The organism is Cupriavidus sp. 22TCCZM01-5 (assembly GCF_057798915.1).
Genome location: NZ_JBYOJR010000005.1, coordinates 224,524 through 276,978, shown reverse-complemented (window position 1 = coordinate 276,978; position 52,455 = coordinate 224,524). Strand labels below are relative to the sequence as shown.

48 protein-coding genes (1 of these 48 only partly in view) are annotated in these 52,455 nt (G+C 67.7%); 35 read left to right on the top strand and 13 right to left on the bottom strand.

All coding sequences use genetic code 11. The features are described 5' to 3' along the window. The first annotated feature begins 176 nt into the window (after positions 1–176). The 8 genes from AC3FNH_RS07630 (at position 177) to moaA (ending at position 7,708) form a co-directional block, all read left to right on the top strand. Positions 177–437: a hypothetical protein gene (locus AC3FNH_RS07630; RefSeq protein WP_276101514.1), complete on the top strand. Its 261-nt coding sequence runs from the start codon at positions 177–179 to the stop codon at positions 435–437. Between the two features lie 352 nt (positions 438–789). Beyond that, positions 790–2,238: a cytochrome ubiquinol oxidase subunit I gene (locus AC3FNH_RS07625; protein ID WP_488719599.1), complete on the top strand. Its 1,449-nt coding sequence runs from the start codon at positions 790–792 to the stop codon at positions 2,236–2,238. Positions 2,239–2,251: 13 nt separating this feature from the next. Beyond that, positions 2,252–3,259 (top strand): cytochrome d ubiquinol oxidase subunit II, encoded by a 1,008-nt coding sequence (gene cydB / locus AC3FNH_RS07620; protein ID WP_488719598.1) that lies wholly within the window; start codon positions 2,252–2,254, stop codon positions 3,257–3,259. A gap of 11 nt (positions 3,260–3,270) precedes the next feature. Then, positions 3,271–3,396, top strand: coding sequence for a DUF2474 domain-containing protein (locus tag AC3FNH_RS07615; protein ID WP_488719597.1), 126 nt, complete (start codon positions 3,271–3,273; stop codon positions 3,394–3,396). 9 nt (positions 3,397–3,405) lie between these two features. Continuing rightward, positions 3,406–5,496, top strand: coding sequence for an FUSC family protein (locus tag AC3FNH_RS07610; RefSeq protein ID WP_488719596.1), 2,091 nt, complete (start codon positions 3,406–3,408; stop codon positions 5,494–5,496). After that, positions 5,483–5,713 (top strand): DUF1656 domain-containing protein, encoded by a 231-nt coding sequence (locus tag AC3FNH_RS07605; protein WP_276101509.1) that lies wholly within the window; start codon positions 5,483–5,485, stop codon positions 5,711–5,713. The genes AC3FNH_RS07610 and AC3FNH_RS07605 overlap by 14 nt, the downstream gene beginning before the upstream one ends. Next, positions 5,692–6,501 carry an HlyD family secretion protein gene (locus AC3FNH_RS07600; RefSeq protein ID WP_488719595.1) on the top strand — a complete coding sequence of 270 codons (810 nt, stop codon included), beginning with the start codon at positions 5,692–5,694 and terminating at the stop codon, positions 6,499–6,501. Before AC3FNH_RS07605 ends, AC3FNH_RS07600 begins: the two co-directional genes overlap by 22 nt. A 118-nt stretch (positions 6,502–6,619) precedes the next feature. Further along, the gene (gene moaA / locus AC3FNH_RS07595) at positions 6,620–7,708 is read left to right on the top strand and encodes a GTP 3',8-cyclase MoaA (RefSeq protein ID WP_488719594.1); all 1,089 of its coding nucleotides are present in this window, start codon (positions 6,620–6,622) and stop codon (positions 7,706–7,708) included. 12 nt (positions 7,709–7,720) lie between these two features. Here moaA and AC3FNH_RS07590 read toward each other — a convergent pair whose 3' ends face one another. The 6 genes from AC3FNH_RS07590 to AC3FNH_RS07565 form a co-directional block, all read right to left on the bottom strand. Further along, on the bottom strand, positions 7,721–8,011 hold the full coding sequence (locus tag AC3FNH_RS07590) for a helix-turn-helix domain-containing protein (protein ID WP_488719593.1): 291 nt from the start codon (positions 8,009–8,011) through the stop codon (positions 7,721–7,723). 5 nt (positions 8,012–8,016) lie between these two features. After that, a complete protein-coding gene (locus AC3FNH_RS07585) occupies positions 8,017–9,456 on the bottom strand; it encodes an aminotransferase-like domain-containing protein (protein ID WP_488719592.1) in 1,440 nt (479 codons plus the stop codon). A gap of 76 nt (positions 9,457–9,532) precedes the next feature. Further along, positions 9,533–10,753, bottom strand: coding sequence for a molybdopterin molybdotransferase MoeA (locus AC3FNH_RS07580; protein ID WP_488719591.1), 1,221 nt, complete (start codon positions 10,751–10,753; stop codon positions 9,533–9,535). After that, positions 10,747–11,607 carry a formate dehydrogenase accessory sulfurtransferase FdhD gene (gene fdhD / locus AC3FNH_RS07575; protein ID WP_488719590.1) on the bottom strand — a complete coding sequence of 287 codons (861 nt, stop codon included), beginning with the start codon at positions 11,605–11,607 and terminating at the stop codon, positions 10,747–10,749. Before fdhD ends, AC3FNH_RS07580 begins: the two co-directional genes overlap by 7 nt. A 156-nt stretch (positions 11,608–11,763) precedes the next feature. Continuing rightward, positions 11,764–12,210, bottom strand: a complete 447-nt coding sequence (locus AC3FNH_RS07570; RefSeq protein ID WP_276101502.1) for a phosphate-starvation-inducible protein PsiE — start codon at positions 12,208–12,210, stop codon at positions 11,764–11,766. 13 nt (positions 12,211–12,223) lie between these two features. Next, on the bottom strand, positions 12,224–14,551 hold the full coding sequence (locus AC3FNH_RS07565; RefSeq protein WP_488719589.1) for an FdhF/YdeP family oxidoreductase: 2,328 nt from the start codon (positions 14,549–14,551) through the stop codon (positions 12,224–12,226). 1,248 nt (positions 14,552–15,799) lie between these two features. On the opposite strand from AC3FNH_RS07565, the gene AC3FNH_RS07560 reads away from it, so the two are divergent. From AC3FNH_RS07560 to AC3FNH_RS07535, 6 genes are all read left to right on the top strand, one after another. Further along, on the top strand, positions 15,800–16,954 hold the full coding sequence (locus AC3FNH_RS07560; protein WP_488719588.1) for an efflux RND transporter periplasmic adaptor subunit: 1,155 nt from the start codon (positions 15,800–15,802) through the stop codon (positions 16,952–16,954). Between the two features lie 27 nt (positions 16,955–16,981). After that, positions 16,982–20,134: an efflux RND transporter permease subunit gene (locus tag AC3FNH_RS07555; protein WP_276101499.1), complete on the top strand. Its 3,153-nt coding sequence runs from the start codon at positions 16,982–16,984 to the stop codon at positions 20,132–20,134. After that, a complete protein-coding gene (gene adeC / locus AC3FNH_RS07550; protein ID WP_488719587.1) occupies positions 20,131–21,600 on the top strand; it encodes an AdeC/AdeK/OprM family multidrug efflux complex outer membrane factor in 1,470 nt (489 codons plus the stop codon). The genes AC3FNH_RS07555 and adeC overlap by 4 nt, the downstream gene beginning before the upstream one ends. Before the next feature lie 131 nt (positions 21,601–21,731). Beyond that, positions 21,732–22,073 carry a cupin domain-containing protein gene (locus AC3FNH_RS07545; protein ID WP_276101497.1) on the top strand — a complete coding sequence of 114 codons (342 nt, stop codon included), beginning with the start codon at positions 21,732–21,734 and terminating at the stop codon, positions 22,071–22,073. A 339-nt stretch (positions 22,074–22,412) separates the two neighbouring features. Further along, complete coding sequence (gene pgl, locus AC3FNH_RS07540; protein WP_276101496.1) at positions 22,413–23,108, top strand: 6-phosphogluconolactonase; 696 nt, start codon at positions 22,413–22,415, stop codon at positions 23,106–23,108. 171 nt (positions 23,109–23,279) lie between these two features. Beyond that, a complete protein-coding gene (locus AC3FNH_RS07535) occupies positions 23,280–23,801 on the top strand; it encodes a hypothetical protein (RefSeq protein ID WP_276101495.1) in 522 nt (173 codons plus the stop codon). A 28-nt stretch (positions 23,802–23,829) separates the two neighbouring features. Here the strand turns inward: AC3FNH_RS07535 and AC3FNH_RS07530 are convergent, their stop codons facing one another. Continuing rightward, complete coding sequence (locus tag AC3FNH_RS07530; RefSeq protein ID WP_488719586.1) at positions 23,830–24,738, bottom strand: LysR family transcriptional regulator; 909 nt, start codon at positions 24,736–24,738, stop codon at positions 23,830–23,832. 180 nt (positions 24,739–24,918) lie between these two features. On the opposite strand from AC3FNH_RS07530, the gene AC3FNH_RS07525 reads away from it, so the two are divergent. From AC3FNH_RS07525 to AC3FNH_RS07470, 12 genes are all read left to right on the top strand, one after another. Beyond that, the gene (locus tag AC3FNH_RS07525; RefSeq protein WP_488719585.1) at positions 24,919–26,931 is read left to right on the top strand and encodes an FUSC family protein; all 2,013 of its coding nucleotides are present in this window, start codon (positions 24,919–24,921) and stop codon (positions 26,929–26,931) included. Beyond that, on the top strand, positions 26,921–27,130 hold the full coding sequence (locus AC3FNH_RS07520) for a DUF1656 domain-containing protein (RefSeq protein ID WP_276101492.1): 210 nt from the start codon (positions 26,921–26,923) through the stop codon (positions 27,128–27,130). The genes AC3FNH_RS07525 and AC3FNH_RS07520 overlap by 11 nt, the downstream gene beginning before the upstream one ends. After that, a complete protein-coding gene (locus tag AC3FNH_RS07515) occupies positions 27,127–28,011 on the top strand; it encodes an efflux RND transporter periplasmic adaptor subunit (protein ID WP_488719584.1) in 885 nt (294 codons plus the stop codon). The genes AC3FNH_RS07520 and AC3FNH_RS07515 overlap by 4 nt, the downstream gene beginning before the upstream one ends. Continuing rightward, positions 28,008–29,576: an efflux transporter outer membrane subunit gene (locus AC3FNH_RS07510; protein ID WP_488719583.1), complete on the top strand. Its 1,569-nt coding sequence runs from the start codon at positions 28,008–28,010 to the stop codon at positions 29,574–29,576. Before AC3FNH_RS07515 ends, AC3FNH_RS07510 begins: the two co-directional genes overlap by 4 nt. Before the next feature lie 164 nt (positions 29,577–29,740). Beyond that, on the top strand, positions 29,741–30,940 hold the full coding sequence (locus AC3FNH_RS07505) for an amine dehydrogenase large subunit (protein ID WP_488719582.1): 1,200 nt from the start codon (positions 29,741–29,743) through the stop codon (positions 30,938–30,940). Next, positions 30,937–31,500, top strand: coding sequence for a MauE/DoxX family redox-associated membrane protein (locus AC3FNH_RS07500; protein ID WP_488719581.1), 564 nt, complete (start codon positions 30,937–30,939; stop codon positions 31,498–31,500). Before AC3FNH_RS07505 ends, AC3FNH_RS07500 begins: the two co-directional genes overlap by 4 nt. Before the next feature lie 32 nt (positions 31,501–31,532). After that, on the top strand, positions 31,533–32,120 hold the full coding sequence (mauD, locus tag AC3FNH_RS07495) for a methylamine dehydrogenase accessory protein MauD (protein WP_488719580.1): 588 nt from the start codon (positions 31,533–31,535) through the stop codon (positions 32,118–32,120). Between the two features lie 19 nt (positions 32,121–32,139). Beyond that, a complete protein-coding gene (locus AC3FNH_RS07490; RefSeq protein WP_276101486.1) occupies positions 32,140–32,655 on the top strand; it encodes a methylamine dehydrogenase light chain in 516 nt (171 codons plus the stop codon). After that, positions 32,652–33,107 (top strand): c-type cytochrome, encoded by a 456-nt coding sequence (locus AC3FNH_RS07485; protein ID WP_488719579.1) that lies wholly within the window; start codon positions 32,652–32,654, stop codon positions 33,105–33,107. Before AC3FNH_RS07490 ends, AC3FNH_RS07485 begins: the two co-directional genes overlap by 4 nt. Before the next feature lies 1 nt (position 33,108). Further along, positions 33,109–33,528 carry a c-type cytochrome gene (locus AC3FNH_RS07480; RefSeq protein ID WP_276101484.1) on the top strand — a complete coding sequence of 140 codons (420 nt, stop codon included), beginning with the start codon at positions 33,109–33,111 and terminating at the stop codon, positions 33,526–33,528. 52 nt (positions 33,529–33,580) lie between these two features. After that, positions 33,581–35,080, top strand: coding sequence for an aldehyde dehydrogenase family protein (locus tag AC3FNH_RS07475; protein WP_488719578.1), 1,500 nt, complete (start codon positions 33,581–33,583; stop codon positions 35,078–35,080). A 46-nt stretch (positions 35,081–35,126) separates the two neighbouring features. Then, positions 35,127–36,770 carry an amidase gene (locus AC3FNH_RS07470; protein ID WP_488719577.1) on the top strand — a complete coding sequence of 548 codons (1,644 nt, stop codon included), beginning with the start codon at positions 35,127–35,129 and terminating at the stop codon, positions 36,768–36,770. 15 nt (positions 36,771–36,785) lie between these two features. On the opposite strand, the gene AC3FNH_RS07465 is transcribed toward AC3FNH_RS07470, so the two are convergent. Continuing rightward, the gene (locus AC3FNH_RS07465; RefSeq protein WP_276101482.1) at positions 36,786–37,769 is read right to left on the bottom strand and encodes a helix-turn-helix domain-containing protein; all 984 of its coding nucleotides are present in this window, start codon (positions 37,767–37,769) and stop codon (positions 36,786–36,788) included. A 348-nt stretch (positions 37,770–38,117) separates the two neighbouring features. Between AC3FNH_RS07465 and AC3FNH_RS07460 the strand changes: the two genes are divergently transcribed. The 3 genes from AC3FNH_RS07460 (at position 38,118) to AC3FNH_RS07450 (ending at position 39,209) form a co-directional block, all read left to right on the top strand. After that, complete coding sequence (locus tag AC3FNH_RS07460) at positions 38,118–38,462, top strand: hypothetical protein (RefSeq protein ID WP_276101481.1); 345 nt, start codon at positions 38,118–38,120, stop codon at positions 38,460–38,462. A gap of 81 nt (positions 38,463–38,543) precedes the next feature. Continuing rightward, positions 38,544–38,738 (top strand): hypothetical protein, encoded by a 195-nt coding sequence (locus AC3FNH_RS07455; protein WP_276101480.1) that lies wholly within the window; start codon positions 38,544–38,546, stop codon positions 38,736–38,738. Positions 38,739–38,831: 93 nt separating this feature from the next. After that, the gene (locus AC3FNH_RS07450) at positions 38,832–39,209 is read left to right on the top strand and encodes a bleomycin resistance family protein (RefSeq protein WP_488719576.1); all 378 of its coding nucleotides are present in this window, start codon (positions 38,832–38,834) and stop codon (positions 39,207–39,209) included. A gap of 41 nt (positions 39,210–39,250) precedes the next feature. On the opposite strand, the gene AC3FNH_RS07445 is transcribed toward AC3FNH_RS07450, so the two are convergent. From AC3FNH_RS07445 to AC3FNH_RS07435, 3 genes are all read right to left on the bottom strand, one after another. After that, positions 39,251–43,099, bottom strand: coding sequence for a response regulator (locus tag AC3FNH_RS07445; RefSeq protein WP_488719575.1), 3,849 nt, complete (start codon positions 43,097–43,099; stop codon positions 39,251–39,253). Positions 43,100–43,102: 3 nt separating this feature from the next. Continuing rightward, positions 43,103–44,236, bottom strand: coding sequence for a response regulator (locus AC3FNH_RS07440; protein ID WP_488719574.1), 1,134 nt, complete (start codon positions 44,234–44,236; stop codon positions 43,103–43,105). 210 nt (positions 44,237–44,446) lie between these two features. After that, entirely contained in the window at positions 44,447–44,770 is a 324-nt protein-coding gene (locus AC3FNH_RS07435; RefSeq protein ID WP_276101476.1) for a thioredoxin family protein, read from the bottom strand. 316 nt (positions 44,771–45,086) lie between these two features. On the opposite strand from AC3FNH_RS07435, the gene AC3FNH_RS07430 reads away from it, so the two are divergent. The 3 genes from AC3FNH_RS07430 (at position 45,087) to AC3FNH_RS07420 (ending at position 48,598) form a co-directional block, all read left to right on the top strand. Then, positions 45,087–46,655, top strand: a complete 1,569-nt coding sequence (locus tag AC3FNH_RS07430; protein WP_488719573.1) for a fatty acid--CoA ligase — start codon at positions 45,087–45,089, stop codon at positions 46,653–46,655. A 441-nt stretch (positions 46,656–47,096) separates the two neighbouring features. After that, positions 47,097–47,450, top strand: a complete 354-nt coding sequence (locus AC3FNH_RS07425; protein WP_276101474.1) for an ArsR/SmtB family transcription factor — start codon at positions 47,097–47,099, stop codon at positions 47,448–47,450. A gap of 92 nt (positions 47,451–47,542) precedes the next feature. Beyond that, positions 47,543–48,598 (top strand): alkene reductase, encoded by a 1,056-nt coding sequence (locus AC3FNH_RS07420; protein WP_276101473.1) that lies wholly within the window; start codon positions 47,543–47,545, stop codon positions 48,596–48,598. 51 nt (positions 48,599–48,649) lie between these two features. Here the strand turns inward: AC3FNH_RS07420 and AC3FNH_RS07415 are convergent, their stop codons facing one another. Both AC3FNH_RS07415 and AC3FNH_RS07410 read right to left on the bottom strand, forming a co-directional pair. Next, the gene (locus tag AC3FNH_RS07415; RefSeq protein ID WP_488719572.1) at positions 48,650–49,798 is read right to left on the bottom strand and encodes a diguanylate cyclase; all 1,149 of its coding nucleotides are present in this window, start codon (positions 49,796–49,798) and stop codon (positions 48,650–48,652) included. 80 nt (positions 49,799–49,878) lie between these two features. Beyond that, a complete protein-coding gene (locus AC3FNH_RS07410) occupies positions 49,879–51,021 on the bottom strand; it encodes a J domain-containing protein (protein ID WP_488719571.1) in 1,143 nt (380 codons plus the stop codon). Between the two features lie 159 nt (positions 51,022–51,180). On the opposite strand from AC3FNH_RS07410, the gene phbB reads away from it, so the two are divergent. From phbB to AC3FNH_RS07395, 3 genes are all read left to right on the top strand, one after another. Further along, positions 51,181–51,924 (top strand): acetoacetyl-CoA reductase, encoded by a 744-nt coding sequence (gene phbB / locus AC3FNH_RS07405; RefSeq protein WP_276103223.1) that lies wholly within the window; start codon positions 51,181–51,183, stop codon positions 51,922–51,924. A gap of 249 nt (positions 51,925–52,173) precedes the next feature. Continuing rightward, positions 52,174–52,422, top strand: a complete 249-nt coding sequence (locus AC3FNH_RS07400; RefSeq protein WP_276101470.1) for a helix-turn-helix domain-containing protein — start codon at positions 52,174–52,176, stop codon at positions 52,420–52,422. A gap of 5 nt (positions 52,423–52,427) precedes the next feature. Continuing rightward, a protein-coding gene (locus AC3FNH_RS07395) for a type II toxin-antitoxin system HipA family toxin (protein ID WP_488719570.1) crosses the window boundary here: on the top strand, positions 52,428–52,455 show its beginning. The gene runs 1,322 nt beyond the window's last position; only the first 28 of its 1,350 coding nucleotides appear in the window; its start codon is at positions 52,428–52,430; its stop codon lies off the right edge, out of view.

Sequence of the window (52,455 nt, the reverse complement as noted above, 5' to 3'; positions counted from 1 at the left end):
CAGCCCCAACACGATCTTCGCCCCGGTCACGCAGGTCGATGCCTCGACCCGCACCGACGTCGACATGAAGAGCGTGACGAACACCATCAACAACGTGGGCGGCATGGTCGCGGCCCTGCAGCACTGATCCGCCGATCCAACCCGTTCAGCCCAACCAGCCTACCCAGGAGACCATCATGTCCTTGACCATCCAGAACCTGCCGCTCGAACAAGACCTTGACCACGCCAAGATGGGCGCCGTGCGCGGCGGCAGCGTCTTCGTGAATTCCGCCATCAACGCCATCACCGGCGGCTCGGGCGTGTCGTTCGCCAGCCCGAACACCATCGTCGCGCCGGTCACGCAGGTCGATGCCTCGACCCGCACCAATGTCGACCTGAAGAGCATGACGAACACCATCAACAATATCGGTGGCATCGTGCAGGCCCTGCAGCACTGAGCCACGCGAAACGCGGACGCCGCCCCCCTGGCGCCCCGCCTCCCGCGAAGGACCGCCCTTGGGCGGTCCTTCGTTCTTGTGAGGCGCAAGCCCAGGACTGTGATCCTGCGCGCAGGCGTCATCTGTACCGGCATGCGCCGCGATGTGACCCCAGGCACGCAGCCCCGCTCACGCGCGGGAGGAATGCCCCGAAGTTGCTGCCAGTCCGGCAAAGACAACCCTCGCCCGAACTGAGCTTCACCGCTTCCCCGAAAACTGTATCCCTCCCGCACAGGCTGTATTCCCTACCCTTCTCCGTAATGTCGCGCGCACCGCCAGCATGCCGGCGGCAACCCCCACGGAGAGCACATCGATGCATGGACTTACAGCTCTGGAACTCGCCAGAATCCAGTTCGGATTCACGGTTTCCTTTCACATACTCTTTCCCGCCATCACCATTGGCCTGGCGTGCTTCCTCGGTTTCCTGGAAGCGCGCTGGCTGCTCACGAAGGACACGGTCTACCGCACCCTCTACCAGTTCTGGGTCAAAATCTTCGCCCTGAACTTCGGCATGGGCGTCGTGTCCGGCCTGGTCATGGCCTATGAGTTCGGCACCAACTGGTCGTTCTTCTCGCAGTTCGCGGGCGGCGTGACCGGCCCCCTGCTGACCTACGAAGTGCTGACCGCGTTCTTCCTGGAGGCGGGCTTCCTCGGCGTGATGCTGTTCGGCTGGAACCGCGTCGGGCCGGGGCTGCACTTCTTCTCGACAGTGATGGTGGCGCTCGGCACCATGATCTCGTCGACGTGGATCCTGGCCTCCAACAGCTGGATGCACACGCCCGCGGGCTACGCCATCGTCGCCGGCAAGGTGGTGCCGACCGACTGGCTGGCCGTGATCTTCAATCCGTCGTTCCCGTACCGCCTCGCGCATATGGTGATTGCCGCGCTGCTGTCGACCGCCCTGTTCGTCGCCGCGGCGTCAGCCTGGCAGCTGCTGCATGGCCGCGCCGTGCCGGCCGCGCGGAAGATGCTGTCGCTGGCGCTGTGGATGGTCCTGATCTCGGCCCCGCTGCAGGCGGTGGTCGGCGACGCCCATGGCCTGAACACGCTCGAATACCAGCCCGCCAAGATCGCGGCGCTGGAGGGCCACTGGAATACCGCGGCAAAGGACGACAAGAATGGCTTTCCGCTGATCGTCTTCGGCATTCCCGACATGGAGCGCGAGGAGACGCGCTATGCGATCGAGATCCCGCGCCTGGGCAGCCTGATCCTCACGCACACCCTGGACGGCCAGATCCGCGGCCTGAAGGACTTCCCCAAGGCCGACCGGCCTAACGCCACGGTGCTGTTCTTCACGTTCCGCACCATGGTTGGCCTGGGCGTGCTGATGATCCTGTTCGGCCTGCTCGGCTGGCTGCTGCGCCGCAACGGCGTCGTGTACCGGTCGCGCGCCTTCCTGCGCTTCGCCGTGGTGATGGGGCCGGCCGGCCTGATCGCACTGCTGGCGGGCTGGATGACGACCGAGATCGGCCGCCAGCCGTGGGTGGTCTACGGCCTGCTGCGCACGACGGATGCCGTGTCGGCGCACGCGGCCGCCCCGGTCGCGCTGTCGCTGGCGCTGTTCGTGGTGGTCTATTTCGTCGTCTTCGGCGTGGGCATCCGCTACATGCTCAAGCTGGCGAGCGCCGGCCCCGTGGCCGACACGCACGCGCACGGCCATCCGAATCCCTATGGGCCCGGCACCGTCGGCACCGTTCCGGCCGCCGTCAGCGCAGCCTCCGCACGCACCGCCATGGCCCCGCACGGCCACCGCAACTCCTGAACAGGTGATCAATATGGGTATCAACCTTCCTGCCATCTGGGCCTGCCTGATCTTCTTCGGCGTGATGATGTACGTCATCATGGACGGATTCGACCTGGGCATCGGCATCCTGTTTCCGTTCGTCGGCGATCGCCATGACCGCGACGTGATGATGAACACCGTCGCGCCGGTCTGGGACGGCAACGAAACCTGGCTGGTGCTTGGCGGCGCGGCGCTGCTCGGCGCCTTTCCGCTGGCCTATTCGGTGCTGCTCAGCGCGTTCTACCTGCCGCTGATGCTGATGCTGCTGGGCCTGATCTTCCGCGGCGTGGCGTTCGAGTTCCGCTTCAAGGCCAGCGACCGCAGCCGCCCGTACTGGGACGCCGCCTTCACGTGGGGCTCGGTCGTCGCGGCGTTCTTCCAGGGTGTGACGCTTGGCGCCTATATTGATGGCATTGCCATGCAGGGCACGACCTACACCGGCGGCGCGCTCGACTGGCTGGCACCGTTCCCGATCTTCACCGGCGTCGGGGTCGTCATTACCTACGCCTTCCTCGGTGTCACCTGGCTCATCATGAAGACGGAGGGCCGGCTGCAATGGACCATGCTGCGCGTGACCAACGTGCTGACCGGCGTGATGGTGGCGATGATCGCCGCGGTGAGCATCTGGACGCCGCTGACGCACCCCGGGATCGCCGCGCGCTGGTTTGCGCTGCCCAACGTGTTCTTCTTCCTACCCGTGCCGCTGCTGGTACTGGGCGCGGCCGTCGGCATCCAGCGCTCGCTGCACGGGCGCCCGAACGTCGCCCCGTTCCTGTACGCGCTGCTGATGGTCTTCATGGGCTACACCGGCCTGGCGATCAGCGTGTGGCCCAACATCATCCCGCCGTCGATCTCGATCTGGGCCGCATCGTCGCCGCCGCAGAGCCAGGGCTTCGCGCTGGTCGGCACCCTGTTCATCGTGCCCATCATCCTGGCGTACACGTCGTGGTCCTACTACGTGTTCCGCGGCAAGGTCCGTCGCGGCGAGGGGTACCACTGATGGCCAGGATCATGAAATCGCCGCTGACGAGCCGCCTGGGCTGGCTGCTGGCGCTCTGGGCGGCGGGCGTCGGCACGGTCTTCGTCTTTGCCTGCCTGATGCGGCTGCTGATGCGCGCGGCCGGTCTTTCAAGCTGAGCGCGGGGCATGCCAGCATCCGGCACTTCCACCCGCGCCAGGCCGCCAGCCAGCCGTACCGGCGGTGCGGCTTGCGCCCTGGCGGCGGCCTGGGCCGCGCGGCCGGACCTGGCACCGTGGATCCATTCGCTCAAGGTGTTCGGCGCCGCCATGCTCGCGCTGTACGCGGCCCTGGCGCTTGGCCTGCCGCGGCCGTACTGGGCCCTGGCCACGGTGTACCTGGTATCCAGCCCGCTCGCCGGGGCCACCTACGCCAAGGGCACTTACCGCGTGGCCGGCACGCTGCTCGGCGCCTTGTGCGCGGTGGCGCTGGTGCCGCTGCTTATCGACGAGCCCGTGCTGCTGATGGCGGCCATCGCCTGCTGGACCGGCACCCTGCTCTACCTGTCCCTGCTGGAGCCGGCACCGCGCAACTACATCTGCCTGCTGGCCGCGTACACGCTGCCGATCGTGGCGCTGCCGACCGTCACGGTCCCCGGTACGGTCTTTGCCGTCGCGCTGGCCCGGATCGAGGAAATCGTGATCGGCATCGTCTGCGCCAGCGTGGTCAGCGCCGTGGTATTTCCCGTCCGCACGCGGCCCGCGCTGGCGGCCCGGGCGTCCACGTGGCTGTCGCACGCTGCCCGCTGGATCCAGGACATGCTCGGCGCCGGCGTGAGCCCGGCGCGCCGCCATGACAGCTTCAGCGTGCTGGCCGCCGACATCGTCGCGATGGAAACCCAGCTTGCACAACTTGCCTATGAAACCGATGGCGCACCGGCGCTGCGGCATGCCCGCGCGCTGCACCAGCGGATGGCCGCGCTGCTGCCGCGCGTGCTGGCGCTGGCCGATGCCGTCGCCGCGCTGCGTCAGTCGCAGGAAGGCCTGCCCGATGCGGTAGCACAGCGTCTGGGCGCTACCGTGGCGTGGATTGGCGGCGCGCCCGGTGCCAGCCGCCCGCTGAGCGCTTGCCGCCCGGCCAGTTCGACGCCGCCCGCCACGGCGGGCTGGCATGCGCGGCTGGTGGCAGCCGCCAGCGAGTATCTCGACGAACTGGACGACCTGTGGCAGGACTGCCGCCTGTTGCAGGCCAGCCTGCAACCGGGCGGCGCCGAGCCCGCCGTGCTCCGCTATCGCGTCGAGCCCGCGGGACAGGACCGGCACCACGACCACGCGCGGCTCCTGTTTCGCGCCATGACCGCGGGCACGGCGACGCTGGTCGCCGGCCTGCTGTGGATGGCGTCGGGCTGGGTGGACGGCGCCGGCCCCGTCGGGCTGGCGGCGCTGGCAAGCTGCTTCATCGCCACCGCCGACCAGCCGCGGCTGATGGCCAGGCGCGTGGTGGTGTGGAGCATGGCCTGTGCGCTGCTGGCCTGGTACTACCAGTTCGTCGTGCTGGTGCTGGCCCATGACTTCAGTTCGCTGGCGCTGCTGCTGTTCTGGCCCTACCTCGTCATCGGGGCGCTGACGACGCAATCGCGCTACGCGCTGTTCGGCGTGCTGCTTGCGGTCACGTCGGCGTCGTTCGCCGGCATGCCGCAGTTCAGTGCCGCGCACTTTGCCGACATCTTCAACAGCAGCCTGGCCAGCCTGGCGGCGCTGTGCTTCTCCGCACTGTGGGCCGCGCTGATGCAGCCATTCGGCCGCCAGCTCGTGGCTTACCGGCTGGCCCGTGCCAACTGGCGCGACATCGCGCTGGTGGCCCACCCGCGCGCGCCGGTCAACAGTGCGCTGCTGCGCGGCCGCATGCTCGACCGCCTGCTGCGGCAGTGGCCGCCGGTGGCCGGGCGGCATCGCACCGGCGGCAGCGTCGCGGCGTTCCTGGTCGAATCCGCCGCCCTCGTCCTGCGGCGCGGCTGCGTGGACCTGCCTGCCGCGCGCCGCCGCGCCGTCGAGCGGGCGCTGGCCGGCGTTGCCCGCTACTACCGCCACTGCTCGCATGCCGGCCACGAAGTCGCGCCGCCGCCCGCGCTGGCCGCCAGGCTCGACGCGGCCTGGACTGCGCTCGCCGAGCCGTCGGGCAGCTACCCGCGCGCCGCGCTGGCAGCGCTCGCCAGCGTGCGCCTGGCACTGTATCCGCCCCGTGCCCCGACCGATGGAGAGTCCCATGCACGCCACTGAATTCAATGTGTACGGCGTGTTCGTACCAGCCACGCTGGTCTGGATGCTGGCCGCATTCGCCGTCACCGCCGGCATGCGCGCGGTGCTCGACCGCCTTGGCCTCTACCGCTTCGTGTGGCACCGGTCGCTGTTCAATTTCTCGCTCTACATCCTCGTGCTGGGCACGATGGTCGCGTTTGTCTGGGAGGTTCCATCATGCATCGCAAGTTTTCGCTGATCGTCCCCGTCGCCGTGACGCTGATCTTCGTGGCGGCGGCTGCGCTGACGGCGTGGCACCTGTGGCAGTACTACACCGGCGCGCCATGGACGCGCGACGGCCGGGTCCGTGCCGACGTGGTGCAGGTGGCACCCGATGTGTCGGGACTCGTCGCCGAGGTACTCGTCACCGACAACGCCCGCGTAAAGCGCGGACAGGTACTGTTCGTGGTCGACGAGGCGCGCTTCCGCGTGGCGCTGAAGCAGGCGCAAGCCGCAGCGGCGGCTGCGCACGCGGCCTTGGCCCATGCAGGCAAGGCGGACATGAGCGCCGCGCAGGCGCGCGCCGACCAGGCCGACGCTGCGGCCGAGGCAGCCAGCCTCGACCTGGCCCGCTGCCGCGTGGCCAGCCCCGTGGACGGTCACGTCGCGGACCGCCTGCCCCGCGCCGGCGACTTCGTGAACCGCGGCCGCCCGGCGCTGTCGGTGGTGGCCAGCGGGTCGCAGTACGTGGAGGGCTATTTCGAGGAAACCAAGCTGCCGGCGATCCGCGTCGGCGCAGTGGCCGACGTGCGCATCATGGGCCAGGGCACGGCATTGCACGGGCACGTCCTGAGCATCGCGCCGGGCATCGACGACCAGGACCGCGGCAGCGGGCCGAACCTGCTCCCCACCGTCAACCCGACCTTCAACTGGGTGCGCCTTGCGCAACGCATTCCGGTCCGCATTGCGCTGGACGAGGTTCCGCCGGGCACGCATCTCGTGGCTGGCCAGACCGCCACGATCCGCATACGGACGCCGCGCGAGTAAGGCCGCCGCGCCCCGGCCGAACTGTTCTGCTGCCGGCGCTGGCGATTTGTGCCCTCTGCCCGCGGCCTTCCATCCCTACCATGGCTGCATGGATCGCCACCGCCCTCGGGAGAACCCCATGCAAGCCGCGCCAATGCACTCTTTGCCCGCAGTCAGCCGTCCCCCAGCCCCGGAACGGGCCGCCTGCCGTGACCAGCTCGGCAGGCCGCTGAAGGATCTGCGCCTGTCGGTGATCGATCAATGCAACTTCCGCTGCACCTACTGCATGCCCAAGGCGCGCTTCGGGCGCGACTACCCGTTCCTGACGCCAGCACAACGGCTGTCGGACAAGGAACTGCTCGAGATCGCTCGCGGCTTCGTCAGCCTTGGCGTAGAGAAGGTGCGCCTGACGGGTGGCGAGCCGCTGCTGCGCAAGGGGATCGAGTCAATAGTGGAAGGCATTGCCTCCCTGCGCACGCCCGAAGGCCGGCAGGTGGAAGTAGCCATGACCACCAACGGCAGCCTGCTGGCGCGCAAGGCGCGCTCGCTGCGCGACGCGGGCCTGGGCCGCGTGACGGTCAGCCTGGACAGCCTGGACGACCGCACCTTCCGCGCCATGAACGATGTCGATTTCCCGGTCGGCCGCGTGCTCGAAGGCATCGAGGCCGCGGTCGCGGCAGGCCTGGCCCCGGTCAAGGTCAACTGTGTGGTGGAGCGCGGCACCAATGACGCGCAAGTGCTGCCGCTAGTTGCGCACTTTCGCGGCAGCGGCGTGACGCTGCGCTTCATCGAATACATGGATGTGGAAGGCCCGAGTGCGTGGTCTCAGTCCCGGGTGGTGCCGTCCGACGAGCTCCGCGCGATGGTCGAGCGCGCGCATGCGCTGGTTCCTGTGGTCCGGCGCGCCAGCGAGACATCGAGCAACTACCTGCTCGCCGACGGCAGCCTCAGGCTCGGCTTCATTTCCAGCGTGTCGCACCCGTTCTGCGGCGACTGCACGCGCGCACGCGTGTCGGTCGATGGCCGCCTTTTCCTTTGCCTGTTTGCCACGCAATCGGTGGACTTGCGTTCCCACCTGGCCACAAGCCGTCCGGCCGAAGCCGTCGCCAATGCGGTCCGCAAGGCATGGCAAGCACGCGGTGATCGCTATTCCGAACTGCGCGAGGAACGCCGCGCCAGCGGCAAGCGGCACTACCCGACGGTGCGCATGTCCCTGGTTGGCGGCTGATCCGGGCCCGGCTCAGGCCGGGTCGGAAAACAACTGCTCGGCCAGGTCCGTGCCCTCCTGCGTCAGGCTGGCGTGGCCACGGCCATCTTCTTCGATGCTGACCTCGGCCAGCCCCGCCGACTGAAGCTGCGTCAGTACGCGGCGCAGCACACTCATCGGCAACTGCGCGCGCTTGGCAAGCTTGGCGAGCGACCAGGGGCCGCGGCCTTCGCCGATTGCGGCCTCCCTCAGCACCAGCAGCACGTCAACGATGGCCGGATCGATATCCTCGCCGTCTCCGGCCCTTTTCCTTTCGTCGGTCATATTCGTCACGGTCCGCATGCCCCCGGCCGTTGCGCCAGCAGATGCTGCGCGATCTTGCCGAGGGTCTGCACGGCGGTCTCGATGCCGGACGACCATTCCGCGCTGTAGTTGAGGCGAATGCAATTCCGGTACGTTGCCGCGGGCGAGAACATATGCCCCGGCGCGACCGTGATGCGGTGCTCCAGCGCCGCGTGGTACATCTCCATGGCATCGATGCCGTCCGGAAGCTGCACCCACAGCACATAGCCCCCGGCGGGCCGCGACGTGGTCGTGCCCTCCGGGAAGAACCGCCGCACCGCCGCGGCCATGATATTGGCCTGCTGCGCGTAGGCCTTGCGCACGCGCCGCAGGTGGAAGTCATAGCCGTCGTTCTTGAGGAACTCGGCAATCGCCAGTTGCGGGATGGCCGGAGTCGTCAGCGTATTCAGGAACTTGAGGCGCTCGACCGCGCCGCGATAGCGGCCCGGCAGCGCCCAGCCGATACGGTAGGCATTGGTCAGCGTCTTGGAAAATGACGAGCAGTGCAGCACGATGCCGGCCGTGTCAAAGGCCTTGAGCGAGCTGGGATGCGATTCGCCGTAGTAAAGCTCGCCATAGACATCGTTCTCGATGACGGGAATGTCCTTGGCGGTCAGCATTGTCACCAGCGTGCGCTTCTTCTCGTCCGACATCTGGAAGCCAAGCGGATTCTGGAAATTGGGCATCACCATGCAGGCCGCGACGTCCTTCTCGTCGATCAGCCGCGCCAGCGCGTCGATGTCGATGCCTTCGACCGGGTCGGTCGCCACTTCGATCGCGCGCATGCCCAGCCGCTCGATCGCATGGAGCATCGCGTAGTAGGTCGGGGACTCCACCGCAATCGTGTCGCCGGGCCTGGCCACGGCCTGCAGGCACAGGTTGATCGCCTCGGTCGCGCCGATGGTGACGATCAGCTCGTTCGGGTTGACCGCGTAGCCGTTCTCCAGGTAGCGCCGCGAGATCTGGCGGATCAGCTCCGGACTGCCGGGCGGCAGGTCGTCCAGCATGGTCCACTTGGCATAGCGGCGCGCGATATTGTTGGCGTACTGGTTGATGCGCTGCCACGGGAACAGCGAGGCATCGGGGTAAGGCGAGCCCAGCGGCACGGCATCGTCCGAGCGGATCGAGCGCAGCGTGGACAGCACCAGCGCGCTGACATCCACCGCGGACGGCTTGGCGCTCGGCCGCGACGGCTGCAGCTCGGCCGCCGGCTCGCCCGGCCGCGCGCGCACGAAGTAGCCGGATTGCGGCCGGCTTTCGATGACACCGCGGCTTTCCAGCAGCACATAGGCGCGGATCACCGTGGTGATGCTCATGCGATGGTGCTGGCTGGCCTGGCGCACGGACGGAATCCGCTCGCCGGGCAGCAGCACGCCCTGCTTCACCAGCGCTTCGATGTCGGCAGCCAGTTTTTCATACAGTTTCACGCCGCGCTCCCCTTGCTGGCGATTCCGGTTCCGCGCTCCCGGGCGATCCATCGCCCGCTCCCCTTGCGCACACTCATCAACTGAGCCAGCGATGGAGATCATAGTACGGCAGCGATACATGGTGGAGGGGACCGGTATTCTGCGGCCCGACCCGCACAAAACCGCTGGCCTGACCGAGCGCGGACACGGCGGCGGCGCCCTGCTGCGTGGCGACCCGGACCACGCTTTCCTGGCCGCCCGGGAAGCCGCCCTCGCCGCCCTCGCCGACGCGCCAGAACGCGTCGCACGGCGGCACGCGCGCCCCGGACAGCGCCGCGCGGACCCGGCTGACCGGCGGGAACAGCCGGCTCCGGCCCTGCAGCCGCCGCAGCAGCGGCGTCACCAGCAGCGCAAAGGTGGTATAGGCCGCGGCGGGATTGCCCGGCAGGCACACCACCGGCTTGCCGCGCAGGCGCCCGACCGTTACCGGCTTGCCGGGCCGCATGTCGACGCCACGGCAAAGCAGTTCGCCGCCAGCCGAGGCCAGCGCCGCGGCCACGAGGTCGCGCTGGCCGACCGAGGCCCCGCCGGTCACGAGCACGAGATCGGCATCGCCGGCCAGCTCGCGCAGCGTATGGTGCAGTGCGCGTTCATCGTCGCGCACATGCCGGTGGCAGCGGACCACGGCGCCCATGGACTGCACCAGCGATTCGAGCATCGGGCCGTTGACGTCGTGCACCTGGTATACGTCGCGCGGCTCGTCATGGGCGGCCACTTCGTCGCCCGACGTCAGGATCGCCACCTCGACCAGCCGCCAGACCGGCACCTGCACCAGGCCTTGCGACGCCAGCGCCGCGATATGACCGGCCTCGATCAGCGTGCCGGCGGGCAACAACAGCTCGCCGCGACGGACATCCTCCCCCTGGCGCCGGATATGCTGGCCCGCGACGGGCGGGCGGTGGCAGGTCATGCCGCGATAGCTCTCCACGGCATCCTCCTGCGCGACCACGGCATCGGCCCCCTGGGGGATCACGCCGCCGGTATAGATGCGGATGGCATGTCCGGGACGCAGTGCCTGCGGCCGCGTGCCGGCATAGACCACCTGCTGCACCGGCAGGCACGCGTCGCCATGGCAGTCCTCGCAGCGCACGGCGTAGCCGTCCATCGCGCTGCGGTCCGCTGCGGGGGTATCGGTCACCGCGGCCAGGTCCTGGGCGAGCACGCGGCCGGTCAGCAGCCCGAGCCACACCGTTTCGGTCTCGCGGACCGGCTCCGCCGCCATCGCGAAGATCGGCTGTGCCTCGTCAAAGCTCAGCATGCCCGGGCTCCCGCCATGGCACGTTCGGCGTCGGTATCGCAGGCAGCGTCCGTATAGTCGACGTAGCCGTCCTTGCGGCAGAAGCTGAGCAGGCGCAGGCCGGCCCGCCCGGCAATGCGGATCGCCAGCGAAGTCGGCGCGGAGATCGTCGCCAGCATCTGGATATTCATGCGCGCGGCCTTGCGCACCAGCTCGTAGCTGGCGCGGCTCGACAGGAAGACGAAGCCGTCGTCCATCGCCACGCGCTGCATCGCCAGGTGGCCGATCAGCTTGTCCAGGCCGTTATGCCGGCCGACATCCTCGAACACGTGCAGGATCTCGCCGCGCGCATCGCACCAGGCAGCCGCGTGGACGCCGCCGGTCTCGCGCATGAGCCGCTGGTGCGACGGCAGCGCCGCCGCCGCGCGCGCGATCATCTCGCGCGTCGGCTGCAGCCGCCTGGCCGGCGCGCGCATGGGCGCGGGCTCCAGGTCGAGCAGTTCAAGGCTCTCGATGCCGCAGACGCCGCAGCCCGTGCGGCCCGCGAGGGCGCGCCGCCGCGCCTTCATGGCGGCAAACGCCTGCTCGCCGATCTGGAGCTGGACTTCGGCGCTATGCGCGAGCACCCGCACTTCGAGGTCGTGGATCTGCTCGTTGCGGCTGACGATGCCCTCGGTCAGGGAAAAGCCCACCGCAAAGGCCTCGAGATCAAGCGGTGTCGCCATCATCACGGCGTGCGAGATGCCGTTGTACACGAGCGCCACTGGAAGCTCTTCGGCCACGTTGTCGACGGCGGCTTGCGGCGCGCCGTCCTTGTGCCGCACGACGCTGCGTGCGGCATAGCCGTGGTGTTCAACCAGTTCGGTGCAATCCATGGGGACCTCGCGAAGATCGATCGCGCGCCGGTACCGGGCCGGCGCCGCGGGAATATTGTGGGAACGGTTGCAGCAATGGTAGGCAGCGGCCACCGCATGCGAGGCATACAGTTGCGCCGCCGCGCGGCATCTACAGATGCGCGCCGGCGCCGCGGCTCACTCGCCGGCGCCGTTCTCGCCGTCGTCGTTGCTGGGGAAGCGGTATTGCCCGTAGCGCAGGATCAGCACGCCGCAGGCCAGCATGACCACGCCGCCGCACAGGGCCAGCATGTGGAACTCGGTCGACTCATTGAAGCGCAGGATCAGGTCGCGCGCGAGCGACACCATGGCGATATACAGCGGGAAGCGCACCGGCAGCTGGCCGAGCTTCAGGTAGCGCCCGACCATGGCCAGCACCTCCAGGTACAGGAACATCAGCAGCAGGTCGGTCAGCGAGACCTTGCCCATGCCGGCGACCTTCCAGCCCTCCTCGGCCATGGCGAACGTCGTGGCCAGGCCGATCACGACCAGGCCAGCCAGTTCCACCACGCCAAGGAAGGATTCGAGGCGCGCGCGCACAGCGCCTGGCCGGGGGCGCGAGCCCGGGATCCGGTTGGTACTCATAGCCGGATCGTCGTCAGGCAGCTGCCGCCGTCTGGTGGGCAGACAGCGTCAGCAGCACGGGCACCGACTTGGACGTGGGCGTGCCGCAGCCGTCGCCGACGCTTTCGAGCGGCACCAGCGGATTGGTCTCCGGGTAGTACGCGCCCACGCAACCCTCCGGAATGTCGTACTCGACCAGCTCGAAGTCCTCGACCCGGCGTTGCACGCCGTCGCCCCAGACGCTGGTGATATCAACCCGCTGGCCGGCCTTGAGGCCCAGCCGCGCCAGGTCGGCCGCGCTGATGAAGACCACCCGGCGCAGGCCGAACACGCCGCGATAGCGGTCGTCCAGACCGTAGATCGTGGTGTTGTACTGGTCATGGGAGCGTGTGGTCATCAGCACCAGCAGCTGGTCGCCATACTGCTCGCGCGCACGGTGGATGGGGGTGTCCTTGTCGATCGCATGGACCAGGAACTGCGCCTTGCCGGACGGGGTCTCCCAGATGCGATTGCATGCGCCGGGCGTCAGGTGGAAGCCGCCCGGCACGGCGATGCGCTCGTTGTAGTTCTCGAAGCCGTCGATGACCTGCTCGATCGCGTCGCGGATGCGCGCATAGTCCTGCGCATACCACAGCCAGTCGATCTTTTCCGAGCCGAGCGTCGCCGCCGCCATGCGCGCGACGATCGCGGTTTCGGACAGCAGGTACGGGGAGGCCGGCTTGTTCATGCCGAACGAGATATGCACCATGCAGACGGAGTCCTCGACGCTCACGCCCTGGGCCACGCCGTCCTGCTCGTCGATCTCGGTTCGGCCCAGCGTCGGCAGGATCAGCGATTCCTTGCCATGCACCAGGTGGCTGCGGTTGAGCTTGGTGGCGATGTTCACGGTCAGCGCGCACTGGCGCAGGCCCTCGTGCGTACGCGGCGTATCCGGTGTCGCCGTGGAGAAATTGCCGCCCAGGCCGATGAAGACCTTGACCTTGCCCTCCAGCATCGCCTCGATGGTTTCCACCACGTCGTACCCGTGCTTGCGCGGCGGCTCGAAATCGAAGACGGCCTTGAGGCGGTCCAGGAACGCGTCGTCCGGCTTCTCCTCGATGCCGACTGTGCGGTCGCCCTGCACGTTCGAATGGCCGCGCACCGGCAGCAGCCCCGCACCGGGGCGTCCGATGTTTCCGCGCATCATCATCAGGTTCGACAGGATCTGCACGGTCGGCACCGAATGCTTGTGTTGCGTGAGGCCCATGCCCCAGCATGCGATCACGCGCTGGCCGCGCGCATAGACGCGCGTCAGCGCATCGATGTCCGGCAGCGACACGCCCGATTCCGCCACGATGTCCGCCCAGCTTTCCGCGCGCAGGTCATCGACAAACGCGCCGAAGCCGATGGTGTGCTCGCGCACGAAATCGACATCGATCAGGCGCGCCTGGCCGTGCTTCACCGCCTCGTCGTCCAGTTCGACCAACCGCTTGGCCACGCCCTTGATCAGCGCGAAATCCCCGCCAAGCTTCGGCTGGACGAACATCGACGCGATCTTCGTGCTGGAACCGGTCAGCATCTCCACCGGGTGCTGCGGGCTGGTAAAGCGCTCCAGCCCGCGTTCGCGCAGCGGGTTGATCGAGACGATGGTGGCGCCGCGCCGCACGCACTCGCGCAGCTCGCCGAGCATGCGTGGGTGGTTGGTGGCGGCATTGTGGCCGAAAGACAGGATGGTGTCGGCGTGTTCGAAGTCATCCAGCGTCACCGTGGCCTTGCCCACGCCAATCGTCTTGGGCAGGCCGCGGCTGGTGGCCTCGTGGCACATGTTCGAACAGTCGGGGAAGTTGTTGGTGCCGTAGGCGCGCACGAACAGCTGGTACAGGAACGCGGCTTCGTTGCTGGCGCGGCCCGAGGTATAGAACGCGGCCTGGTTCGGATCCGGCAGTGCGCGCAGGTGGCGGGCGATCAAGGCAAACGCTTCATCCCAGGCAATGGCGCGGTACTTGTCGGTCTGCGCGTCGTACACCATCGGGTGCGTAAGGCGGCCGTGCTGTTCCAGTTCATAGTCCGTCTGCTCCAGCAGCGAGGTGACCGTATGCTGGGCGAAGAATTCCGGCGTCACGCGCATGCTGGTCGCTTCCGCCGCGACGGCCTTCACGCCGTTCTCGCAGAATTCGAAGGTCGAAGCGTGCTGGCGGTCCGGCCATGCGCAACCGGGGCAGTCGAAGCCATCGGCCTGGTTCTGCTTGAACAGCATCTTGTACTTGCCACCGGCAACCTTCTCCTTGACGAGGTTGATGGCAACGTACTTCAGGGCACCCCAGCCGGCGGCGGAGTGGGTGTAGGGGGCGATGTGGCCCTTCTCGGGCGTCGGAGAGCTCATGGGGTGCATCCTCTGTGGCGGGGGCTGCGGAGGGCCGGAATGCGGGGCATTTGGGTTGGCCATCCTGTGACGTCAGATTAGGTTTGGGGAGGCTTTGCCGGTGCGTACAGACGGGAGTACAGCCTGGGAGCACAGTTGGGGTCTAAGGGATTCGCCGCCCGATATGGGTGATGAGAGGGGTGTCGCTCTTGGCGGGCGCCGCTGTTTCGCCGGCGTAGCCGGCGAGTCACTTTTTGTCCGAGCGACAAAAAGTAACCAAAAAGCGCGTTTACTTGCCCTAGCGGGCGAATATTGATCGTAGTGTGCTGCGGGTGTTGTACGGGTATGGGCTTCAGAGTGTGCCCGGCTGCCTGCCGCGTGGTGCGCGTCCGCCGGTAGGCTTTCAAGCAATGATTGAACGAGCCCCGAAACTGTCCGTGGTCCCTCCTGCTACCGACATCGTGTAATCGCCTTCGGCTGCGCTACGCGCAGAGCCCTGGTCTGAGCACCCAGGCCGCAGGCAAACCGCGCCACAGCGAAGCAGAGAAACCGAACCGTCGGCAATGGCGACGATGATGCCCCGCGCATACCGACTAGGGCGCGCGCGCAGCGCAGCCGTAGGCGTCCCACCGCTGACCTCGTTGGAACGCTGTACCCGAGCCCTACATGGGGATCGTACAAGAGCCGGTTATCGGAGGCACTGGTTCTGAATCACTATGCGTAGCAGGCCCGAACGGGCAACCACGCATCGCGAGACCAAAGCCGCTTGAACACAAGAAGCGTATCGTTGATGGCCAGCCGCCAGGCGACGCGCTTCTTGCCTACTTCTTGTCGCTCGGACAAGAAGTAGGTCGCCGGCTACGCCGGCGAAACAGCGGCGCCTGCCAAGAGCGACAGCGCAATCATCACCACGCCCATTCGCGAGAAGAATCACTCCCGAACGGGTGATCCGACGTCTACGGATGACCCGTGGGTTACCCGCCAAAGTCCGCCCCCCAAATCCCCTTGAAAGATTCTGAAATATGGAAACCCGATAATCGCCCGGAACGTTTTGCCGAGTCGGGATAGACTTCTCGGCTATGCCGGGCACGGCAGGACTTGCTGCTTTCGCGGGGCCTGCCGCGCCGAGCGCGGGAGCCGCCCCGGGCATGGCGCTTGCTTTGCCTCCTGCCCCGCTCCGGCACCGGCACCGGCACCGGCACCGGCACCGGCCAATCGGAATTGGCCGCCGACAACATGACTCGCATGATTTTTTCGCAGGAAATCGCAATGCAACGATCACGCGGCCGCCGCGCCCGGGTTCCGGTTGCGCTGGCCATCGCCCTCGCAACGATCGCCGGATGCGGCGGCAAGAAAGAAGCCGCCGCCCCGCCCCCACCCCAGGTCAGCGTCGTCACGCTCAAGACCACGCCCGTCACCCTGGATACCGAACTGCCGGGCCGCACCTCGGCCTTCCGCATCGCTGAAGTCCGCCCACAGGTGGACGGCATCATCCTGCGCCGGCTGTTCAAGGAAGGCAGCGACGTGACGCAAGGCCAGCAGCTCTACCAGATCGACCCGGCTACCTACGACGCTACCTACAAGAGCGCGCGCGCGACGCTGGAATCCGCGCGCCTGCTGGCTGAGCGGTACGGCCGCCTGGTGGGCGACGAAGCGGTCAGCAAACAACAATATGACGAAGCCAAGGCCGCCTGGCTGCAGGCGCAGGCAGCCGTGGACCGCGCCGAGATCAACCTGCGCTATACCAAGGTGCTGTCGCCGATTTCCGGCCGCATCGGCCGCTCCAGCGTGACCGAAGGCGCGCTGGTGACCAACGGCCAGGCCGGAGCCCTGTCGGTGGTCCAGCAAATTGACCCTATCTACGTCGACGTGACCCAGCCCTCCGCGTCCCTGCTGCGCCTGCGCCGCGAGCTGGCCAACGGCGCGCTGCAGAGCGCCGGCACCAACGCCGCCCAGGTCAACCTGGTGCTGGAGGACGGCACCAAATACCCGGAAACCGGCCGGCTGGAGTTCTCGGAGGTCGCGGTCGACCAGGGCACCGGCTCGGTCACCTTGCGCGCCGTGTTCCCCAATCCGCGCCATGAACTGCTGCCCGGCATGTTCGTGCACGCCCGCCTGCGCGAGGGCGTGAAGGCGGATGGCCTGCTCGTCCCGCAACAGGGCGTTACGCGCGACCTGAAGGGCCAGGCCACGGCACTGGTTGTCAACGCCAAGGATGAGGTGGAGCTGCGCCAGATCCGCACCGACCGCGTGATCGGCGACCAATGGCTGGTGGCGGACGGCCTCAAGGCCGGCGACCGCGTCATCGTCGAGGGCCTGCAGTTCGTCAAGCCCGGCGCCAAGGTCCGCGTGGCCCAGGCCGGCGCCGGCAATCCGCCCGCCGCCGCGTCGGGCGCATCATCCGCGGTCGCGGCCAAGCCCTGAGGGCATCGCCAGGGCGAGGGAGTATTCATGTCCAATTTCTTTATCGATCGTCCCATCTTCGCGTGGGTGATCGCGCTGGTCATCATGCTGGCCGGCGTGCTGTCGATCCGCTCGCTGCCGATCAGCCAGTATCCGGCCATTGCGCCGCCGACCATCGCCATCTCGGTCAACTACCCGGGCGCCTCGGCCGAGACCGTGCAGGACACCGTGGTCCAGGTGATCGAGCAGCAGCTCAATGGCCTGGACCGGCTGCGCTACATCTCGTCGGAGAGCAACGCCGACGGCAACATGACCATCACCGTCACGTTCGAGCAGGGCACCAACCCGGATATCGCCCAGGTGCAGGTGCAGAACAAGCTGGCGCTCGCGCAGCCGCTGCTGCCGCAGGAAGTGCAGCAGCAAGGCATCCGCGTGACGAAGTCGGTGCGCAACTTCCTGCTGATCGTCGGCCTGATCTCCACCGATCCCAAGGTCACGCGCGAGGACCTTTCGAACTATATCGTCTCGAGTATCCAGGACCCGCTGTCGCGCACCTATGGCGTCGGTGACTTCCAGGTGTTCGGCTCGCAGTACGCGATGCGGGTCTGGATCGATCCGGCCAGGCTCAACAGCTACCAGCTCACGCCACTCGACGTGAGCAACGCGATCAAGGCACAGAACGTCCAGGTCGCCTCCGGCCAGCTGGGCGGGTTGCCGGCGGTCAAGGGCCAGCAGCTCAACGCCAGCGTGATCGGCAAGACCCGCCTGCAGACCAGCGAGCAGTTCGGCAACATCCTGCTCAAGGTCAACGCGGATGGCTCGCAGGTACGCCTGAAGGATGTGGCCGAGGTCGGCCTTGGCGGCCAGGACTACAACATCAACGCGCAATACAACGGCCAGCCGGCGTCTGGTATTGCGGTGCGCCTGGCGGCCGGCGCCAACGCGCTCGAGACCGTGCGCGCGATCCGCAAGACGCTCGACGGGCTCGAGCCGTTTTTCCCCGCCGGCATGAAGGTGGTCTACCCGTATGACACCTCGCCGGTGATCTCGGGGTCGATCCACGAGGTGGTGAAGACGCTGATGGAAGCCATCGTGCTGGTGTTCCTGGTGATGTACCTGTTCCTGCAGAACGTCCGCGCCACGCTGATCCCGACCATCGCCGTGCCGGTGGTGCTGCTTGGTACGTTCGGCGTGCTGGCCGCGTTCGGGTACACCATCAACACGCTGACCATGTTCGGCATGGTGCTGGCGATCGGCCTGCTCGTCGATGACGCGATCGTGGTCGTGGAGAACGTCGAACGCGTGATGGCCGAGGACGGCCTGCCGCCCAGGGAGGCGGCGCGGCGCTCGATGGGCCAGATCCAGGGTGCGCTGGTCGGCATCGCCCTGGTGCTGTCGGCGGTGTTCCTGCCGATGGCGTTCTTCGGCGGCTCAACCGGCGTGATCTACCGGCAGTTCTCGATCACCATCGTGTCGTCCATGGTGCTGTCGGTCCTGGTCGCGCTGATCCTGACGCCGGCGCTGTGCGCCACCATGCTGCTGCCCATCGAAAAGGGCGACCATGGCGAGAACAAGGGCGGCTTCTTCGGCTGGTTCAACCGCACGTTCATCGCGACCACGCAAGGGTATGAGCGCGGCGTGGCGTCGATCCTCAAGCGCCGCCTGCCGTTCGTGCTGATCTACGTGGCGATCCTCGTGGCGATGGGGTTCCTGTTCACGCGCATCCCCACCTCCTTCCTGCCGGAAGAAGACCAGGGCGTGCTCTACGCGCAGGTGCAGACGCCGGCCGGCGCCACCGCCGAGCGCACGCAGAAGGTGCTGAACCAGATGCGCGACTACCTGCTGAAGGACGAAGGCGGCGTGGTCGATTCGCTGTTCACCGTCAACGGCTTCAACTTCGCCGGCCGCGGCCAGAACTCGGGCCTCGCGTTCATCCTGCTCAAGCCGTGGGAAGAACGCAGCGGCGACAACACCAGCGTCTTCGACCTGGCGTCGCGCGCCCAGCGCAAGTTCGCGAGTTTCCGTGACTCCATGTCGTTCGCCTTCGCCCCGCCGGCCGTGCAGGAGCTGGGCAACGCCACCGGCTTCGACCTGTACCTGCAGGACCAGGCCGGCCTTGGCCACCAGGCCCTGATGAACGCGCGCGACAAGTTCCTCGGTCTGGCGTCGAAGAACCCGACGCTGCAGCGCGTGCGTCCCAACGGCCTGAACGACCAGCCGCAGTACCAGCTCGTGATCGACGATGAAAAGGCGCGCGCGCTTGGGGTCTCGCTGGCCGACGTCAACAGCACGGTGACGATCGCCTGGGGCTCCAGCTACGTGAACGACTTCATCGACCGTGGCCGGGTCAAGCGCGTCTACGTGCAGGGACGTCCGGATTCGCGCATGAATCCCGATGACGTCGACAAGTGGTTCGTGCGCAACGACAAGGGCGAGATGGTGCCGTTCTCCGCGTTTGCCGAGGGCAAGTGGGGCTACGGGTCACCGAAGCTGCAGCGCTACAACGGCGTGCCGGCGGTGGAAGTGCTGGGCGAGCCGGCGGCTGGCCGCAGTTCGGGCGAGGCCATGAAAGCCATCGAGGAGATCATGAAGCAGATGCCCCCGGGCGTGGGCTACGCGTGGACCGGCCTGTCCTATGAAGAACGGCTGTCGGGCTCGCAGGCGCCGGCGCTGTATGCGCTGTCGCTGCTGGTGGTGTTCCTGTGCCTGGCGGCACTGTATGAAAGCTGGACGATCCCGTTCTCGGTGATGCTGGTGGTACCGCTCGGCGTGATCGGCGCCCTGCTCGCCACCATGAGCCGCGGCCTGTCCAACGACGTGTTCTTCCAGGTCGGCTTGCTGACCACCATCGGCCTGTCGGCCAAGAACGCCATCCTGATCGTGGAATTCGCCAAGAGTCAGTACGAGCATGGCAAGAGCCTGGTCGACGCCGCCATCGAAGCCTGCCGCATGCGCTTGCGCCCGATCGTGATGACCTCGCTCGCGTTCATGCTTGGCGTGTTCCCGCTAGCGGTCTCGACCGGCGCCGGCGCGGGCAGCCAGCACGCCATCGGCACCGGCGTGATCGGCGGCATGATCACCGCCACGGTGCTTGCGATCTTCTGGGTGCCGCTGTTCTTTGTCGCTGTCAATGCGCTGTTCGCGCGCAAACGCAAGCCGACCCAGCCCGATGCCCCCGCGGAAAAAGGCGCGCTGCAATGAAGAAGACCCTGACCTGCGCAGCCGCCCTCGCCCTGCTGGCCGGCTGCAGCCTGATACCCACCTATGAACAGCCGGCCCTGCCAGTGGCGCAGGCGTACCCGCAAGGCCCGGGCTATCCCGGCATCGACGCCGCCGCGCAGGCGCAACAGGTGCGTGCCGTCGACCTCGGCTGGCGCGACTTCTTCACCGATGCGCGACTGCGCCGCCTGATCGAGGTCGCGCTGGAAAACAACCGCGACCTGCGTGTCGCCGCGCTGAACGTGGAAGCGTTTCGCGCGCAATACCGGATCGAACGCGCCGACCTCTTTCCAGCCATCGGCGTGGCCGCGGCGGAAACGCGCCAGCGTATTCCCGCCGACCTGTCCACCACCGGCCGGCGCCTGATCACCAGCCAGTACGGGATATCGCTCGGCACCACCGCCTGGGAACTCGACCTGTTCGGCCGCATCCGCAGCCTCAGCGAAGCCGCGCTCGAACAGTACTTCGCCAGTGACGAGACCCGCCGCAGCGCGCAGATCGCGCTGGTGGCCAGCGTCGCCAATGCCTACCTGGCATGGCGTGCCGACGAGGCGCAGCTCGTGCTCACGCGCGACACGCTGGCCAACTATGAGCGCAGCTATGGCCTGACCCGGCGCAGCTACGAGGAAGGCATTGCCTCGCGCCTGGATCTGCGGCAGTCCCAGACCGCTGTGGAAAACGCGCGCGCCAGCCTGGCGCGCTACACCCGGCTGGTGGCGCAGGACGAGAATGCGCTGGTACTGCTGCTGGGCACCGGCATGCCAGCGGACCTGCCGCCGCCGCTCGGCCTGCGCGAGAAGCTGACGGCCGAGGTACCGGCCGGGCTGCCGTCCGACCTGCTCCAGAACCGGCCTGACGTGCTCGCGGCCGAGCATCGCCTCAAGTCGGCCAATGCCAATATCGGCGCGGCGCGCGCTGCCTTCTTCCCGCGCATCGCGCTGACGGCGTCGGCCGGCACCGCGAGCAAAGAGCTGTCTGGGTTGTTCGCGGGAGGCTCGGGCACCTGGCTGTTCCAGCCGCAGATCAGCCTGCCGCTGTTCACCGCCGGCAGCCTCAGGGCCAGCCTGGATTACGCCACCATCCAGAAGGACATCAACGTCGCGCAGTATGAACGCACGGTGCAGACGGCCTTCCGCGAGGTGGCCGACGGGCTGGCCGCGCGCGGCACGTACATGAGCCAGCTCGAGGCCCAGGTGCGCTTTGTCGAAGCGGCGCAAGATGCCTACAATCTTGCCGACCGCCGCTACCGCACCGGCGTGGACAGCTACCTGGCGGTGCTGGATGCGCAGCGTTCGCTCTACAACGCGCAGCAGCTGCTGATCGTCGCACGCCAGGAACAGCTGACCAGCGAGGTCAATCTGTACAAGGCCCTGGGCGGCGGCTGGCATGACCAGACCGGCACCGGCACCGATGCGGCGGGACAGGCCGCGCCGGGGCCATCGTCCTGAACGCAGCCGGCCGGCCCGTGCAAACGTGGGCTGGCCAGCGTTACGCGGGTCTGAAGGTGCGGCCGGGCCTTCTACAATGACCAGCAGGCATTTCGCAACCGCCACGCCACACCGCAACGAGGAGGCCCGCCATGTCCCTGCCCCACCTATCTTCCGGTGAAGTCGCCAGCGTGCTGCCGCTGGGCAAGCAGCTCACGCAGACGCCAAGCGCCGCACTGTTCAAGGAACACCGGCTGGAAGTGATGCGCATGGTATTGCCGGCGGGCAAGCATGTCGCCACGCATTCGGTTGCCGGACCATCGACCATCCAGTGCCTGGAGGGCGAAGCGGAAATCGGCGTCGACGGCACCCAGCGCCGGCTGCATCAGGGCGACCTGCTCTACCTGGGCGCGGCAGCCGTGCACGATGTCACGGCGATCACCAATACGTCCTTGCTCGTGACGGTGGTACTGGTGGACCGCGGCGCTTCCTGAGCCGCTTTCTCGCGCCGCAGCACCCCGCCTGCCATCTGCCATAGCGGCCCGCTTGCGCTGCTGGCGGCCATTTTTGTGCCGCAAAAGGCGTATTAGCGTGTGATCGCGCCTCTCCGGGCGCCTTCCTCGCCATATCAGCGCCAGCCTGATTGTGCGGCGCACCGTTTGGCACATAGAATCGAATCCAACAACAAGCGTTGAGCCCGCGGGAAGCTGATCCCCGGGCCAAGGCGCGACCCGATTGTGTGCCGGTGCAGCCGCATGACCGAGCTGCCCAGCCGCGAGCCAGCCGTGGCAGGGCCCTGCGTCCCGCCATGCTCGCCACCCAAGGAGGAAGCCATGCGCCAGATCGAACTGAACAATGCCGGCGCCCACGCCGATGCCATGGCGCGTGCCGTGGCGTGCGAGCTGGAGCGCACGCTGGCCAGCAAGGAAGATGCTTGCCTGGCAATCGCTGGCGACCGCCTGCCGTTGCCGCTGTTCACGGCGCTGCAACAACGGGCCCTGCCATGGGATCGCATCAGCGTGATACTCGTCGACGAGCGCATGGTGCCCCTTGGCCATACCGACAGCAATGCGCGCCTGCTATGTGACGCACTGCTGCGAGAAGGCGCGGCGCGCGCCTCATTCCAGCCGCCGGTGCCATCGTTCTGCACGCAAATCGACGAAATCGATCCCTCGGCGGTGGTCTCCGAGCTGAACCGCAATTACCGCCAGCCCGACGTGGTCGTCCTGGCCATGGGCGACGACGGGCATACCGCGTCGCTGTTCGCCGATGCCCCGGAGCTGCCGGTGGGCCTGTCGCTGACCGAGCCGGCGGGCTACCTTGCGCTGAACCCGCGCGCGGCGCCGCACCGCCGCGTCAGCCTCAACCTGAGCGCATTGCTGGGCGCGCGCCGCGTCTTGCTGAGCTTCAGCGGCCCGTGGAAGAAGCAGGTCTTCGATGCCGCTACCATGGAGCCCACGCCCATGCTGCCGGTCAGCTACCTGCTCCACCAGGACAGCACGCCGGTGGATGTCTACTGGACGCAATAGCATGCCGGCGCCTGCGCACCGTTCCTGGTGAAGCCGCACGCCTTCGCAGGCTGACGCAAACTGGCGGACCCGGTTGTTGCGCCGTAGGACAATGCCGGACAACAAGCGGCTGCGCCACGCGCTACAGTTTGTCAGCCCTGTCCCGGGATGCTCTTGCGTGCGTGGCCCCACATGCCTCTACCTAGCCTCTTTGTCGTCAAATGGCGGGCAGCCTGGCTGCTGCTCCTCATTCTCGTCGTCGCATCCCCTGACGGTTTTGCCGCCCCGCCGCTTTCCGGACTGGCCAACCTGCTGCTGGGGACCGTACGCGGCAAACCTAGCGGCATGTCGGGCGTGACGCGACTGACCGCGCGCGATGCCGAGCGGCAACTTGGCATCGCCTGCGCGGAGCTGGCACGCGCGGCACCGGTGGTGCTCGATGATTCGACGCGCCTGATCGGCTGTGCAGCGCGCCCGGGCAAAGTCGTCGAATTTCACCTCCAGGTAACGGGCGTGGACCCGCGGCGCGAGGACACCAGGAATTTCATGGCCTCGGCCAGGCCCATACTGGAACGCGGCATTTGCCGGAACCCCGATGTACCCGTGCTCGGCAAACTCGGCGTGACGCTGGACTATCGGTACCTGGCCGGCCCGGAGCCGCTGGTGATACTGCACGTCCCGCCTGGCCGGTGCACGGAAGGCGCCGGCGCCTGAATCGTCTTTTGGACCCCGAGCCGCAGGCTCACGACGACACCACCTCGCCACCCAACACCTCATCACACACCGCCAGCCAGGCCCGCGCGGCATGCGACAGGTACCGGCCCGGCAGCCAGGCATGCGCGAGCGCCCAGTCCATGGCCGGCTCCGTCAGCCGGGCCACGGCCAGGCTGTCGCGGTCCTGCAGCCTGGCCAGGAACGGTTCAGGCAGGAACGTCGTGCCAAGCCCGGCTGCCGCCATCGACGCAAGAAAGTCCCAGTGGCCACTCTGCGCCACCACGCGAGGCTCGATGCGTGCCTCCAGGAAAGCCTGCCGCAGCTTGTGCGTCAGCGAAAACTCCTCGGTGAGCAGCACCAGCGGCTCCTCGCTCAAGGCCGCCAGGCTGACCGTCTTGCCACGCGCCCACGCCGCCTTGCGCGGGCCCACGGCCCAGATCGGATACTTGGCGAACGGCTGCGTGGCCAGGTCCGGGGTGCTGTCCACGGGCAGCACGGTGGCCCCTACCTCCAGTTCGCCACTGGCCACCATCTGCTCGACCAGGTGGCCGCCATGCTCGGCCAGGTGCAGTTCCAGGTTCGGGTAACGCTTGCGGAAGGCACTGACCGCCGGCGAGAAGAACAGGTTGACCATGGGCGGGATGCCAACGGTCAGCTGACCGCGTCCAAGCGACGACAGGTCCGCCACCTCCAGCGTCAGCCGGTGCACGACGCCAAGCGCTTCCTGGCCGCGCTCGTACACCACGCGGCCGACGTCGGTCAGCCGCACGGTCTTGCCTTCGCGGATCAGCAAGGGCTGGCCGACTTCGTCTTCGAGCTGGCGCACCATCTTGCTGATGGTCGACTGCGTGACAAACAGCGAGGTGGCCGCCTGCGTAAAGCTCTTCAGGCGTGCGGTTTCAACAAAGTAGCGCAGGGCGCGGATATCGATAGGCATGGCGGATGCGGCACTTCCATGAAAATTTGGAATAGTAAATCGAATTTTAAATCATGAATGGAATGCCTGTCATTTGACTACACTTCGCTTCCACGCTTCGCTCGCGCCTGCACCCGGCAGACAGACCGCACCAGGCGGCACACGATGCGCCCCCGATCAAAAACCGTACGATTCTCATCCATGGCTACCCGGCCGAATGCACGACAGTGGCTGTTCTCGCTGAAGGCATTCGTGGCCGCCATGCTCGCGCTCTATATCGCGCTGGCCCTCGGCCTGCCACGCCCCTACTGGGCCATGGCGACGGTGTACTTCGTCTCGCACCCGCTGACCGGCGCGACCCGCTCCAAGGCTGCCTACCGCGTCGCGGGGACGGTGCTGGGCGCCGCCGCAGCCGTCGCCACCGTGCCGCTGCTGGTCAATATGCCGATCGTGCTGATGGCCGCCATCTCGCTATGGATCGTCGCGCTGGTCTACCTGTCAGCGCTGCAGCGCTCGCCGCGCGCCTATGTGTTCCTGCTGGCTGCCTATACGCTGCCGATCGTGGCGCTGCCGGCAGTGGACCAGCCCGCGCAGATCTTCGACGTCGCGGTGGCGCGTATCGAAGAGATCGTGATCGGCATTGTCTGCGCGGGGCTGGTGGGCTCCATCATCCTGCCCGCCAAGGTTGCGCCGGCGCTGCGCGCACGCGCGGCGAGCTGGCTTGCCGACGCCACCGCGTGGGCCAACGACATCCTCTGCGCGAGTCCCGGCGCCGACGCCGGCCGCCACCGGCTTGCGGCCGACATCCTGGCGCTGGACCAGCTGATCGCCCAGCTTTCCTATGACACCGAAAGTACCGCCTCCCTGCGCCACGCACGCGCCCTGCGGACCCGCATGACCGCGCTGATGCCGCTGCTGTCGGCGTTGTCGGCGGTGCTGCAGGCGCTGCGGACGCATCCGGCCGGCGTACCGGCCCCGCTCGCGCAAGCGCTGGCGGAACTGTCGCATTGGCTGCGCACCGGCCTCGCGGGACCCGCGCCGCGGCCGGACCGCACCGCACTGGCCGGTGCCGCCGCGGACGCCTGGCATGGGCGGCTGCTGACGGCGGCAAACAGCCAGCTCGCCCAACTGGCCGCGCTATGCAGCGATTGCTCAGCGCTACAACACGGCATCGGCGACCGCCCCGACCGGCCGTTGCCGAAGTTGAGCGCGACACCGGCCGCCGACGCCATGCCGGCAAGAGGCGCCCACCATCATGACCACGGCATGCTGCTGTTCGGCGCCGTCTCCAGCGGGCTCGCCGTGTTCTGCGCCGGGCTGCTCTGGATCTTCTCCGGATGGCCGGACGGCGCCGGCGCGGTGGCGGTGGCGTCGATTGCGTGCTGCTTTTTCGCCAACATCGACGAACCGCGCCCGGTGGCGCGCTCTTTCCTGCGCTGGAGCGCCGTCTGCCTGTTGGTTGCCTCGTTCTACCTGTTCCTGGTGGTGCCGCTCGCGCAGAGCTTCGAGACGCTGGCGGGCATGCTGGCCGTGCCCTACCTCGGCATCGGCATGCTGATCACCCGTCCGGGCTTCAACCTGATCGCCATGCTGCTGTCGGTGAACACGGCATCGTTCGCGAATATCCAGAGCGTCTACGACGCCAATTTCCTTGGCACCTTCAACGGCAGCCTGGCCAATGCCGCCGCCATGCTGTTCGCGCCGCTGTGGGCCCTGGCCACACGCCCGTTCGGCGCCAGCGTGGCCGCGCGCCGGCTGATCCGCGCCAGCTGGCAGGACCTGGCGGGCGCCGCCGCCTGGCCAGGCGCCGACCATGACGCGAAGCTTGGCGCGCGCATGCTGGACCGCCTGGGCCAGCTTGTTCCGCGGCTCGGCGCCAGCCGTACCGGCCCCGATGGCTTCAGCGAACTGCATGTGGGCTTCTGCGCGTTGGCGCTGCGGCGCGCGCTGCCATCGATGCCATCGACCGCGCGCCGGCCGGTCCGGCGCGTGCTGGCGCTGGTGGCACGCCACTACCGCGCCTGCCTGCGCGGCGGGCACGCCGTGGCGAACGCCGTCGAGTTCCCTGGCAGCATCGATGCCGCGCTTGCGCAGATCGGCGCGCTGCCCGGCAACCGCGACGAGGCGATTGCCGCGCTGGTGGTGCTGCGGGTCACGCTGCACGCGCCGGGCACCCTCGGCGCACACGATTCGGGAGCCCGCGTTGAACACTGAAATCGACCTGTACGGCGTGTTCGTGCCGGCCCTGCTGGTGCTGATGCTGGCCGCCTTTGCGCTCACGACATGCGTGCGCCTGCTGTTGGCCCGGGCCGGCTTCTACCGGCATGTGTGGCATCGCTCCCTCTTCAATCTCTGCCTCTATGTGATCGTCCTGGGCGGCGTGGTCGCCCTCGGTCCGAGGCTGCCGACATGACACTCAGAATTCGCCCTTTCCTCAAGCTGCTGCCCACGCTGGTGGCCGTGGCCGCCGCGGTCCTTGTACTGCGGCACCTGTGGGACTACTACACCGCGGCCCCCTGGACGCGCGATGGCCACGTGCGCGCCGATATCGTCCAGATCGCGCCCGATGTGTCGGGGCTGGTGACGCGCGTGCTGGTGCACGACAACCAGCAGGTGCGGCGCGGCCAGGTGCTGTTCGAGATCGACCGCGACCGCTACGCATTGGCACTGGAGCAAGCCACGGCCAACACTGCCGCGCTGCGCGCAACGCTCTCGCAGGCGCGGCGCGAAGCCGCGCGCAACCGGTCGCTGGATGGGCTGGTCGCCGGCGAAGTGGCCGAACAGGGCCGTGCGCGCGTAGAACAGGCCGAGGCCGCGCTTGCCCAGGCTGAAGCTGCCATGCGCCTCGCGCGGCTGAACCTGGAGCGCACCAGCGTGCTGAGCCCCGCCGACGGCTATCTCAACGACCGCCTGCCGCGGCTGGGCGACTATGTCTCGACCGGACGGCCGGTGTTGTCGATGGTCGATGCGGCGTCGTTCCATGTGGAAGGCTATTTCGAGGAAACCAAGCTGCATCGCATCCGCATCGGCAGTCCGGTGGACGTGCACATCATGGGCGAGCCGCGCCACTTGCGCGGGCATGTGCAGAGCATTGCCGCCGGCATCGAGGACCGCGACCGCAGCGCCGGGTCCAACCTGCTGCCCAACGTGAACCCGACCTTCAACTGGGTACGGCTGGCGCAGCGCGTGCCGGTGCGCATCACGCTGGATACGGTACCGCCTGATGTCCGGCTGGTGTCGGGACGGACGGCCACGGTGTCCGTGCAGCAGCCGTCCATGGAGCGCAGGCCGTGAAGACATGGCATTGCGCATGGCTGGCGCCACTGGTCCCGCTGCTGTTCGCCTGCACCACGGTCGGCCCGGACTATCACGTTCCCGAACACGCGGCAGTGCGCGCGCCCGACGCCAGCGGTCCGCTGCTGGGCGGCACGAGTCCTGCCGTGTCGCTCGGTCCGGTACCCGACGCCTGGTGGCGGCTCTATGACGATCCGCGCCTCGACCGCCTCGTGCAGCAGGCGCTGGCGGCCAATACCGACATCCGCGTGGCAGCGGCCAACCTGCGCCGGGCCACGGCCGCCTTCCATGAAGTCGAGGCCGAAAACCTGCCCCAGGGCGGCATCGGCGCAAGCGTCGCGCGCGCCCAGCTGTCGGGCGAGAGCTACCTGCAGACCACCAAGCCGCCGGTCTTCAACCTGGGCGATTTCGGGCCGGGCGTGTCCTACCTGATCGACTTCTTCGGCAAGCTCGCGCGGGCCGACGAGGCGGCGCTGGCGAACGTGCAGGCCAGCGAGGCGGCCCTGGACCTGGCCCGTGTCGGCGTGGTGGCCCAGACCGTGCGCGCTTATGTGCAGGGCTGCGCAGCCAGCCACGAACTGGAAGTGGCCCGCCATCAGATTGCACTGCAGGCACGTGCGGCTGACGTCGCGCAGAGGCTCGCGGCTGCTGGCCGGGCCGAGCCCACCGATGCCGTGCGCGCCCGGGCACAGGCCGACACCTTGCGGGCCGCCCTGCCCCAGCTGGAAGCCGCGCGCGAAGCGGCCCGGTTCCGGCTGGCGCTGGTGCTCGGCAAGCCGCCCGCGGCCCTGGCGCCGCAGGAGATCGAATGCCATGAGGAACCGCCGCTGACCCAGCCGTTGCCAGTCGGGGACGGTGCGGCGCTGCTGAAGCGCCGTCCCGATATCCGCCAGGCCGAACGAGAGCTGGCCGCCGCCACGGCGAAGATCGGCGTAGCCACCGCCGACCTGTACCCGAGCATCCGGATCGGCGCTTCGGCCGGCCTGACCGGCCTGTTGAGCGACCTCGGCAGCGGCCCCACGGTGCGCTGGAGCATCGGCCCGATGCTGAGCTGGAACTTCCCGACCAATGGCGTGCGGCCGCGCATTGCACGCATGGAAGCCGGCGCGGACGCGGCGCTGGCGAACTTTGACGGCGTGGTGCTGCGCGCTTTGCAGGAAACGGAAACCGCGCTCAGCGCCTACACGAGCGAATTGCAGCGCCAGCAGGCGCTACGCCTTGCGCGTGAGCAGGCCGAGCAAGCCGCCCGGATGGAACGTCAGCGTCATGAGGCAGGCCGCACGCCGTACCTGGCGCGGCTCGATGCCGAACGCACGCTGGCGAATGTCGAAGCCGCGCTGGCGGCGTCGGACAGCCAGGTGGCGATGCGGCAGATCGACCTGTTCCTGGCGCTGGGCGGGGGATGGCAGCAGGCAAGCCGGCCAGATCCGCATGCGCTGGCGCACACCGTGCAGCGCGGGCGCGAGACCGGACACCCATTGCCAAAAACGGATACTCTCCAGGACGCCGCCACGCTCCCGCACGGTGCAGCGCCACCGTCAAATCACCCGTCCGGTCCCGACTGAACCCGGATCCTCCCCAGTCCGGCGCATGGAAGCGGTTTGCCCGGGCCCGCACCCACGCTCCGACTCAGTAAATCCCCCGGTATGCCCATTGCCGATCCTGGCTAACGCCTGACCGGCCGCCATTTCTAGACTGGCTCCATTTCCAGCACAGACAGGAGCCAGTCGTGAATGACGCCAGCAGCACGCCAGCGCGTGCGCCGCGGGAAGCCGGGCGCAGGTCCCGGCGCCTGATTCCACTCTTGCTTGCCGCCACGCTCGGCGCCGGCGCAGCGGTGGCCGGGGACCTGCCGCCCGAGACGCTGACCGTGGCCCCGCTGCCGGCCGCCGACGAGAACCGCCTGTATATCTCCGACGTGGCCTTCCGCCATATGGTGGACGGCCGGCTGCACGTGGTCGATGGCAGCAAGATGAAATACCTGGGCCTGCTGCCCACGGGTTTTGGCGGGCAGTCGGTGCTGTCGCCCGACAAGCGTTCGATCTACGTCGTCTCCACGTACTACCCGCGCCTGACCCGTGGCGAGCGCACCGATGTCGTCAGCATCTACGACGCCGACACGCTCGCCTACCGCAGCGAGATCGTGATCCCGCCCCGCCACGCGCAGTCGCTCAATTACCGCGGCATCATCGCGGTCTCGGCCGATGGCCGCTTCCTGTACGTCCAGAACGCCACGCCGGCCACCTCGGTCAGCATCGTCGACCTGCAGGCCGGCAAGTTCGTCGCGGAAACCCAGACGCCGGGTTGCTGGGGCATCTTCGCCACGGGCGCGTCCAGCCAGCGCTTCCGCACGCTGTGCAGCGACGGCGGCATGCTGACCGTCTCGCACGACGGACAAGGCCAGCCCACCGGCCAGAAGCGCAGCGCGCGCATGTTCGATCCGGACACCGACCCGGTCTTCCTGCACTCGGAACGCATCGGCGACACGCTGTTCTTCGTCTCCTTCAACGGCAATGTCTACACGGCCGACCTGTCGGGCGAGGCACCCGCCTTCGGCAAGCCGTGGCCGATCGTGTCCGCCGCCGATGCCAGGGGCGGCTGGAAGCCGGGCGGCTACCAGCTCTTCACGCTGCACGCGCCAACCCAGCGGCTCTATGTCGGCATGCACCCGCGCAGCCGCGAGGGCTCGCACAAGACCCCGGCCGCCGAGATCTGGACCATCGACCTTGCGCAACACAAGCGCGTGGCGCGGGCGCCGGGGCAGAACGCGCTGGCCATGACCATCACGCAGGGCAGCCAGCCGGTGCTGTACGCGCTCGATGCCGCCAAGGCCGGCGTGATCGCGCTGGATCCCGTACGCAACCTGAAGCCGGTTGCGCGCATGGACAACGTGAGCGAGAACGCCGTGCAAGTGGAGGCGCACCAATGACCGCCCAGGACCTGATCGGCGACCCGGTTGTCAGCGCGGCATGCAGCGCAGCGGCTGCCCTCGTGCTGCTGCTTTCGGTGGCGCCCAAGCTGCGCGAGCCCGACCGCTTCCATGCCGCCGTCGACGCCTACCGGCTCGTGCCCGCCGCGTGGTCGCGCGCCGTGGCGCTGGCCTTCATCGGCAGCGAAGCCGCTGCCGTGCTGCTGCTCGCGCTGATGCCGCTGCAAGCCGCGTCGGCACTGGCGGCGATGGTCGCCGCCTGCGCGGCGACCGGCGCCGTGGCCATCAACGTGCTGCGCGGCCGGCGCGATATCCGCTGCGGTTGCGGCGGCGCGGACGACAGCATACCGCTGTCGGGCGGCCTGCTGTGGCGCAACGCCGCGCTGCTGGCGGCGCTGGCCGTCGCCGCGTCGTCGGCAGCGGCCGGGAACGGCCGCCCCATGTCGGCGCTCGACTATGCCGCCGCCGGCTTTATCGCGCTGGCCCTGCTGCTGATGTGGCTTGGCGCCACGCAACTGCTGGTCAATGCCGGCCGCGCCCGTGGTCACGTGCGAGCCTGAATTCCTTCCCCTTATATCTTCGTGAGACTGTCATGACTGCACTTGTCATTGCCAATATCGTGCTGTGGATCGCCGTGCTGGCGCTGCTGTTCGGCCTCTACGCGCTCGCGCGCCAGGTCGGCATCCTCTATGAACGCGTGGCCCCGATGGGCGCGCTGATGATCGACGCCGGCCCGCGCGTGGGCCAGCCGCTGTCGCCGTTCGCGCTGCAGGACGTGCGCGGCACGGCCGTCACCGTCGGCGGCCCGCAGCCGGCCAGCACCTTGCTGTTCTTCCTGTCGCCGACCTGCCCCGTCTGCAAGAAGCTGATTCCCGTGCTGAAGTCGATCCGCGCCAGCGAAGGCGGCTGGCTGCGCGTGGTGCTGGCGTCCGACGGCGAGCAGCCCGAGCACCTGGCCTTCCTGCGCCAGGCCGGACTGGGCGACTTCGACTACGTGCTGTCGCGCGAACTCGGCATGCACCTGCAGATCGGCAAGCTGCCCTACGCGGTGCTGCTCGACCAGCAGGGAACGCTGCGCGCCAAGGGCCTGGTCAATTCCCGCGAGCAGCTCGAAAGCCTGTTCACGGCCATGGACCTGAACGTGGCGTCCGTCCAGCAGTTCCTGGAAACGCATGCCTGAGCGGCAAGGAGACAAGACGATGTGGTTCGACAAGCTTTTCGAACGCCAGAGCCGCCGGGCCGCGCAGCGCACCGGGCGCCGCAGCATGCTGGCCACCCTCGGCAAGGCCATGGTGGGCACGGTGGCGCTGCCGGTGCTGCCGTTCGACCGCAGCGTCCATGCCGCGGCGGCGCATGGCGCGAAAACCGGCAAGGCACTGGACGAGACCTCTTGCGACTACTGGAAGTACTGCGCCGTGGACGGCTTCCTGTGCTCGTGCTGCGGCGGCAGTTCGACCACGTGTCCGCCAGGCACCGAGCCGTCGCGCGTGTCGTGGGTCGGCACCTGCCGCAACCCGGCCGACGGCAAGGACTACATGGTCAGCTACAACGACTGCTGCGGCAAAACCACATGCGGGCGCTGCGAGTGCAACACCAACGAGCGCGAACGCCCCGGCTACAAGCTCGGCGTGCACAACGACGTCAACTGGTGCATGAGCAACTCCAGCACCATGTTCCATTGCACCACCTCGATCATCCTCGGAGTCCAAGAGTGAAGTCCCGACTGTACCCACTTTGCGTGGCGTTCTTGCTGGCCGGCGCGGCGGCCACGGCAAGCGCCGCGGACCTCGCCGCGCAGGGCAAGGAAGTCTTTGCCGCCAACTGCGCCGCGTGCCACAACAACGATGCCAGCGGCATTCCCGGCGTGGCGCCGCCGCTGGCCAACGCGCTGCGCGAGCGCCTGGGTTCGCCGGCGGGTCAGACCTATCTTGCCAACGTGCTCGTGCATGGCATGGCCGGCCCGATCGAATCGCAGGGCCAGCCGTTCAACGGCGTGATGCCGGCCTTCGGCACGTTGCCCGATGCATCGCTGGCTGCCGTGCTGGCCTGGCTCGGCACGCAGAATGGCCTCGCCGCGGCCACCGTAGGCACCGATGCGCTGGCCCAGGCGCGCGCGGCCCGCAAGACCCCGGGCGCCGTGCGCAAGCTGCGCGACGCGGCGAACTGATATGCGGCACACCGCGCTCCGCCTGGCCCTCGCATCGCTGGCCACCGTACTGATGGCAGGTGCCGCGCACGCCGAAGGCAAGCTGCAGCGCGGCCACGCCAATTACGTGCTGCACTGTTCCGGCTGCCACCTGCCGGACGGCTCGGGCAAGCCCGCAGCCGGCATTCCGGACATGCGCGCGACCGTGCCGCAACTGCTGGCCACGGCCGCGGGGCGCGCGTTCCTGATCCAGGTGCCCGGCACGTCCGGCTCGTCGCTGACGGATGCCGAAGTCGCCGAACTGATGAACTGGATGCTGCCCGCGCTGACCGGCCGCCAGGACATCGCGCCATTCACCACCGAAGAAGTCACGCGAGACCGCAACGACCGGCTCGACGACGTGGCCGCGCACCGCGCCGCCATCCTCGGCACGAGCCGCTGATACCCATTACCCCGACACCTGACAAGACACCAGAGGACATCAGAGGAGACCCATGGACACACGCACCGACCTGCTTTGCGCCGCCACGCGCGCCTTCCTGCAACGCCCGAAGCGCATGCTGATCGACGGCCAGTGGTGCGCCGCTGCGGACGGCGCCGTCTTCACGACAGAGGACCCGGCCACCGAGACCACGCTGGCTGAGGTGCCTGCCGGCGGTGCCGCCGATGTCGAGGCCGCCGTGCAGGCCGCGCGCAAGGCCTTCGAGCAAGGCCCGTGGCACGCCATGCGACCGTCGGACCGCGAACGCCTGCTGCTGCGCCTGGCCGACCTGGTCGAGGCCAACGCCGAGGAACTGGCCCAGATCGAGGCCATGGACAACGGCAAGCCCGCGACCATGGCGCGCGCCATCGACGTGGCCGGCGCCGCCGGCTTCCTGCGCTATATGGCCGGCTGGGCCACCAAGCTGCACGGCGAAAACCTGGACGTGTCGGTGCCGCTGGTACGCGAGCGCGAGTTCGTCGCGTTCACGCGGCAGGAAGCCGTGGGCGTCGTCGGCGCCATCATCCCGTGGAATTTCCCGTTGCTGATGGCCGCGTGGAAACTCGGTCCGGCGCTGGCCTGCGGCTGCACCGTGGTGCTCAAGCCGGCCGAGGAAACCCCGCTGTCGGCGCTTCGGCTCGGCGAGCTAGTCGTCGAAGCCGGCTATCCGGCCGGCGTGGTCAATATCGTCACCGGTGACGGCGCGCGCTGCGGCGCGGCGCTGGCCGGCCATCCGGATGTCGACAAGATCGCCTTCACCGGATCGACCGAGGTCGGCAAGCTGGTCGGCGGCATGGCCATGGAGCGGCTCGCGCGCGTGACGCTGGAGCTTGGCGGCAAGTCACCGGTCATCATGCTCGACGACATCTCGCCCGAAGCCGCCGCCGCGGGCGCCGCACAGGCCATCTTCTTCAACCAGGGCCAGGTGTGCACGGCCGGCTCGCGCCTGTACCTGCCGCGCGCCAGGTTCGATGCGACGGTGCAGGCACTGGCCGACATCGCCAACAGCCTGCGCCTGGGCCCGGGCCTGGAGCCGGACACCGGCATGGGCCCGCTGGTGTCGCGCCGGCAGCGCAAGCGCGTGGCGGGCTATGTGCAGGCCGGCGTCGATGCCGGCGCCCAGCTCGTCTGCGGCGGTAGTGCCGACCTGCCGCGCGGGCACTTCTTCCGGCCTACGGTGCTGGCGCATGCACCCGAGACCTCGTCTGTCGTGCAGGAGGAGATCTTCGGTCCTGTGGTCGTCGCACTGCCCTACGATGACATCGACGAAGTGGTGGGCCGTGCCAACGGCACCCCGTTCGGGCTGGCGGCTTCGGTCTGGTCAAATGACCTGTCGCGCGTACACAGGCTCGTGCCTCGCATCAAGGCCGGCACGGTCTGGGTCAATTGCCACAACGTGCTCGACAACGCGATGCCGTTCGGCGGCTTCAAGCAATCGGGGCTCGGCCGCGAAATGGGGCGCGCCGTGTTCGACCACTACACCGAAACCAAATCGGTCATGATCGCGGTGTAAGCGCCCTATGGCTGCCGACCGGTACTTATCCATGACAGGACAGACCATGAACGAAACTGCCCCCGCCACGTCCTCCCCGCAGCCCGGCCGGCGCCAGTGGCTGGGCCATCTTGCCGGCGCCGCCGTGACGACGGTTGCGGCCTCGGCCATGGCCAGCCGGCCGGCCAGCGCCGCGCCCGCCGGCACGGCAAGCGCCACGTCCGGCCCCGCCACCAGCGGCGGCGGCGCGCCCGACCCCATCGTGCTGATGCCGGCCTGGCAGCTTTCGCGCGAGATCCGCGGCGGACGCCTGTCCTGCCGCCAGGTCATGAGCGCGTACCTGGCCCATATCGACCGTGTCAACCCGGTGACCAACGCCATCGTGGCACTGCGCGAGCGTGATGTGCTGATGCAGGAAGCCGCGGCCGCCGACGAAGCACTAGCCGCCGGCAAGGTGGCCGGATGGATGCATGGCATGCCGCAGGCACCCAAGGACCTGGCCCTCACGCGCGGCATCCGCACCACGTTCGGCTCGCCGATCTTCAAGGACAACGTGCCGGCGTCCGACGCCATCATCGTCGAGCGCGCGCGCAAGGCGGGTGCCATCCTGCTCGGCAAGACCAATACGCCGGAGTTCGGCCTCGGCTCGCAGACCTTCAACCCGGTCTACGGCGCCACGCGCAATCCGTACGACAGCACGCGCACGGCTGGCGGCAGCAGCGGCGGCGCCGCGGCGGCACTGGCCATGCGGCTGTTGCCGGTAGCTGATGGCAGCGACTTCGGCGGCTCGCTGCGCAACCCGGCCGGGTTCTGCAATGTCTACGGCTTCCGGCCCTCGGTCGGGCGCGTGCCATATGGCCCCACGCCGGAAGTCTTCCTGCAGCAACTCGGCTATGAAGGACCGATGGGCCGCACCGTGGCCGACGTGGCGCTGCTGCTGGCCACGCAGGCCGGCCCCGATCCGCGCACGCCACAGGCACTGGCGGCGGACCCGGTGCTCGCCACGCTGACGCCGGACAACGTCATGGCGGCGCTGTCGACCGACCTGAAAGGCAAGCGCGTGGCGTGGCTCGGCGACTGGGACGGCTACCTGCCGATGGAAGACGGCATCCTGGCGCTGTGCGAGCAGGCGCTGCAGGCGTTTCCGGCCTTTGGCGTGGGCGTCGAGAAGATCAAGCCGCCGTTCGCGCCGGAGCGCCTGTGGAAGACCTGGCTGGTGCACCGGCACTTCCTGGTCGGCAATGGCATGCTGCCGTTCTACAAGGACCCGGCGAAGCGCGCCATGCTCAAGCCTGAGGCCATCTGGGAAATCGAAGGCGCGCTGAAACTCAGCGGCGGGGACATCTACGCCGCCAGCGCCGACCGCAGCGCGTGGTACCAGGCGCTCGAGCACGTCTTTGCCAACTTCGACTACATTGCCGTGCCGACCGCGCAGGTGTTTCCCTTCGACGTGCGCGAACCGTGGCCGAAGGAGATTGCGGGCCGGCGGATGGACACCTACCACCGCTGGATGGAAGTCGTGTTCCCATGGACGCTGTCAGGCTGCCCGGCCATCAGCGTGCCGGTCGGCTTCGGCAAGAATGGCCTGCCGATGGGCATGCAACTCATTGGCCGCCCGCGCGACGACCTCAGCGTGCTGCGCCTGGCGCGCGCCTACGAGCAGGAGCGTGACTGGGTGGGCCGCCATCTGCCGCGCGCGGTGATGGCCTGAAAGGCGCGGAGCGCGTCAGCGGCGCGCGAGCGTCGCTGACGGCAGTTCGCCGAAGAAGGCGCGGTACTGCGCGGCAAATCGCGGCAGATGCTGGAAGCCGAAGTTCGCCGCGGCTGCGCCGACCGAGTCCGCCGCGCCGTTGCGAAGCGCCTGGCGCACACCGTTCATGCGCACCGCCCGCACGAAGTCGAGCGGCGACAGGCCGGTCACCTCGTTGAAGCTGTATTGCAGCGTCCGGCGCGACACGCCCAGGCGCTCGCACAGGGACAGGATGCTCCACGGCTGATCGGGGGCGCTGCGGATCATCTGGTAGGCGTCGGCCACCAGCCGGCGCCGTGCCGGCGTGGTCGGGAGCCGCTCGTTGCCGGCATTGCCTTCCCCCACCAGGGCGGTTGCGGCCGCCAGCAGCAGGGCATCGCGCATCGCGCTTTCGACAAAGCGGTTGCTGAACACCTCGGTATCGATGGCTGCGGTGGCCAATACGGACAGCAGCAGCGCGCGGAATTCCCGGCCAGCGATTTTCGTGACCGGACGTACCGGCGGCATGCGTTCGAGCCGGGCCGGCTCGCCGCCAGCCAGCGCAACGGCGCGCTGCAGCGCGGGCAACGGTACGGTCAGGCCGGCCAGGTCCAGTTCCCGCGGTGTGCGCATGGCCATCGACCGGCCGCATAGCAAGGTCTGCCCGTCCATGGCGTACCCCGAAAACCAGCCGCCCTGGCACTGCGCATCGGGCAAGGCCAGCGCAATGTAGCCGCGTGCGGCTTCCCCTTCTTCCAGCAAGCTCTGCGAAGTCTGTTCGCGGAAAACATGAACGTCCCCGTAGGTTACCTGGGACATCTCGGCGCGAAAGGCACCCGGCGTCAGTTGCTGGTAGCGCTGCTGCCAGCCATCCAGCTCGACCGCGGCTGTGTGCGCGTCATCCGCCACGACGTGGCGCAAGGTGCGCGCGGCGGTGGCTTCCGGCAAGGACTGGGGCGTGGGCGTCGGGGCAGGATTCATTGAGGGCACGGCTGGAGCGCTGTACCCGCGCGCGGCGGCTCGGGCCGGCTTGTGCTGCGCAGGTGCAACGGTTGAGTTTAGCCAATGGCGCAGCCGGCAATGGAGCGGGTCAACCCTGAGTGATTGGGCCGGAATCCCCTGATGATGAAAAAAACGACTGCAATATCGACATTTAAATCATCAACGGAATACGTCGACGTGGCTACACTTCCTTCCGTGCCGCACAACAAACACTACGGCACCGCTCACAAGGCGACCCGGACGGCATGCAGGGCGGCAGATCCGCCGCCCCGCGCCCCCTCCGAACCGACGGGGAATGCCGCCTGAAATCAGTTAGAAGAAGCAGCCATGCACAACACCTCCCTCAAAGCCCTCCTCCTTACCATCGCAACGCTCAGCGCCAGCGCCATGGCCGGCCAGGCAGCCGCCCAAGGCATGCAGGACCGTGGTATCTCCAGCGACCGCTACGGCTACGTCATGCGCCAGGGCAAGCCCGACCCATACACGGATGGCGGCAATGCCATCGGCAAGCGCGACCCGTTCACGGACGGCGGCCACGTCGCGGACAAGCGGGACCCCTTCACCCAAGGCGGCCACGGCGCGGCCACCGAGCTGAACCTGGCCGGCATGGACACCCGCGGCGTGTCGGCCCCGCCCGCACACGGCGCCTCGCGCGCGGACGCCAACGCTTAAGCAGAACGCTAGCCGAACACCTGACCCGCGCAGGCTCGTCTGTCACGGCGCCTGCGCACACGACGCTTTCCCGAGATTGACATGAAGACCATCCTGCTGGCGCTGCTTGGTGCCGCGGCTGTCACGGCGGCATTGCCCGCCATGGCTGGCCCCGACTGGGCCGTCATCGAACGCGGCCGCGCCGCGGCCCGCGCGGCGCATCCGTGCGCCGACACCCACCAGCGTTCCGCCGAAGCCGCACCGGCCAGTGCGCCCGGCATTCCCCACCACGGCTGACCCCTGCAGCGGCCGCACCGCGCGATTGCGGCCGCGCTGACCGACTGCGCTATCCTGTGCGGCTCATCCGAGCCAACCCACAAGGATCGCCGCATGACCAACGCCCCCGACCTGCGTGCCTACGCCTACGTTCTGGCGGTACCCGACCTGCCCCGCAGCGCCGGGTATTTCGAATCCGTATTGGGCTTTTCCGTCGACTGGCAGGATGGCGACAACTGGCGGGCGCTCAGCCGCGGCGGCGTGCGCGTGATGCTCGGACATTGCCCGGATGCGCTGTCGCCATCGCAGACCGGCGACCACAGCTATTTCGCCTACTTCCACGTGGACGACATCGACGCCCTGCATGCCGAACTGGCGCCGCGCGGCGCCATCATCCTGCAGCCGCCCGCCGACAAGCCATGGGGCATGCGCGAAATGGCGCTGGCCACGCCCGATGGCCATCGCATGATGGTGGGACAAGTACTCGGCTGACCGTCCCAGCGCGGGGCCAGGCCCCGCGCCAGGCGGCCCGGCTAGCGCGCGCTGCCTGCCAGTACCTCGACCGCGCTTTCGAAGTCATAGTTCTCCACCGCCTCGCACAGGCGACGGAAGCGATCGACTTCCAGCACGTCCGCCAGCCGCTGGCGGTTGGCCGCGAACGTCAGGCTGGCATCGCTGGCACCGTCGGCCAACTGGCGGCGCAGCAGGTCGAGCAAGTCCGACGTGCTGGCGGCCTGGTTGGCGAGCGGCGCTGCCGGTCCCGGCGCTTCCGCTGGCAGGTGCCGGGTCAGCGCTTCGCACAGGCTGGCGTGCGCCTGTTCCAGCGCCTGCAGCAAGGCGCACGGATCTTGCGCCCCCCTTCCCGTCAACGCGCACTCCAGCGACGCCGAGACGCTGGCCACCTGCCTGGCGCCAAGATTGCCGGCCAGGCCGGCCAGCGCGTGCGCAAGGCGCGCGGCCTCGGCACGCTCGCCGCCCTGCAGCAGCGCGCCGATCTGCTGCGGTGTGCTCGCATAGCCCGCGAGCAGGCGGCCCAGCAACTGGCGGAACGTGTCGATGCGCCCGCCGACACGGGCGACCGCGCCGTCGACATCGAGCAGGCCCGTGGCTGCAAGTGCCCGGATCCAGTCCGGCACAGCGTCCGCCGCTTCGGGTTCGGCCGTCTCGACCATCGCGTTCGGCACGGCCAGCGCATCGTCGTGCCAGCCCGCCGCTTCCCGCGCGCCGGCGCCGGTCCTTGACGGCGCGCCGGTCAGCCACCGGTGCAGGGTCGTGAAGAAGGTGGCCGGACTGATGGGCTTGGCGATATGGTCGTCCATGCCCGCTGCCAGGCAGCGGTTGCGGTCTTCGGGCAAGGCATTGGCCGTCATCGCCACCACCGGCAGCGACGCCAGCCGCGGGTTGGCGCGGATGTGGCGCGTGGCTTCGAACCCGTCCATGACCGGCATCTGCATGTCCATCAATACCAGGTCGTAGTCCTGCCCTGCCAGCAGCTCCAGTGCGATCGCGCCATTCTCCGCCGTATCGGGCGTGATGCCGGCCTGCTGAAGCAGATGCGTGGCGACCTCGCGGTTGATCTCGTTGTCTTCGACCAGCAGCACGCGCGCGTGCGGCAGCGACCAGCCGGGCCCCGTCTCGGATCCCGGCGCGCCGCGGTCCGCCATGCGTCCCGGCTCCGAAGCCAGCACCCGCATGGTCGCGTCGAACAGGACCGACGGGCTGACCGGCTTGTGCAGCGTGGTCTCGAAGCCGTTGCGCTGGCCTTCGCGCACGACTTCTTCGCGCCCGTTGGCAGTAATCATGAGCGGCCGCGGACGCTGGCCCTGCAATGACATTGCCGCCAGCCTGCGCACGGTTTCGATGCCGTTCAGCCCGGGCATGCGCCAGTCGATGAAGACGGCATGGTAGGGATCGGACATGGCGTCCGCGTGCTGGATGGCGGATAGCGCCTTCTCGCCGGACTCGGCTTCGTCCGCGCGAAAGCCAAAGCCGCGCAGCATGGAGACAATCACCTGGCGCGCATAGCCATGGTCATCGACCACCAGCAGACGGCGCCCCGCGAGTTCCGGCCGCACCAGCAGTGCCGGCGCCCGCCTGGTACCCGGCAGCAGCGCCAGCTCGAACCAGAACGTGCTGCCCTTGCCCACTTCGCTCTGCACACCCATGGTACCGCCCATCAGGGTCACCAGCCGGTGGCTGATGGCCAGCCCCAGGCCGCTGCCGCCATATTGCCGCGTGGTGGAGCTGTCGGCCTGCTCGAAGCTGCGAAACAGCCGCGGGATGGCATCGGCATCGATGCCGACGCCCGTGTCGCGCACCTCGAAATGCAGCCGGATCCGCGTCTCGGCATCCTCGCCGGCACAGCGCGCCACGCGAACCACGATCTCGCCGCGCTCGGTGAACTTGACCGCATTGGTGGTGAAGTTGATCAACACCTGGCGGATGCGCAGCGGATCGCCGCGCAGCGAATCCGGTACGTCCGGCTGCACGTCGACCACCAGTTCCAGCTGCTTGGCGGCAGCGCGTTCGCTGACCAGATCTCCCACCGTGCGCAGCAGGCGCTCCAGCGAAAAATCGATCTGCTCGATCTCCAGCTTGCCGGCCTCGATCTTCGACAGGTCCAGGATGTCGTTCAGGATGCCCAGCAGGTGCTGGCCCGAACGCTGGATCTTCTCGACGTAGTCACGCTGCCGGGGGTCAAGTCGGGTGCTGAGCGCCAGGTGCGCCATGCCGATTACCGCGTTCATCGGGGTACGGATCTCATGGCTCATATTGGCCAGGAAACTGGCCTTGGCCTGGGCAGCCGACTCGGCCTCATGCTTGGCCTTGGCCAGTTCCGCGTTGGCCACGGCCAGTTCGCGGGTGCGTTCCCACACCTTCTGCTCCAGCGTCTGCGACATCTCCCTGAGTTCGCGCGTGGCGCGCTCCTCCTCGGTAATGTCGATACCGACCGCCCCCACGCCCACCACGGCCTTGCTGGCCGGGTCCTGCACCGGGAAGCGCATGATTCGCAGCTGGCGCGTGCCCTCTGGCGAAGCCATCGCGTAGAGGTGCTCTTCGGCCTGTCCCGTGGCCATCACGCGGTCTTCGATTTCCCAGCGCTCCTGGGTGCCGTCGGGCATGACCGCGAGTTCACGGTCGGTCTTGCCCAGCACCTGTTCGCGCTCCAGGCCGAGCAGCGTCTCCAGGGCCGGATTGAGCTGCAGGAAGGCGTGGTTGCGGTCCTTCAGGTGGATGATGGCCGGCGAGTGGTCCAGCAGCGCGCGCAGTCGCTCCTCGCTCTGCGCCAGCTTGTGCTGGCTCTTGCGCAGCGCCCAGGCTGCCACCGCGATCAGCAGCATGATGGCGCCCGCCATGCTGGCCACCACGGCGCGCGTGGACAGGTAGGAGCCGAGCGCTTCCTGCATGTCCTGCTCCAGGATCAGACCGGCCCCGAGTGCCGGTATCCACAGCCCTGCGCCGGCCGCGCGCTGGCCGTGGTAGTCCTGGTAGCCGAAGGCAGTTTGCAGGGTCTCGGAATGCAGTACCTGCTGCGCCAGGCGTGTGAGCGGCGCATCGTTGTCGGCACGCCAGCGGCCATTGCCAACGTCGTGCGGCACGCGCACGTGCAGGTTGAACATGGAGGCATCGCCCGGCTGGAGCAGCCCCTGCCCGACCAGCGTCTCGTCGAAGCGGCTCGGCGAATTGAGCCGGCCGTCGCGGTCGATCACATACAGCTCGCCGGAGTTGCCGAAACGCGCGGCCTTGAGGATCTGCAGCATCACCGCGTACGGGTCGATGCGCAGGCATAGCGCGCCGATGACGCGGTCATGGTCCCACAGGCGCGAACACACGACCTGGAACGGGCTGCGGCCCACCGGCCCGACCGGTCCGTCTTCCAGCAGCGGTCCCGGGTATGGCGCAGACAAGGCGGCACCGTTCTCTCGCGCGCGCGTTGCCGCAGCCGCAGCTTCGGGCTGCAGCAGCTGTCCGTTGCGCTCGGCCAGGTCGGAAACCACGATGCGGTTGTCCATCGAGATCAGCCCGTAGCCGATATAGCCGTTGGAGCGGTACAGCGGCGTGATCCAGCTGGCGAAGTCGCGCAGCTGGTCGGCACTGGGCTGGGCGCCGTCGCCCAGCAGCGGCCGCGCCAGCCGCATCGTGTCGTCCAGCGTGCTCATGGACACGGCGCGGCGGCGCTGCTCGCTGGCCCAGGTCTCGAGCTGGCGCGCGGTGGTGTTGACGGTCGCGCCCAGGCGCGCGCCGACGCTCGCCTGCTCGTTCTGGCGCACCGTCGACATCGCGGCGAACGCCACCAGCCAGACCGCCAGGATCAGCAATGCGCCGTAGGCCAGCAGTGAGCCGCGCAGCCAGAAGCCTGCGTGTGAATCGGGCCTGGACATCGCTCAGATTGCGGGCGACAGACAGCGCTGCGGCTCGTGTGCCGGGTCAGCAAAGCGCAGCGCAATGGCGTGGAATTCGTCTGCAATGCCGTGGAACGCATCGACCATGCCGGGATCGAAATGCCGGCCACGTCCTTCCAGGATGATGCGCACGGCCTCTTCGTGCGGGAAGGCGGGCTTGTAGACGCGCCGCGATATCAGCGCGTCATAGACATCGGCCAGCGCCATCAGGCGGGCCGACACGGGGATGGCGTCGCCGGCAAGCCCTTCAGGATAGCCCGAGCCATCCCATTTTTCATGGTGGTACTGGGCAATCTCGCGCGCATAGCGCAGGAAGGAATCGCGCGTGCCGCACTGGGCTTCGGCATCGGCAATGGCGTCGCGGCCCAGCGTGGTGTGGGACTTCATCGTCTCGAACTCCTCGGCGGTCAGCTTGCCGGGCTTGAGCAGGATGCGGTCCGGAATCCCGACCTTGCCGATATCGTGCAACGGCGCGGACTTGAACAGCAGGTCGATGGTGCGCTCGTCCAGTTGCGCGCTGAAACGCGGGTCGTGCCGCAGCGCGCGCGCCAGCGCCCTCACGTAGTGCTGGGTGCGGCGGATGTGGTTGCCGGTCTCGTTGTCGCGGGTTTCGGCGAGCGCGGCCAGCGCAATGATGGTGGCGTCTTCGATCTGCGTGATTTCGCGCATGCGCCGCTGGACCTCGGCCTCCAGGTAGGCCGACCGGTCGCGCAGGAAATCGTGCGCCTGCTTGAGCGTAAGCTGGCTGGCGATGCGGGCGCGGGCCACGGGCGGGCTGACCGGCTTCATGATGTAGTCGACGGCGCCCACCTCGAACCCGCGCGCTTCATCGAGTTCGTCGGTACGGGCGGTCAGGAAGATGACCGGGATGTGCGCGGTGGCCGGGTTGGCCTTGAGATGGCGGCAGGTTTCATAGCCATCCATCTCCGGCATCGACACGTCCAGCAGGATCAGGTCCGGCGCCGACGACGCGGCCAGCTGCAGCGCCTTGGCGCCACGGTTGGCCACGCGCACGCGGTACGGGTCCTGCAGCATTGCCACCATGGCGGCAATGTTTTCCGGAATGTCGTCGACGACGAGGACGGTAGGTCGCTGCTCTGGGCTGTCGGCGCTCATGTTCAGTGCGTTGGGTTGGCCGGGCACTGCGCTGCGTGGCGCAGCAGACCGGCACCGGATTCAGGAGCCAGGCGCCCGCGCGTGTACTGCACACCGCAGGTATCGCCAATCGGAGCATCGGCCGGAAGGGGCAAAACCTGTGCCCTCCTGAAGCGGGGATTGCCAGCACGTTTATTATCGCGGCTGCCAGGTTTGGCAGCCCAGGCGCGCTCAGGCAATCGCCGCCATGGCCTTCAGGATGGGCCCCGCGTCGGCCGGCCTGACCAGGCGCGACACCTCCTGGCCGTCGCGCAGGAAGACCAGCGTGGGCCAGAGCTTGACCCTGAACGAGCGGCCCAGCGGGCGGCCGCTGCCGTCTTCCACCTTGATGTGCCGCAGGTCCGGATAGCTGGCAAAGGCCTGGGCCAGCGCCGGCTGGGCACGCTGGCACCAGCCGCACCAGTCGGTGCCGAACTCGAGCAGCGTGGGACCCTGCAGGGCGTCGATTTCCGCTCGCGGGGGCGCGTCGGAAAGGTAATGATCCGTCATGGGCATCGCAGCATCTCCTCCCGGAAGTGGGGGTTATGTCTTTCTGTGTTTGCGGCCTGTTGCCTCCCGTGAAGCAACGACCGTACCGGCGGCGCAGTGTGCCACGCGGCCCGCCTTCAGGACAGTGTCTCCGCACGGCGCAACGCCAGCATGGCGCAGGCAATGCGCATTTCCACGATGGCTGCCCTGGTGTGCCGCGTGAGGCATAAGGAAAGAGCAAATCGTTATTTCACTCCCATGTAATGCTCGCCTTATAGTCCACAGTTCACTGGAACAAGACGGGCGCACCGGCACTCCTGCCGTGGCCCCTTGGAGCACAACGTTGACTGACGGCCTTACCCTCGGCGATACCCTTTCCTGGCCCGCCCGCTACCTGCCTCGCAAGACCGCGCTGGTCACCGGTACCGGGGCCGCACGGCGCGCATGGACCTATGCCGGCCTGGATGTCGAAGTCAACCGCCACGCCAATGCCCTGCTCTCGGTTGGCATCGGCAAGGGCGACGTCGTGGCGGCCTTTCTCTACAACACGCCGGCCTTCGTTTTCACGCTGCTGGCCTGCGCCCGCATCGGCGCGGTGTTCAACCCGGTCAACTACCGCCTGGCTGCGCAGGAACTGGCCTATATCCTGAACGACGGCAATGCCCGGGCGCTGGTGTTCGAGCAGGAAGGGGCCCCGGTCGCGGAAAAGGCAGCCGCGCAGGCCACCGGCAAGCCGCTGCTGATCTATGCCGAGGACGGCGCCGCGCCGTCGTTTGCCACGCACCACCTGGCCACGCTGGCCGCCGGCCAGCCCGCCACGGCACCGGACGTCATCGTGCATGAGGACGATCCTTGCATCCTCATGTACACCAGCGGCACTACGGGCCGGCCCAAGGGCGTCGTGCACACCCACCGCAGCAAGCTGTTCCACAACGCCATGATGCATCAGGCCATGGGCCTGACGCGCGAAGACGTAGGCCTGTCCGTGGCCCCGCTCAACCATACCGCCGAGCTGCATACCAGCTTCCTGCCCCGGCTGCAGCTTGGCGCCACCCAGGTACTGCAGCGGCGCTTTGACGCCAGCGAGGCCTGGGAGCTGGTCGAGGCCGAGCGCGTCACGCATTTCTTTGCGGCACCGACCATGGTCGGCATGCTGCTGAACCATCCCGATGCGCAGCGGCGCGATCTTTCCTCGCTGCGGCTCGTGGAATATGGCGGCGCCTCGATGGCTCCGCACCTGATCCGCGAATGGGACCGCAAGATCGGCGCTGGCCTGGTGCAGGTCTACGGCACCACCGAGATGGGCCCCTGCATGTCGGTGCTCTACCCGCACGAGCAACTGAGCCACGCGGGCTCGGCCGGCCTGCCGTCGCTCGGCCACGACCTGGTGGTGGCGCGGCTGCGCGACGACGGCGAGCCGACCGATCCGTCACAGCCGTGCGCACCCGGCGAGGTCGGTGAAGTGCTGGTACGCGGGCCGTGCATGATGCGCGGCTACCTGAACCGGCCCGACGCCAATGCGCGGGCACTGGCCCATGGCTGGTACCACACCGGCGACCTCGGCAGCCTGGACCAGGACGGCTACCTCTGGATCCGCGACCGCATCGACTACATGATCAACTCCGGCGCCGAGAATGTTTACCCGCGCGAGGTGGAAGACGCCCTGATCGAGCATCCCGCCGTGCTGGAGGTTGCGGTCCTGGGCGAATCCGATCCGACCTGGGGCCAGGTGGTCGGCGCCTATGTCGTCGCGCGTCCGCAAGCGCAGGTCAGCGCCGAACAGCTCGACGCCTTCCTGCTGCAAGGCGACCGGCTGGCCGCCTACAAGCGGCCGCGCCGCTACCATTTCCTGGAGGCGCTGCCCAAGACCACCAGCGGCAAGATCCAGAAGCACATGCTGCGCGCCGGCTGACGGCGGCGCGGTGTTGCGGCCGGGGGATGATGGGGGTTGTCGGTGCTTGGCGGGCGTTTTCGTGGTTGACGAACGGCCCGAGGTGGTGAAGACGGCACAGGGCATAGCCAGACTGCCTGCCGCGTAGATGATCAGGATAGAGACGTCAGATGAGCGAATCCGGATTACGTGGTGGCCCCTCCTAACCACGCCATCGGTGGGACGCCTACGGCTGCGCTGCGCGCGGGTCGGCAAAACAGCGGCGCCTGCCAAGCACGACAACCCCAACCCATCTTCTGAACACGGGCAGTCCCGCAGGTGTTTCATCTTCCTGACGCGTCAAACCCGGTCAACAGGGAATAGACCAGAGTTCGCTCACGAAACCCGCACTCGGCATGGGGTCATGCAGAGCGCGCGCATATATCGTATAGTCACGATACACATTTTGATGTTTCCCGATATATGGTTCGTGAATCACCGAAACAACCTGCGCCGGACACCACCCCCGCGAAGCCCGAGATCGACGTGGATGCCATCCACAAGGCCCTGGCCAATCCCGTGCGGCGGAAAATCCTTGCCTGGCTGCGAACGCCGGAAGCGTATTTCGCCGAGCAGGAACACCCGCTCGACATGGGCGTGTGCGCGGGGCTGATCGACACGCATTGCGGACTGTCGCAATCGACGGTGTCGGCACACCTTGCGACGTTGCAGCGTGCGGGGCTGATCCGCGCCCGGCGCGTTGGCCAGTGGGTCTTCTTCAAGCGTGACGAAGAGACCATCCAGGCGTTTCTCGACCATATCCACCAAGACCTCTGATTCGTACCGGCATGGCGCTGCCGCGTCTTGCCATTGCCCTGACCTCCGCACTGACCGTGCGTCCTTCCCTTCCATACGAAAGGCCAGACCTCATGCCTACTCTCTTCGATCCGATCCGCATTGGCGACCTCGACCTGCCCAATCGCGTCATCATGGCGCCGCTGACGCGTTCGCGTGCAGTCGGTGGCCAGCGCGTGCCGAACGCACTGATGACCGAGTATTACGTACAACGCGCGTCTGCCGGCCTGATCATTTCCGAAGCCACCGCGGTGACGCCGCAAGGCGTGGGTTATGCCGACACGCCGGGCATCTGGACCGACGCGCAGGTCGCGGGCTGGAAGCAGGTGACCGACGCCATCCATGCCGCGGGCGGCCGCATCTTCCTGCAACTCTGGCATGTCGGCCGGATCTCGGACCCGATCTTCCTGGACGGCGAACTGCCGGTGGCACCGAGCGCTATCGCAGCCGGCGGCCATGTGAGCCTCGTGCGCCCGCAGCGCGCCTTCGTGACCCCGCGCGCCCTGGAAACCGAGGAAATCGCCGGCGTGGTCGCGGCCTACCGCCACGGTGCCGAGAATGCCAAGAAGGCAGGCTTCGACGGCGTCGAAGTCCACGGTGCCAACGGCTACCTGCTTGACCAGTTCCTGCAGGATTCCACCAACAAGCGCACCGATGCCTACGGCGGCTCGATCGAGAACCGCGCGCGGCTGCTGCTGGAAGTCACCGACGCCTGCATCGATGTGTGGGGCGCCAACCGCGTCGGCGTGCACCTCTCGCCGCGCGGCGATGCGCATTCGATGGGCGACTCCGACCCGGCGGCGACGTTCGGCTATGTGGCACGCGAACTGGGCAAGCGCGGCATCGCGTTCATCTGCGCACGCGAGGCGCTGGGCGACAATCGCCTCGGGCCGGCACTAAAGGCGGCATTCGGCGGCGTCTATATCGCCAACGAGAAGATGACCAAGCAGACCGCCGAACGCGTGCTGGCCGCCGGCGAGGCCGACGCCGTCGCGTTCGGGCAGCTGTTTATCGCCAACCCGGACCTGCCGCGCCGCCTCGAGCTCGACGCATCGCTCAATGCGCCGCGCCCCGAGACGTTCTATCACCCGGGCGCGGAAGGCTATACGGACTACCCGGCGCTGGTCTGACTGCTCCGACAGGCCGGTCGCACCGGCCTGCCAGGGCCAAGGGAACCCGCGCTAGTTCGCTTCGGCGAAGTGAAAGGTTCCCTTGCCGCGTGCCTTGGCCATATACAGCGCCCTGTCCGCGATGCCCAGCAGGGCATCGGCCGTGCGTCCTTGCGGCCGGACATGGGCGATGCCGACGCTCACGCCCACCCGGACCTCGGCCCCATTCGACAACCGGTATGGCGCGCTGATATCGCGCAGGAGCCGATCGGCCAGCAACCGGACGCTGTCGCGCTGGTCATCGCCAAGCACGATCACGAACTCATCCCCGCCGATCCGTGCCACGCGCGCGCTGCCGGGTACGCCGGCGCGCATGCGCTCGGCGACGTGCTGGAGCAGTTCGTCGCCACCACCGTGGCCATGGATATCGTTGACCTGCTTGAAGCCATCGAGATCCAGATAAAAGAGCGCCAGCCGCTGCGACGGCAGGTCGTCGCTCGCGTTGGTGCGCCGGATCTCGGTCAGGATGCTGGCCCGGTTGAGCAGCCCCGTCAGCGCATCGTGCCGCGCACGATGCGCACTCTCCTGCTCCGACTCCATGGTCGCCACCAGCATCGCGTTCATGCGAAACGAGGCGCTGGTCATGCTGGCGACATAGACGGGCAACTGGACCAGGGTCAGCAGGAACAACGGCTCTCGTGCGACCAGGGCGCCGAGACAGCACGGACCAAGCGCCAGGAGAATCATCAGGCCGGTCATCCTTGGCGCGCCGAAGTTCCTGAAGCAGATCCTGCCGATCATGGCGGCCGACGACAGGCACGCCAGCGCGGCCGCGAGCCAGTCGCCGCTGGTAATGCTCAGGTAGGTCCCCAGGCCAACGCTGAACGCCCAGACCAGGCTCAGCAGTACATGCAGGTCAGTATGCGTGGCCAGCCCGGCCCGCGCCCTTCGCTTGGCGGAAGTCAGGACGCCGATGCGCGCGACACAGATCATGCATTCCAGCGCCAGCCAGAAGAAAAATTGCGTGCGTGGCAGATGCCAGGTGATGAGCGCCGCCACCAGCAGCGTATTGATGACGCCGCCGATGAAAATGGACAGGGTGCCGAACAGGCTGCCCACCAGCGCATGCCGGATATCCGGAGAGACCGGCCTGCCGGGGTCCACGAGCCACTTCATCGGCTGCCAGCGCGGCAGCGTGAACACCCCTGTCGAATCCGGCATAAACCTGTGCCTCTGCTTGCGTTGAGCGTGATGGTTGAAGACACCTGGCGGATTTCGGACGCAGTCCGCGACGTCCTGCCCTAGAACTCGCTTGCGCCGATTTCCTGGGTCCGGGCATGGCCGCTGCGCGCGCCATGGAGGGTGAGCGACATCCGGCTGTATCGCGTGCCATTGCCTTCGGCAATTTCTTCGAGTTCGAATGGCTCCGTCCTGGAGATCTCCCCGGTATCGAGATCCATGAAGCGAACATCGAAGTTGCCGGAAGCCATATTGGCAAACTCGAAGGAAGCTCCCGACTTGACCAGTGCGAAACGCACCGGGACCGGGTCGCCGCCTTCCAGCGAGAACACTTTCAGGAAGACGTCGGCCGGGTTGCGCGAATTGTCGACCGTCAGTGACGACAATCCCCCCGTCTTGCGAATGGGATAACCGGGAACGTAGCTGGACCACGCCGGCCAGGACTGGCCGTTCGGCGCAACGGGCGGGCGCACATAGCGCGGCTGCGCTTGCGTCGGCTTCCATGGCGTCGCGGGAGCCGCGCGCGACTCGCCAGGCGTTTCCGGCACGGTCACGACCTCAGGCGGACGGGAAGTCTCCGCCGGCATGCGCGCTGTCGGAATGATCAGGTAAATCGCGGCCCCCGCAACCACCAGCACGAACAGCGTCTTTGAAACAGTGTGGTTGGCGGCCGGCTTTGCCGTCCCCTGTGAAGGCGCCGATGCCCGCGATGCTGTCGACGCCCCGGGACGAGCCTGGCGCGCTGCCGACCCTGCCCTGGAAGCCGGGCTCGTGGAGGCGCCAGAGGCTGTCGAAGCCGGCCTGGCCCGCTGCCCGGCACTGGCGGACGCCACCGCCTTTGCCTTTTCCTGCGCCGCGATCCAGGCATCGTGCTGGGCGCGCTTTGCCGGGTCCATCAGGACCTCATAAGCCGTGTTGATAATCGTCATGACCCGGTGGGATTCGGAAGAGTCCTGGTTCCGGTCCGGATGATGCTTTTGACTTAATGCCTTGTATGCCGCCCGAATAACCTCAGGCGGGGCGTCACGAGAAATCTTCAGATTATCGTAATGGGTATGCATTCTCGATGCCGGCGCATAAAGGTCGGGGTCGATTTTACCGCCCGCGCAGTAACAAGGGAATCTCGCTTTGCCGGCATTGAAAGGGCAATTTGCCATGAGCCAGTTAATCGGCATGCCATAGGACGGGGAGTCGTGCGGCCACAAGGCTCGCTTTTCGGACGCTCCGCGTGTCCGTAACCCTCGCTAACGTCAACCTCCTTGTGTGTCACCATTGTGTCGACCACCATTCAAATGGCAACAAATCGGCCTGCTCTTCCCGCAAGCCGGGTCCGGGTCTTTAACTTTCCAGAGGAGGAAGTCAGTATGACCAAGAGGATTGCACTGGTTACGGGTGGCATGGGCGGCCTGGGAGAGGCTATTTCCATCCGCTTGCATGATGCGGGCCATACGGTGCTGGTAACCCATTCGCCGGGCAACACCAAAGTCCAGGAATGGCTGGCAACCATGGCAGCGGGCGGTCGCGAGATGAATGCATACGAAGTCGATGTGGCGGACTTCGATAGCTGCCAGGCATGCATGGCGAAGATCCTGGGCGAAGTGGGCCACGTCGATATCCTGGTGAACAACGCCGGCATCACGCGTGACATGGCCTTCAAGAAAATGGGCAAGCCTGACTGGGATGCGGTACTGAGGACCGACCTCGACTCCGTATTCAATGTCACCAAGCCGCTCTGCGAGGGCATGGTGGAGCGCGGCTGGGGCCGCATCATCAACATCTCGTCGGTCAACGGCTCCAAAGGCGCCTTTGGCCAGACCAACTATTCCGCCGCAAAGGCTGGCATGCATGGATTCACCAAGGCGCTGGCCCTGGAGGTCGCCAGGAAGGGCGTGACAGTCAATACGGTGTCGCCGGGCTATCTGGCCACCAAGATGGTGATGGCCGTGCCGAAAGACGTCATGGACAGCAAAATCCTGCCCCAGATTCCGATGGGCCGTCTCGGCAGGCCCGAAGAGGTAGCAGGACTGGTGGCCTTCCTTTGCTCGGAAGATGCGGCCTACCTGACGGGGGCAAATCTCGCCATAAACGGCGGGCAGCATATGGACTGAAGCCTGCATGGGCACGCTGCCTCCTGGGGCGGCTTGCCCTCTCCCGGCACGCTGCGCACTGGCATCGTCCGACCGAAATCCGGGCTGGCCGGCTGAATGCGGCCGTCCGACCGCCGTCCAGATGCGGCGTGCGAAGGCGCCAGCCGCTTACTTGCAATACAGGTAAAATCAAAATATTTGTATGTCAGGTAATTTGCATTTACCTGTAATTCAACTAAAATAGTTTTACCCGAATTTCAGGTATTTCAAATGATGCAAGTGCTCTCGACGCCATCTCAGCTAGGCCAGGTTTTACGTTCGGCACGCCGGGCGAAGAAGCTCACGCAAGGCCAGGCCGCCACCAGGCTGGGTCTCAGCCAAAGCCGGCTGTCAGCCTTGGAACTGGAACCTGAAGCCATCTCCGCGGAACAACTGCTGGCTCTGGTGAGCCTTTACGGGCTGGAATTACTCATCCAGTCGAAGGGCCCGGCCCCGACATCCGAAGAAACGGAGTGGTAACGACCGTGGGAAGAAAGTCACACACTCGGGCGC

Coding starts and splice junctions, on each gene's coding strand:
- phbB (WP_276103223.1), top strand. CDS start 51,181: ATGACCAAGAGGATTGCACTGGTTACGGGTGGCATGGGCGGCCTGGGA.
- moaA (WP_488719594.1), top strand. CDS start 6,620: ATGCAAGCCGCGCCAATGCACTCTTTGCCCGCAGTCAGCCGTCCCCCA.
- AC3FNH_RS07455 (WP_276101480.1), top strand. CDS start 38,544: ATGAAGACCATCCTGCTGGCGCTGCTTGGTGCCGCGGCTGTCACGGCG.
- fdhD (WP_488719590.1), bottom strand. CDS start 11,607: ATGGATTGCACCGAACTGGTTGAACACCACGGCTATGCCGCACGCAGC.
- AC3FNH_RS07470 (WP_488719577.1), top strand. CDS start 35,127: ATGAACGAAACTGCCCCCGCCACGTCCTCCCCGCAGCCCGGCCGGCGC.
- AC3FNH_RS07565 (WP_488719589.1), bottom strand. CDS start 14,551: ATGAGCTCTCCGACGCCCGAGAAGGGCCACATCGCCCCCTACACCCAC.
- AC3FNH_RS07440 (WP_488719574.1), bottom strand. CDS start 44,236: ATGAGCGCCGACAGCCCAGAGCAGCGACCTACCGTCCTCGTCGTCGAC.
- AC3FNH_RS07610 (WP_488719596.1), top strand. CDS start 3,406: ATGCCAGCATCCGGCACTTCCACCCGCGCCAGGCCGCCAGCCAGCCGT.
- AC3FNH_RS07400 (WP_276101470.1), top strand. CDS start 52,174: ATGATGCAAGTGCTCTCGACGCCATCTCAGCTAGGCCAGGTTTTACGT.
- AC3FNH_RS07490 (WP_276101486.1), top strand. CDS start 32,140: ATGTGGTTCGACAAGCTTTTCGAACGCCAGAGCCGCCGGGCCGCGCAG.
- AC3FNH_RS07600 (WP_488719595.1), top strand. CDS start 5,692: ATGCATCGCAAGTTTTCGCTGATCGTCCCCGTCGCCGTGACGCTGATC.
- AC3FNH_RS07425 (WP_276101474.1), top strand. CDS start 47,097: ATGGTTCGTGAATCACCGAAACAACCTGCGCCGGACACCACCCCCGCG.
- AC3FNH_RS07630 (WP_276101514.1), top strand. CDS start 177: ATGTCCTTGACCATCCAGAACCTGCCGCTCGAACAAGACCTTGACCAC.
- AC3FNH_RS07475 (WP_488719578.1), top strand. CDS start 33,581: ATGGACACACGCACCGACCTGCTTTGCGCCGCCACGCGCGCCTTCCTG.
- AC3FNH_RS07515 (WP_488719584.1), top strand. CDS start 27,127: ATGACACTCAGAATTCGCCCTTTCCTCAAGCTGCTGCCCACGCTGGTG.
- cydB (WP_488719598.1), top strand. CDS start 2,252: ATGGGTATCAACCTTCCTGCCATCTGGGCCTGCCTGATCTTCTTCGGC.
- AC3FNH_RS07445 (WP_488719575.1), bottom strand. CDS start 43,099: ATGTCCAGGCCCGATTCACACGCAGGCTTCTGGCTGCGCGGCTCACTG.
- AC3FNH_RS07460 (WP_276101481.1), top strand. CDS start 38,118: ATGCACAACACCTCCCTCAAAGCCCTCCTCCTTACCATCGCAACGCTC.
- AC3FNH_RS07580 (WP_488719591.1), bottom strand. CDS start 10,753: ATGCTGAGCTTTGACGAGGCACAGCCGATCTTCGCGATGGCGGCGGAG.
- AC3FNH_RS07605 (WP_276101509.1), top strand. CDS start 5,483: ATGCACGCCACTGAATTCAATGTGTACGGCGTGTTCGTACCAGCCACG.
- AC3FNH_RS07560 (WP_488719588.1), top strand. CDS start 15,800: ATGCAACGATCACGCGGCCGCCGCGCCCGGGTTCCGGTTGCGCTGGCC.
- AC3FNH_RS07615 (WP_488719597.1), top strand. CDS start 3,271: ATGAAATCGCCGCTGACGAGCCGCCTGGGCTGGCTGCTGGCGCTCTGG.
- mauD (WP_488719580.1), top strand. CDS start 31,533: ATGACTGCACTTGTCATTGCCAATATCGTGCTGTGGATCGCCGTGCTG.
- adeC (WP_488719587.1), top strand. CDS start 20,131: ATGAAGAAGACCCTGACCTGCGCAGCCGCCCTCGCCCTGCTGGCCGGC.
- AC3FNH_RS07525 (WP_488719585.1), top strand. CDS start 24,919: ATGGCTACCCGGCCGAATGCACGACAGTGGCTGTTCTCGCTGAAGGCA.
- AC3FNH_RS07535 (WP_276101495.1), top strand. CDS start 23,280: ATGCCTCTACCTAGCCTCTTTGTCGTCAAATGGCGGGCAGCCTGGCTG.
- AC3FNH_RS07465 (WP_276101482.1), bottom strand. CDS start 37,769: ATGAATCCTGCCCCGACGCCCACGCCCCAGTCCTTGCCGGAAGCCACC.
- AC3FNH_RS07530 (WP_488719586.1), bottom strand. CDS start 24,738: ATGCCTATCGATATCCGCGCCCTGCGCTACTTTGTTGAAACCGCACGC.
- AC3FNH_RS07450 (WP_488719576.1), top strand. CDS start 38,832: ATGACCAACGCCCCCGACCTGCGTGCCTACGCCTACGTTCTGGCGGTA.
- AC3FNH_RS07415 (WP_488719572.1), bottom strand. CDS start 49,798: ATGCCGGATTCGACAGGGGTGTTCACGCTGCCGCGCTGGCAGCCGATG.
- AC3FNH_RS07480 (WP_276101484.1), top strand. CDS start 33,109: ATGCGGCACACCGCGCTCCGCCTGGCCCTCGCATCGCTGGCCACCGTA.
- AC3FNH_RS07590 (WP_488719593.1), bottom strand. CDS start 8,011: ATGACCGACGAAAGGAAAAGGGCCGGAGACGGCGAGGATATCGATCCG.
- AC3FNH_RS07435 (WP_276101476.1), bottom strand. CDS start 44,770: ATGCCCATGACGGATCATTACCTTTCCGACGCGCCCCCGCGAGCGGAA.
- AC3FNH_RS07500 (WP_488719581.1), top strand. CDS start 30,937: ATGACCGCCCAGGACCTGATCGGCGACCCGGTTGTCAGCGCGGCATGC.
- AC3FNH_RS07545 (WP_276101497.1), top strand. CDS start 21,732: ATGTCCCTGCCCCACCTATCTTCCGGTGAAGTCGCCAGCGTGCTGCCG.
- AC3FNH_RS07555 (WP_276101499.1), top strand. CDS start 16,982: ATGTCCAATTTCTTTATCGATCGTCCCATCTTCGCGTGGGTGATCGCG.
- AC3FNH_RS07625 (WP_488719599.1), top strand. CDS start 790: ATGCATGGACTTACAGCTCTGGAACTCGCCAGAATCCAGTTCGGATTC.
- pgl (WP_276101496.1), top strand. CDS start 22,413: ATGCGCCAGATCGAACTGAACAATGCCGGCGCCCACGCCGATGCCATG.
- AC3FNH_RS07420 (WP_276101473.1), top strand. CDS start 47,543: ATGCCTACTCTCTTCGATCCGATCCGCATTGGCGACCTCGACCTGCCC.
- AC3FNH_RS07570 (WP_276101502.1), bottom strand. CDS start 12,210: ATGAGTACCAACCGGATCCCGGGCTCGCGCCCCCGGCCAGGCGCTGTG.